Source organism: Streptomyces sp. NPDC127068, assembly GCF_042724695.1.
GTDB lineage: Bacteria > Actinomycetota > Actinomycetes > Streptomycetales > Streptomycetaceae > Streptomyces.
The window spans coordinates 68,198-125,868 of the sequence record NZ_JBHXEN010000011.1; the positions used below are offsets into that span (position 1 = coordinate 68,198).

A 57,671-nucleotide genomic window follows, 5' to 3' on the forward strand; every position below is an offset into this window, starting at 1 on the left:
GTCGTCCACGGGACGACCGGCCCTCACCGTTTCCCGTCACCAGCCGCGTGCGCGAGGGCTCAGCGCTTCTTGGTCCGCCGCCGTTGCGGGGGCGTCCAGGGCCCCCGGTGGAGCTGGCAGCGGGAGTAGCCGACCATCGCCGGGTTCCTGCACGGCTTGCCCGTCGTGGTCCGTGTCGATCCGCACTTGATCTGGTAGCCCACGTGTCCTCCCCTGTTCCTTCCCTGTGGCCTTCGGGTTCCGGCGGGTCCGCGTTCGGTTCCCGTCGGGTTCCGTCGGAGCGCGACAGTCGCATCGTCGGACGGAGGGGCCGGCCTGCGGGGGCCGTTGCCCCCGGTGGTCCGGAATTCGGGCTTTTGCGGCCGAATCCGGTGGTCCGTGCGCCTGCTCGTGCCCTCCGGTCGAGACGAAGCGGGCGACGGCCCGTCCGGTGCGCGGTGCCGTTGTGACTCGTGGCACCGTGCCCGGCCCCCCGTTCCCGTCGGCACGGGCCGTCGCACGGTGCCCCCGGCCGCGACCACCAGCGCGAACGCGACGGGCACCGGGTCGCCCGCAGTCGACGGGGGCGGCCGGAGCCGCCCGGGACGCACCCGGGCCACCGGCTCGCGTCTGCGACACTGGAGGCACCATGCCCAAGCCCGGAGAACTCACTTTCGTCGCCCCGCGCGGAGCCAAGAAGCCCCCGCGGCACCTCGCCGACCTCTCGCCCGCCGAGCGCAAGGAAGCCGTCGCCGCCATCGGCGAGAAACCGTTCCGCGCCAAGCAGCTCTCGCAGCACTACTTCGCGCGGTACGTCCACGACCCCGCACAGTGGACGGACATCCCGGCCGGCGCGCGCGACAGGTTGCAGGAGGCCCTCCTCCCGGACCTGATGTCCGTGGTGCGGCACATCAGCTGCGACGACGACACCACCCGCAAGACGCTGTGGCGCCTGTTCGACGGCACCCTCGTGGAGTCGGTGCTGATGCGGTACCCGGACCGGGTCACCATGTGCATCAGCTCCCAGGCCGGCTGCGGAATGAACTGCCCCTTCTGCGCCACCGGCCAGGCGGGGCTGGACCGCAATCTGTCGACGGCCGAGATCGTGCACCAGATCGTGGACGGCATGCGCGCGCTGCGGGACGGGGAGATCCCCGGCGGCCCGGCGCGCCTGTCGAACATCGTGTTCATGGGCATGGGCGAGCCGCTGGCCAACTACAACCGCGTCGTGGGGGCGATCCGTCGCCTCACCGACCCGGAGCCGGACGGCCTCGGCCTGTCCCAGCGCGGGATCACGGTGTCGACGGTCGGGCTCGTCCCCGCGATCCGCCGGTTCACCGACGAGGGCTTCAAGTGCCGGCTCGCGATCTCCCTGCACGCGCCCGACGACGAGCTGCGCGACACCCTCGTCCCGGTCAACACGCGCTGGAAGGTCCGGGAGGTCCTCGACGCCGGCTGGGAGTACACCGAGCGGTCCGGTCGGCGGCTGTCCATCGAGTACGCCCTGATCCGGGACATCAACGACCAGGCGTGGCGCGGTGACCTGCTCGGCCGACTGCTCAAGAACAAGCGGGTGCACGTCAACCTGATCCCGCTCAATCCGACGCCCGGCTCGAAGTGGACCGCGTCCCGTCCCGAGGACGAGAAGGCGTTCGTGGAGGCCATCGCCGCGCACGGGGTGGCGGTGACCGTCCGGGACACCCGGGGCCAGGAGATCGACGGGGCCTGTGGACAGCTGGCGGCATCCGAACGCTAGAGCGGTACTCTTGTCCCGAACGCCCGCATAGCACCCTGTGCGCAGCGAGCGGTTCGCGCCATTCGCAGCACGTTCACGACAGACAACTGCATTTTCCGACAGGGGAGCGCCACAGCGCTGAGAGTGCGGCAGCCGGGTCACACCGGCGGGCCGCAGACCCTCTGAACCTCGCCCGGGTCATTCCGGGTAGGAAGTTCGGTCACCACTCAAGCTGTTGCGCCCTGCCCGCGCTCCCGCCCCGGGGGCCGCGGGCGGGGCCGCGTCTCTTCCTGGTCCGCTCCAGGAGGAACAACCACGTGAGCACCACCAAGAAGGCCACCGCCGTCGCCCTCGCGGCCGGGCTGGGCCTCGTCACCCTCTCCGGCTGCGCCGAGAGCAGCGACGACGGGCACGGCAGCGCGTCCAAGACGGTCACCCTGGTCAGCCACAGCTCCTTCGCCGCCTCCGAAGAGGTGCTGGAGGAGTTCGAGAAGGAGTCCGGTTACACGCTCAAGGTCCTGGAGGACGGGGACGCGGGCGTCGCCGTCAACAAGGCCATCCTGACCAAGGGCAACCCGCAGGGCGACGTGTTCTTCGGCATCGACAACACCCTGCTCTCCCGCGGCCTCGACAACGACCTCTTCACGCCGTACGAGGCGGCGGGCGCGGACAGCGTCCGGCTCCCGAAGCGGCCGTTGCTCGACAAGCAGGACCGGGTCACCCTCGTCGACACCGGCGAGATATGCGTCAACTACGACAAGAAGTACTTCGCGGACAAGGGCGTGACCCCGCCGGAGACCTTCGACGACCTGGTGAAGCCGGCGTACAAGAACCTCCTCGTGGTGGAGAACCCGGCCACCTCCTCGCCCGGCCTCGGCTTCCTCATGGGCACCGTCGCCCAGCAGGGCGGCGCCGCGTGGCCCGACTACTGGAAGAAGCTGAAGGACAACGGCGTCAAGGTCGTGGACGGCTGGGACCAGGCGTACAACGAGGAGTTCTCCGGTTCCGCCGGCGGCAAGAAGGCCGGCGGCGACCGTCCGCTCGTCGTCTCGTACGCCTCCTCCCCGCCCGTCGAGGCGATCTACTCCGACCCCAAGCCCGCCGAGGCGCCGACCGGCGTCTCCACCGGCACCTGCTTCCAGCAGGCGGAGTACGCGGGGCTGCTCGCGGGTGCGAAGAACCCGGAGGGCGGCAAGGCCCTGCTGGACTTCATGAGCGAGCGCACCTTCCAGGCGGACCTGCCGCTGAACATGTTCGTGGACCCCGTGCACAAGGACGTCAAGGTCCCCGCGGACTTCGCCCGGTACGCGGTGGAGGTGCCCTCGCCGCTGACGATGGACCCGGAGCGGATCGCCGACCACCGTGACCAGTGGGTCAAGCAGTGGACCTCGCTCGTAGTGAAGTAGGCCGCGCGGCCGACGCCCCCCGCCCCGGTGACCCGCTCGGGTCGGGGGCGGCGGCCGGCACGGGCCCCGGGCGCACCGACGCCCCCGGGCCCGCGGCCCCGCGCACCCGGTCGGATCGCCGGGGCGCCCTGCTGCGCTGCGCGCTGATGGCGCTGCCGGTGGTGTTCTTCGCGGTGTTCTTCGCCTACCCGGTGACCGCGATCGTGGCGCGCGGGCTGCGGCCGGAGGGCGTCTGGCAGCTCGGGGCGATCGGGGAGGTGCTGGCCCGCCCGGAGATCCGCGAGGTGCTGTGGTTCACCACCTGGCAGGCCCTCGCCTCGACGGCGCTGACCCTGCTGATCGCGCTGCCCGGCGCCTACGTCTTCGCCCGGTTCGCCTTCCCCGGCAAGCAGGTGCTGCGGGCCGTGGTCACCGTGCCCTTCGTGCTGCCCACCGTCGTCGCCGGCTCGGCGTTCCTCGCCCTCCTCGGCCGCGGCGGTCTGCTGGACCGGGCGGCCGGCGTACGGCTCGACACCACCGTGTGGGCGATCCTGCTGGCGCACGTCTTCTTCAACTACGCGGTCGTGGTGCGCACCGTGGGCGGACTCTGGGCCCAACTCGACCCCCGGCAGGAGGAGGCCGCCCGGGTGCTCGGCGCCTCCCGGTTCGCCGCCTGGCGGACGGTGACCCTGCCCGCGCTGCGGCCCGCCGTCGCGGGAGCCACCCTGATGGTGTTCCTGTTCACCTTCACCTCCTTCGGCGTGGTGCAGATCCTCGGCGGCCCCGCGTTCTCCACCCTGGAAGTGGAGATCTACCGGCAGACCTCCCAGATCTTCGACCTCTCCAGCGCGGCCGTGCTCACCCTGGTGCAGTTCGTCGCCGTCGGTCTGATCCTCGCCGTCCACGCCTGGAGCGTGCGCCGCCGGGAGCACGGGCTACGGCTGGTCGACCCCTCGATCACCGCGCGCCGCCCGCGCGGTGCGGGGCAGTGGGCGCTGCTCGCCGGGGTGCTGGCCACCGTCGCCGGGCTGATCGTGCTGCCCCTCGGGGTGCTGGTGGCCCGCTCCTTCCAGGACGCCGACGGGGCCTTCACCCTCACCTACTACCGGGCGCTCACCTCCGCCGAGGGCGGCGCGTTCCTCGTGCCGCCCATCGACGCCATCGGCAACTCCCTGCTGTACGCGCTCGCCGCCACCGCCATCGCCCTGGTCATCGGGGGGCTCGCCGCCGCCGCACTGACCCGGCGCGCGGGGCGCCTGGTGCGCGGCTTCGACGCGCTGCTCATGCTGCCGCTGGGGGTGTCCGCGGTCACCGTCGGCTTCGGGTTCCTGATCACCCTGGACGAGCCGCCGCTCGACCTGCGGGCCTCCTGGTGGCTGGTGCCGCTGGCGCAGGCCCTGGTCGGGGTGCCGTTCGTGGTGCGCACGATGCTGCCCGTCCTCAGGTCCGTCGACGGGCGGCTGCGGGAGGCGGCGGCCGTGCTCGGCGCCTCGCCGTGGCGGGCCTGGCGCGAGGTGGACCTGCCCCTGGTGCGGCGGGCGCTGCTGATCGCCGCCGGGTTCGCCTTCGCCGTCTCGCTGGGCGAGTTCGGGGCCACGGTGTTCATCGCCCGCCCCGACGAACCGACCCTGCCCGTCGCCGTCGCCCGACTCCTGGGCCGCGCCGGGGAACTGAACTACGGCCAGGCCATGGCCCTCTCGACCCTCCTGATGGTGGTGTGCGCCGTGTCCCTGCTGCTCCTCGAACGCCTCCGTACCGACCATGCGGGGGAGTTCTGATGACCGCGAACCCGGCCACCACCGGCACCGGCACCACGACCGGCACCGGCAAGGACACCGGCACGGACACCGACACCGAAGCGGCGCTGCGGCTGGACGGCGCGACCGTGCGCTTCGGCGCCCACACCGCGCTGGACGCGGTCTCGCTCGACGTCGCCGAGCACGAGGTCGTCTGCGTGCTCGGCCCCAGCGGCAGCGGCAAGTCCACGCTGCTGCGGGCGGTCGCCGGGCTCCAGGACCTCGACGCGGGACGGGTACTGCTCGGCGGCCGGGACCGGACGGGAACGCCGGCGCACCAGCGGGGCGTGGGCCTGATGTTCCAGGACCACCAACTGTTCGCCCACCGCGACGTCGGCGCCAACGTCGCCTTCGGCCTGCGGATGCACCGGGCCCCGCGGGCCGAGCAGGAGGCCCGGGTGGCGGAACTGCTGACCCTGGTGGGCCTGCCCGGCGCGGCCCGGCGGGCCGTCGCCTCGCTGTCCGGTGGGGAGCAGCAGCGGGTGGCCCTCGCCCGTGCCCTCGCGCCGCGCCCCCGGCTGCTGCTGCTCGACGAGCCGCTGGGCCAACTCGACCGCACCCTGCGCGAACGGCTCGTCGTGGAGCTGCGGGAACTCTTCGGCGCCCTGGGCACCACGGTGCTCGCGGTCACCCACGACCAGGGCGAGGCGTTCGCGCTCGCCGACCGGGTGGTGGTGATGCGGGACGGCCGGGTCGCCCAGACGGGCAGCCCGCTCGACGTCTGGCAGCGTCCGGCGGACGAGTTCGTGGCCCGTTTCCTCGGCTTCGACAACATCGTCGCGGGCGTCGTGACCGGCGGCACGGCGCGCACCGCCTGGGGCGAGCTGACCGTGCCCGGGGAGACGCCGGCGGGGGAGCGGCTGGTGCTGGTCCGTCCGGCGGGAGTGCGGCTGGTGGGGCCGGACTCGGGGCTGCCCTGCGCGGTGACCGCCCGGACCTTCCGCGGCACCCATGTCGCACTGCGCCTCCAGCCGGCGGGCGGGGCGCCCCCGTTGGAGGCCGCGTGCGGGCTGCGGGACGCACCGGAGCCCGGGCAGCGGGTCGGGGTGGAGTTCGATCCGGCGGAGACGGTCGTCCTGGGCTGACCGCCGACGGCCGGTTCACCCGGTCGGGGTCAGCCGGGGATGGTCGCCGGGTCCATCCAGACGATCTCCCAGGTGTGACCGTCCAGGTCGTCGAAGGAGCGGCCGTACATGAACCCGTGGTCCTGGGTGTCGCCCGCCGGGGTGGCGCCCAGGGAGAGCGCGGTGTCGACCAGCTCGTCGACCTTGGCGCGGCTCTCGGCGCTCAGTCCCAGCAGCACCTGGCTGGACTTGGTGGCGTCCGCGATGGGCTTCTTGGCGAAATCGGCGTACCGCTCGTGGTCGAGCAGCATGACCACGATCGTGTCGCTGACCACCACGGAGGCGGTGTGGTCGTCGGAGAACGCGGGGTTCAGCTCGTAGCCCAGCCCGGTGAAGAACTCCTTGGAGGCGGCCAGGTCGGCGACGGGGAGGTTCGGGAAGATCATCTGCTGGTACACGGGGGGTCCTCTTTCATGAGTTCCATGAGTTCCATGAGTTCTATGGAGTTTCGCGGTGTTCTCGTGGTGCCGGGCGGTCGCCCACCGTCCACCGCGGACCGCCCGGGAGCGCCGGGTGCCGCGCCGGGCCGTGCGATGCGTGGCGATGCGCCGTTCAATGAGTAGACGGGGGAGCCGCCCGGAACTCATCGCTGCCGCGCGAAGTTGCTCGTACGAATGCGCGGGCCGTCCCCTGGAAGGGTGAATCCCGGTGTTCCGATGACTTCGGGCCGCCCCGGGAGTCCCCCCTGCGGACCCGCCCCGGCACCCGGCCCGGGGCGCGGCCACGAACCGAAAGGCACAGCATGTCCGACACCAGCACCGATCTGGGCGGTCTCCTCCGGGCCGGGGTGGCCGACGGAACGGTCCCGGGCGCCGTGGCCCTGGTCGCCGGCCCCGGCCGGACCGAGATCGCGGTCGTCGGCACGGCGGACACCGGGGGCACCGCGCCGATGGCCAGGGACAGCATCTTCCGCATCGCCTCGCTCACCAAGGTGGTCACGGCCGCCGCCGTGCTTACCCTGGTGGAGGACGGCACGCTGGCCCCGGAGGACCCCGTCGACCGGTGGCTGCCCGAACTGTCGTCCCCCGTCGTCGTCCGGGACCCGTACGGTCCGGTGGACGACGTGGTGCCCGCCGACCGCCCCCTCACGGTGGGCGACCTGCTCACCGCCCGCGCCGGGTACGGCTTCCCCGCCGACTTCGACCTGCCGGCCGTCACCCCCCTGCTCACCGAACTGCACCAGGGGCCGCCGCGCCCGGACCTCACGCTCACCCCCGACGAGTGGACGGCGACCCTGGCCCGGGTGCCGCTGCTGGCCCAGCCCGGTGCGCAGTGGCTCTACAACACCACCTCCGACCTCCAGGGCGTGCTGGTCGCCCGGGCCGCGGACCGCCCGCTGCCGGAGTACCTGGCGGACCGGCTGTTCGAGCCGCTGGGGATGACCGACACGGGCTTCCACGTGCCGCCCGCCAAGCTCGACCGCTTCACCAGCCAGTACCGGCCCGCCGACGGGGGCGCGCTCGACCTGGTGGACGCCCCCGACGGGGCGTGGAGCCGTCCGCCGTCCTTCCCGTCCGGCGCCGGGGGGCTGGTCTCCACCCTCGACGACTGGTGGGCGCTGTACCGGATGCTGCTCGCCGACGGAGCGGGCCCCGACGGCCGCCGGGTGCTCGCCCCGGAGTCGGTGCGCCGGATGCGCACCGACCACCTGACCCCCGCCCAGCGCGAGGCCGGCGCCCTCTTCCTCGAAGGCCAGGGCTGGGGGTACGGGGGCGCCGTCGACGTCCTGGCCGTCGACCCGTGGAACGTGCCGGGCCGCTACGGCTGGACGGGCGGTACGGGAACCACCGCGCACCTGGTCCCCGCCACCGGCACCGTCACGATCCTGCTGACCCAGGTGGAGCTGACCGGGCCGCAGCCCCCGACGCTGATGCGGGACTTCTGGGCGTACGCGCAGCGGGGCTGAGGCAGCACGGCCGGGGCGAGTGCGGGTCAGCGGTCCAACGGGGCCGCGGCGAGCGCCGCGACCGCCCAGGTCAACGGGCCGAACAGCAGGCACAGGGCGGCGACGCGCAGCAGGGCCGCCGCCCGCAGGGCCGCGGCGGGCGCCCCCTGCCGCAGCAGGGCCGCCGTGGTCCGGGACCTGGCCTGCCGGGCCTCGACCGTGGCCAGGGCGAGCGCGGCGACCGCGCACCCCACGACCAGGCCCGCGCCCAGCACGCTCAGCGGACCGGTGTCGGGCTCGGAACCCGTGTACAGCGTGGCCGCCGCGTAGGCGCCCGCCGCGACCGCGCAGACCACGCCGAGCGGCCGGCCGATCCGGTGGGCCTCCCGCTGGAGCACGCGCCCCGCCAGCAGCCGCACCGCCCCCGGCCGCACGGCCTGCACGGCCCGCCCGCACAGGTACGTCATCCCGGGTCCGGCGAGCGCCAGCCCGACCGCGGTGAGGGCCCATCCGACGAGCACGCTCAGCGAGCCGCCCGCCAGTCCGCCCGGCAGCCGCAGCCCCGGGGCGGGGCCCGATCCGCCGGCGTACGACTCGACGGCGAGGCCCGCCGCGAGCAGGGCGATCCCCCAGGGCAGACCGGCGGGCGTCGCCGGGGCGGCCGGCGGGAGGTCCGCGTCGTCCACGGGGTCGTCCGGGTCGCGCACGACCGGTCGGCCGCCGCCGGCTCCCGCGCCCGGTTCGACGGGGGTCCTGGGCCGCAGCGACAGCACGGCGGTGGCGGACGCGGTCACCGGGACCAGGGCGAGCAGCGTCAGGATCGCCGCGAGGGGCAGCTCCCGGTCGGCGGCGAGCAGTTCGGAGGCCCCGCCGGCGAACGGCAGGAACCCGAGGTCCCCGCGCAGGTACAGGAAGAGCAGCAGCGCGGCCAGGGCGCCGACGGTGCTGGCGCCGGCCGTCGACACCGCGGCGAACACCGCGCGCCGCGCCGGGCCGAGGCCCACCGCGGACAGTCCGCGGCGCGGTCGGGTGGCCGGATCGGTGCGCGCCACCGCCAGCGCCAGGTACGCGGTCGCCGCGAGGGGCGCCGCGCACCAGGCGAGCCGCAGCGAGGAGCCGACGGCGGCCCAGGGGTGGCCGAGCGCGTAGCCGAAGGTGCACAGCAGCAGGAGGGCGGTGCCCGTCGAGGCGGCCGTGACGAGGAGCCGGCGGGCCTGGACGGAGGGGCTGGCGCCGCGCGCTAGACGGAGAGCGAGCACGCGGCCCGGCCTTCCGTCGCACCGTCGGGCAGGCCGACCGGGCCGGACAGCCGCCCGTCGACCAGGGACACCGTCCGGTCGGCGAGGGCCGCGGTGTCCGGGTCGTGGGAGGCCAGGACGACGGTGATGCCGTGGGACCGGGCGGCCGTGGTGAGCGTGCGCAGCAGTTGGGCCCGGTCGGCGCGGTGCAGGGCGGCGGTCGGCTCGTCGGCGAAGACCACGGACGGCTCGCCGATCAGGGCCCGGGCGAACGCCACCCGCTGGCGCCCGGCCCGCAGCAGGGCGTGCGGGCGCTTGCGGGCCTGGTCGGCGACGTCCAGCCGGGCCAGCCACTCCAGTGCGGCGGCCTTCGCCGTGCGGCGGGGGACCCCGGTCAGCATCAGCGGCAGGGCCACGTTCTCCCAGGCGTTCAGCTCCGGCACCAGGCCGGGCTCCGCCTCCACCCAGCCGAACCGGTCGCGGCGCAGCCGTTCCCGGGCGGCCGGGCCGAGCGTGTGCACGGGGACGCTGTTGAACCACACCTCGCCGCCGCGTCGGGGGAGCAACTGTCCGGACAGCAGCCGCAGCAGGGTGGACTTCCCGCTGCCGCGGGGCCCGGTCACGGCGAGGATCTCGCCCTCGCGGACCCCCAACGAGACGCCCGTGAGCGCGGGCGAGCCGTGGTACGAGAAGCTCAGGGAGCGGGCCCAGAGCGCGTCGTTGTCCGGCGGGGCCGACGGGGGCGACTGGGGCGTCATGCGGCGTGCACCTCGGTTCAGTTCCGTTCCGTCCCCCGTACGGGGGAACGAAGCCCGGGCCGATCGGTCACTGGGCACCGTAGGCAGGACCGCCGCCGCTCCCCGGAAAGCACACGGCCCGGGCGCGCCCTTCTCACTCGGAAGGGTGCGCCCGGGCCGTGTTCACGTCCGGCTGGGGGTGCCGTGACCTACAGGAGGGTCCACGCCTCCTGGAGGACGCCGCGGATGATCTGCTCCATCTCGTCGAAGGTCGACTGGTCGGAGGTCAGCGGCGGGGACAGCTGGATGACCGGGTCGCCACGGTCGTCGGCGCGGCAGTAGAGGCCGTTCTCGAAGAGCTTCTTGGAGACGTGGCCGTAGAGGATGCGCTCGGACTCCTCGTCGTTGAAGGACTCCTTGGTGGCCTTGTCCTTCACCAGCTCGATGCCGTAGAAGTAGCCGCTGCCGCGGACGTCACCGACGATCGGCAGGTCGTTGAGCTTCTGGAGGGTGGCCAGGAACGCGGCCTCGTTGTCGAGGACATGCTGGTTGAGGTTCTCGCGCTCGAACAGGTCGAGGTTGGCGAGGCCGACGGCCGCGGAGACCGGGTGGCCGCCGAAGGTGTAACCGTGCAGGAAGGTGTTGTCGCCCTTGTAGAACGGCTCGGCGATCCGGTCCGAGACGATGCAGGCACCGATCGGGGAGTAGCCCGAGGTCATGCCCTTGGCGCAGGTGATCATGTCCGGGACGTAGCCGAACTTCTCGCAGCCGAACATCGTGCCGAGCCGGCCGAAGGCGCAGATGACCTCGTCCGAGACGAGCAGGACGTCGTACTCGTCGCAGATCTCGCGCACCCGCTGGAAGTAGCCGGGCGGGGGCGGGAAGCAGCCGCCGGCGTTCTGCACCGGCTCCAGGAAGACCGCGGCGACGGTCTCCGGGCCCTCGAAGAGGATCTGCTGCTCGATCTGGTCGGCGGCCCAGCGGCCGAACAGCTCCGGGTCGACGCCGTCGCCGTGGTCGAGGAACGAGGGCGCCCGGTAGATGTTGGTGTTCGGGACCTTGTGCGCACCCGGCACCAGCGGCTCGAAGGGCGCCTTCAGGGCGGACAGGCCGGTGATCGACAGGGCTCCCTGCGGGGTGCCGTGGTAGGCGACCGCGCGAGAGATGACCTTGTGCTTGGTGGGCTTGCCCTGGAGCTTGAAGTACTGCTTGGCGAGCTTCCAGGCGGTCTCGACGGCCTCGCCGCCGCCGGTGGTGAAGAAGACCTTGTTGAGGTCGCCCGGGGCGTAGTGGGCTATCCGCTCGGCCAGCTCGACGGCCTTTGGGTGGGCGTAGGACCACACGGGGAAGAAGGCCAGCTCCTGGGCCTGCTTGAAGGCGGTCTCCGCCAGCTCCGTGCGGCCGTGTCCGGCCTGGACGACGAACAGACCCGCGAGACCGTCCAGGTAGCGCTTGCCCTTGTCGTCGTAGATGTAGGTGCCCTCACCACGCACGATGGTGGGAACGGGCGCGTTCTCGTACGACGACATGCGCGTGAAGTGCATCCAGAGGTGGTCGTACGCGGTTCGGCTGAGGTCCTTGCTCACGGCTATCGGGTTCCCCACATATAGGTCTGCTTCTTGAGCTTCAGGTAGACGAAGCTCTCGGTGGAGCGCACCGCGGGCAGGGCCCGGATGCGTTTGTTGATCACATCGAGCAGGTGGTCGTCGTCCTCGCAGACGACCTCCACCAGGAGGTCGAACGAGCCCGCGGTCATCACCACGTACTCGACCTCCGGCATGGCGCTGAGCGCGTCGGCCACCGGGTCCAGATCGCCTTCGACGTTGATCCCGACCATCGCCTGTCTGCGGAAGCCCACGGTGAGCGGGTCCGTGACGGCGACGATCTGCATCACGCCCTGGTCGAGCAGCTTCTGGACCCGCTGGCGCACGGCCGCCTCGGAGAGGCCGACGGCCTTGCCGATCGCGGCGTACGGCCGGCGGCCGTCCTGCTGGAGCTGTTCGATGATGGCGAGGGATACGGCGTCCAGCGGGGGAGAGCCGTTCCCGTTCCGGGAGTCCCTGGGTTCTGCGCTACGACTGGCCACGTCAACCACTGTGCACGAGGTCTCGTCGCTTTCGCAAGGCCAGAGCGATGAAATTCGTTGTCGCAAGCTTTAATCTGAACGGATTTCGTAGTCACCCGTGCCCAGGTATGTTGAAAGCGTCAGTCGCTGATTAGCATCGACACAGGTGGGTGTCTCACCCACCGGACACTTGACCATCTGACTGGAGGGCCTGGCAGTGAGCACCCAGCTGCGTCGTCTGCGCAACTACATCGACGGAGAATTCCGGGACGCCACCGACGGACGGACCACCGAGGTGGTCAACCCCGCCACCGGCGAGGCGTACGCGACCGCCCCGTTGTCCGGCCAAGCGGACGTCGACGCCGCGATGGCCGCCGCCGCGGCGGCCTTCCCCGCCTGGCGGGACCTGACGCCGAGCGAACGGCAGAAGGCCCTCCTCAAGATCGCGGACGCGGTCGAGGAGCGGGGCGAGGAACTGATCGCCGCCGAGGTCGAGAACACCGGCAAGCCGATCGGTCTGACCCGCTCCGAAGAGATCCCGCCCATGGTCGACCAGATCCGGTTCTTCGCCGGCGCGGCCCGCATGCTCGAAGGCCGCTCGGCCGGCGAGTACATGGAGGGCCTGACCTCGATCGTCCGCCGCGAGCCCATCGGCGTCTGCGCCCAGGTCGCCCCCTGGAACTACCCGATGATGATGGCCGTGTGGAAGTTCGCCCCGGCGCTCGCCGCGGGCAACACCGTCGTCCTCAAGCCGTCCGACACGACCCCCGCGTCGACCGTGCTGCTCGCCGAGATCATCGGCTCCATCGTGCCCAAGGGCGTCTTCAACGTGGTCTGCGGCGACCGCGACACCGGCCGCGCCATGGTCGAACACCCCACCCCCGCGATGGCATCCATCACCGGTTCGGTCCGCGCCGGCATGTCCGTCGCCGAGTCCGCCTCCAAGGACCTCAAGCGGGTCCACCTGGAGCTCGGCGGCAAGGCGCCCGTCGTGGTCTTCGAGGACACCGACATCCCGAAGGCCGTCGAGGACATCTCCACCGCGGGCTTCTTCAACGCCGGCCAGGACTGTACGGCCGCCACCCGCGTCCTCGTCCACGAGTCCATCCACGACGAGTTCGTGGCCGCCCTCGCCAAGGCCGCCTCCGAGATCAAGACCGGCCAGCCCGACGACGAGGACGTCCTGTACGGGCCGCTGAACAACCCGAACCAGCTGGCGCAGGTCTCCGGGTTCATCGAGCGGCTGCCCGCCCACGCCAAGGTGGAGGCCGGCGGCCGGCGCGTCGGCGACAAGGGCTACTTCTACGCCCCCACCGTCGTCTCCGGCCTGAAGCAGGACGACGAGATCATCCAGAACGAGGTCTTCGGCCCCGTCATCACCGTCCAGCCCTTCACCGACGAGGCCCAGGCCGTCGCGTACGCCAACGGCGTCGACTACGCCCTCGCCTCCTCCGTGTGGACCAAGGACCACGCCCGCGCCATGCGGATGTCCAAGGTCCTCGACTTCGGCTGCGTGTGGATCAACACCCACATCCCGCTCGTCGCCGAGATGCCGCACGGCGGGTACAAGAAGTCCGGCTACGGCAAGGACCTCTCCGCGTACGGCTTCGACGACTACACGCGCATCAAGCACGTGATGACCTCGCTGGACGGCTGACCGTCCCGCGCTCCCGGACCCCCGCGGTGTGCCCGGCGCACCGCGGGGGTCCGGGACGTCACGGGGTGAACGCGGCCAGCCCGATGGCCAGGGCGGTCGCACTCATGTCGGGCCCCTTCGCGTCCGTGCTGGTGACCGAGTGCACCAGGGTACGGGTGCGGTCCTCGCTCACGGCGACCATCGTGTGGTACCCGTGCCGTCCGCCCGTCTTCAGCCACACCTTCGGCCCGCCCGGCACGGCGAACAGCTGGAAGCCCGCGCTCATCGACGCGCCCTTCGGGTCCTTCACCTCGGGCAGCGTGAACATCTCCGCCAGCTGCGGCTCGGGGACCACCTTCCCCCGCACCAGCGCCTTCATCAGCCGTTCCAGGTCGGCGGTCGTGGAGATCATGTCGCCCGCCGCGAAGCGGTCGTACTGGTTCCAGCGCGTCACGTCGACGTACCCGGTCGTCCCGTCCGCCTTCCGCACCTTCTGGTAGCCCCGGTTGTGCGGGCCGCGGATCTCCGGATCGCTGCCCGGGAAGTACGTGTCCCGCATCCCCAGCGGACCGAAGATCCGCCGCTGCGCCTCCCGTGCGAACGGGCGGCCCGTCACCTCCTCGACGAGCATGCCGAGGATCGTGTAATGGATGTTCGCGTACCGCTGGGCGTCGCCCGGATCGTGCGCGGGCCCCCTGGCGACCCCCGCGGCCACCACCTCGCGGTAGTCCAGCGTGTCCAGCCGCCCCGCGTACTCCTCGTCCCAGGTCTTCGGCGGTCCGTCCGCCGACTGGATGCCGCTGGTGTAGGTCAACAGGTGCCGCACGGCCACCGGGTCGAAGGTCGACGGCAACAGGTCGGGGAGGTAGCGCTGCACCGGAGCGTCCAGGTCGATCCGCCCCTCGGCGGCCAGTTGGAGCACCAGCGCACTGGTGACGACCTTGGTGGTGGACCCGGCGCGGAACCGCCCGTCCCGCAGGGCCGCGCGCCCCGACTCCAGGTCCCGGACGCCCGCCGAGCCCCGCCAGACCGCCCCGCCGCCCACCCGGACCTGGGCCGAGGTCGCGTCCGCGTTCGGCAGGCCGGCGAGGGCCGCGCGCAGCGCCGTCCGGTTGAGGTCGTCGGGCGCGGTCGTGGCCGCGGCGGCCGGGGCAACCGGCGCGGCCACGGCGGGCGCGGCCAGCGCACCGGAGACCAGTGCGGTGACGAGGGCGGCGGCGACGGCCGCGGAACGGGTCCGGTTCATGGTGTCCTCTGGTGACTGCTCGGTGATCGACCACCCCAGTCTCATCGGCCCGCGGCGCCCCCGCCTCGTCATCGGGGAGGGGCCCGACCCCTAGGCAACCTCGGGGTTTCCACGGAGACATGAGGGACCGTCAGCCAGGGCTCGCCGGGTGGTCCGGGCCGGCGCCGGGACGGCCGGGCCCCGGGAGCCGCAGAGCGGTGAGGGTGGCGACGCGGTTGGTGGTGATCGAGTCGACGCCCGCCGCGAGCAGCCGCCGCATGGACCGGCGGGTGTCCGGCGTCCACACCGACAGCAAGTGGCCGCCCTCGTGGACCCGCCTGGCGAGCGCCCGGTCGACCAGCCCGAAGCGGTAGTTGAGCCAGCGCGGCCGTACCGCGTCGAGCAGTGCGGGCCGGGGCGGGGCGAGGGTCGTCCAGGTGAGCGCGATCTCGGCGGCGGGGTCGGCCGCCCGGACGGCGAGCATGGTGCGCGCCCCCGCGCAGTAGTACACGCGGTCGGCGGCCCCGCAGTCCCGGATCACGCCCATGATCCGGCGCGCCCCGGCGGGCGACGCACCGGGCAGGTCGACCATCACCCGGGCCCCGTCGGCCGCGGCCAGCGCGTCGACCAGGGTCGGCACCCCGCCGCCGGTCAGCTCCCGCAGCTCCTCGGCCCGCAGGCCGTCCAACGCGCGGTCGTGCCCCCACAGTCGGGTGAGGGTCGCGTCGTGCAGCAGGACCGGCACCCCGTCCCGGGTGAGCCGGACGTCGACCTCCACGGCGTCCGCCCCGAGCGCGAGCGCGGAGCGCAGCGACGGCAGGGTGTTCTCACGGACCCGGTACGGGTCGCCGCGGTGGGCGACGGTGGTGACAGCGCGCATGGGGACATTGTGCGCGAGGCCCGCACCGGCGCGGCGCCCACCCCGCAACGGGCCGGCGCGGTACGGCCGGTGGCGCTCACCCGGCCGTACCGTACGTCCGTCCGGTACGCGTGGGTCACCGGCGGCGGGACGTCACCGTGCGGACCAGGCAGCCGTGTACGCGTCGATCTCCTCGGCCAGCCGGGTCTTGCCCGCGGGGTCCAGGAACGACGCCTCCACGGCGTTCTTGGCGAGGTCCGCGATCCCCCGCTCGTCGAGGTCGAGCAGCCGGGCCGCCACGCCGTACTCGCTGTTGAGGTCCGTGCCGAACATCGGCGGGTCGTCGGAGTTGATGGTGACCAGGACGCCGGCCTCGACCATCGCCGCGAGCGGGTGCTCCGCCAGGCTGGACACCGCACGGGTCGCGACGTTCGACGTCGGGCACACCTCCAGGGCGATCCGGTGCTCGGCGAGGTGCGCGAGCAGCGCCGGGTCCTGGGCGGCGCTGGTGCCGTGGCCGATCCGCTCGGCGCCCAGCTCGCGCAGCGCGTCCCAGACGGTCTCCGGGCCGGTGGTCTCGCCGGCGTGCGGCACGGAGTGCAGACCGGCCGCGATCGCCCGGTCGAAGTAGGGCTTGAACTGGGGCCGCGGCACCCCGATCTCCGGTCCGCCGAGCCCGAACGACACCAGCCCCTCGGGCCGCAGCCCGTCGGTGACGGCGAGTCGGACGGTCTCCTCGGCCGCCGCGAGACCGGCCTCGCCGGGAATGTCGAAGCACCAGCGCAAGGTGACGCCCAGCTCGGCCTCGGCGGCCTTGCGGGCGTCCTCGATGGCGGCCATGAACTCCCGCTCGTCGATGCCCCGCCGGACCGAGGAGTACGGGGTGACGGTCAGCTCGGCGTACCGGACGTTCTGCCGTCCGAGGTCGCGCGCCACCTCGTAGGTCAGCAGCCGGACGTCCTCGGGGGTGCGGACCAGGTCCACGACCGACAGGTAGACGTCGACGAAGTGGGCGAAGTCGGTGAAGGAGAAGTAGTCCGCCAGGGCCTCGGGGTCCGTGGGCACCTTGGAGTCGGGGTGCCGGGCGGCCAACGTGGAGACGATCCGGGGGGAGGCGGAGCCGACGTGGTGCACGTGCAGTTCGGCCTTCGGCAGCCCTTCGATGAAGGCGTGCAGATCGGTCAAGGGGTCCTCCCCGGGAAAGGCGCCGCGGACGGCGCGGGTGATCGGCTGATCGGTGGTGCGCCCGCTCATCGTAGGTGGCGCGGGCGGGTCGGTGCCGGGTCGTACGATGACCGGACCGGTGACGGAGGGGGCGGGCGATGTCCGAGGAGCGACGGGACGCGAGACGGGAACCGGGGGAGCCGTGCGACCGGCCGGTCGGGCCCGTCCCGGGCGACGCCGGGGACCCGGGCGGTACGACGTCCGGTGCCGCCCCCGCCGACCCCTGGGCGCTTCCCCCGGACCGCAAGTCCCCCGCGGACCGGCTGCCCCCGAGCGCACCGGACCGGCAGCGCCCCGCGCACACCGGCCCGGCGGCGGACCCCTTCGCGACCCCGTCCCCCGCGCGGGTCACCGCCCACCCGCCCGTGCCCGTGGCGTACGCCCCGCTGCCGGCCCACGGCACGCCGCACTCCGGTCCCGTGACGAGACCCGTGCCGCCCCCGCCGCCGGGCCCCGAAGGCCCGGGCGTACTGTCGGTGCCGTACCCCTTCCCGGGCGCCCCTCCGGCCCCCGTGCACCACTCCGTCCCGGGCCCGGGGTGGCGTGCCTTCCCGCCGCCCCCGAACAACAGCTTCGGACTGACGGCGCAGATCCTCGGCATCGTCTCGCTGGGCGTGTGGCTCTGGCCGGTCACCCTGGTGACGGGCGTACTGGCGCTGGTCTACGGGGGGCTCGCCCGGTCGAGGGTGGCCAAGGGACTGTCCACCAACCCGGGGCAGGCGCGGGCCGGGATGATCTGCGGAGGGGTCGGCCTGCTGCTCGCCGTCGGCCTCACCGTCGCGATCGTCCTCGTCGAGGGCCGCTGACCCCGGCCGGCCCGTCCCCGTACCCGTCATCGGTTCGGCCCGCCCCGGCGGCGCGGCGCAGCTCCGTGCGGGCGCGCATCAAGGCGAAGCCCAGCAGATTGAGCCCTTGCCACTGTCGGGGGTCGGCCGCGCGCGCGTCGTCCGCGGTGAGGCCGATGCCCCAGATCCGGTCGTGCGGGCTCGCCTCCACCAGCACCCGCGAGCCCGTGGCGAGCAGGAACCCGCACAGGGCCGGGTGCTGACCGAACTTGTGGACGTTGCCCTCCACGACCAGGGAGAGCCGCTCCCCGGCCCAGAGCGCCTCGTCGAAGTTCCGCACCCGCCGACCGGCTGCCTTCGCCGCGCCGGGATGCGCTGCCGTCAGGGCCGCCCGTTCGGCTTCCGGGTCGTCGAACAACCGGGCCTTCGCGGCCATCATCCAGTGCTCCGCGGTGGCGTAGGTGACGCCCTCCACCGAGAACGGCGACGGATACCACTGACTCAGACAACTGCGGTCCACCCCGTTCGCCGCGGAGGGTCGGTGGCCCCAGAAATACAGGTACTCCACGGGAATTCCGAAGGCCGTCACCCCTCGTAGTTCCTCCAGGTCCCGAAGGCCGGGCAGGGCCGCCACCGGTCGTCGGTCGGATCTGTGCTGACCTGCGCGCTTCTTGTGTTCCCCCATGCACGCCACCTTCCCACGCACCACGGACAATCCGTCCTGGGTTTTTCCGTTGGACTCGACAGGTGGTCGACAGATTCCGTCGCGTAACCAAAAGGCAACAACGGAATCACTTGTTGGCGTTCGGGGCCCATGTCAGGATCGGCACTCAAATCGAGCCGAAGCTACGCCGGGCCCCGGTTACCGGGCGACGGCGGAGGAGAGTGCCATGCACCACCCGGGCCACCGCTTCGAGGCACAGGACCGTTTCGCCGAGGGCGCCCAGCACATCGGGGGCCGTCCGACGAAGGGCACCTCAGGGCGTACCCACACCGTCGTCGACCCCGCCACGGGGGACGCGGTGTACACGTACGAACTGGCGGGCGCGGCGGACGTCGACGCCGCCGTCGAAGCGGCCGGGCGGGCGTTCCCCGCCTGGGCGGGCGCCACCCCCGGTGAGCGTTCCGACGCCCTGCACCGCTTCTCCTCCGTCCTCGCCGAGCGCGCCGACGAGCTCGCCCGGGCCGAGTCCCTCCAGTGCGGCAAACCGATCAAGCTGACCCGGGAGTTCGACGTGCCCGGCACGATCGACAACGCCGCCTTCTTCGCGGGCGCCGCCCGGCACCTCCAGGGGCAGTCGGCGGGCGAGTACTCCAGCGACCACACCTCGTACGTGCGCCGGGAGCCCATCGGCGTCGTCGGCTCCATCGCGCCCTGGAACTATCCGCTCCAGATGGCCGCCTGGAAGGTGCTCCCGGCGATCGCCGCGGGCAACACCATCGTCCTGAAGCCCGCCGAACTCACCCCGCTGACCTCGCTGATGTTCGCCGAGGCGGCCGTCGAGGCCGGCCTCCCCGACGGCGTCGTCAACGTCGTCACGGGAGCGGGGTCCGAGGCGGGCGAGCACCTGGTGGGCCATCCGGGCGTGGCGATGACCTCGTTCACCGGCTCCACCGCGGTCGGCAAGCGGGTCGCGGAGATCGCCACCAGCACCGTCAAGCGCCTCCACCTGGAGCTGGGCGGCAAGGCGCCCTTCGTGGTCTTCGACGACGCCGACCTGGAAGCCGCCGTGCACGGCGCGGTCGCCGGGGCGCTCATCAACAGCGGACAGGACTGCACGGCCGCCACCCGTGCCTACGTGCAACGCCCGCTGTACGAGGCGTTCATCGCCGGGGTCGCCGACCTGATGGTCACCGTCCGGCTCGGCGACCCGTTCGACCGGGCCACCGACATGGGCCCCCTGGTGTCGCACGCGCACCGCGACCGGGTCGCCGGGTTCGTCACCCGGGCCCGCGGTTACGCCCGGGTGGTGACCGGCGGCGAGGCCCCCGGCGACGACCTGTCGAGCGGCGCCTTCTACCGGCCCACCCTGATCGCGGACGCCCCCCAGGACAGCGAGATCGTCCAGGCGGAGATCTTCGGACCGGTCCTGGTCGTCGTCCCGTTCGACGAGGACGACGAGGGCATCCGGCTCGCCAACGACACCCCGTACGGGCTCGCCGCCTCCGCGTGGAGCCGGGACGTGTACCGCACCCACCGCGCGACCCGCGAGATCCAGGCGGGCTGCGTCTGGATCAACGACCACATCCCGATCATCAGCGAGATGCCGCACGGCGGGTACCGGGCGTCCGGCTTCGGCAAGGACATGTCCGCGTACTCCTTCGAGGAGTACACGCAGATCAAGCACGTCATGTTCGACAACACCGCGGTGGCCAGGAAGGACTGGCACCGCACGGTCTTCGGAGACCGGTAAGCCCATCGGCACCGCCGGGGCCGGCCGCTCGGCGCGAGACCGGCCCCACCCCTGACGAAAGGGGCACCACGCGCATGCAGTACGAGCCAGAATCCCTCTCCCCGGCGCAGGCGGCCGCCCTGCGACGCAGCCTGCGGGGCGGCAGGGCCGCCCTCTCCCGCCGCACCCTGCTGCGCGCCTCGACCGGGGGAGCGCTCGCCGCGGGCGGCGTCGCCGCGCTGAGCGGCTGCGGCATCCCCCCGGCGGCCAAGCCGCAGGGCATCAGCTCCGAGGACCACTCGGACCGGGAGAAGCGGGTCGTCTTCTCCAACTGGACCGAGTACATGGACGTCGACGAGAGCGGCAAACGGCGGCCCACCCTGGACGCGTTCCGCGAGCGCACCGGGATATCCGTCAAGTACACCGAGGACATCAACGACAACGTCGAGTTCTTCGGCAAGGTCAAGCCGCAGCTCGCCGCCGGGCAGGACATCGGGCGGGACCTGATCAACGTCACCGACTGGCTGGCCGCCCGGCTGATCCGCTTCGGCTGGGTGCAGAAGCTCGACCCCGCCAACCTGCCGCACGCGTACGCCAACCTCTCCCAGCAGTTCCGCAGCCCCGACTGGGACCCCGGGCGGGCCTACTCGTACCCGTGGACGGGCATTCCGGCGGTCATCGCGTACAACAAGAAGGCCCTCGACGGGCTGGAGGTGCGGTCCTTCGGGGACCTGTTGGACCAGCCGAAGCTCAAGGGCCGGGTCTCGCTGCTGTCGGAGATGCGGGACACCATGGGGCTCGCCCTGCTCGACCTGGGCAAGGACCCCGGCAAGGTCACCGACGACGACTTCGACGCGGCGATCGCCCGGGTGCAGAAGGCCGTCGACAGGGGCCAGGTCCGCCGGTTCACCGGCAACGACTACACGTCCGACCTGTCGAAGGGGGACATCGCCGCGTGCGTGGCCTGGGCGGGTGACGTCGTCCAGCTCCAGGCCGACAACCCGGACATCGACTTCGTCATCCCCGACAGCGGCTACATGATCGCCACCGACAACCTGCTGATCCCCAACAAGGCACGCCACAAGCGCAACGCCGAGCGGCTGATCGACTACTACTACGAGCCGGGGCCCGCCGCCCGACTCGCCGCGTACATCAACTACGTGTGTCCCGTCGACGGCGTCAAGGCCGAGCTGGCGAAGATCGACCGGAGCGCGGCCGACAACCCGCTGATCATCCCCGACCGGGAGATGGCGTCGAAGTCGCACTCCTTCCGTTCGCTGTCCTCCAAGGAAGAGACGGCGTACGAGGAGAAGTTCGCCAAGTTGACCGGCGCCTGACCGCCGTCCGCCGTCATCCGTACGGCACACGTGCCACCGGCCGCCCCACCCTTCACCCCCGGTACCCCGCCTCCTGGCCCCCTCGTCCCTCGACCTCCGGGATCCACCATGACGACCGAACACGGCGGCGATGTCCGCCTCACCGGGATCAGCAAGTCGTACGGCTCCTCCATCGCCGTGCACCCGCTCGACCTCACGGTGCCGCAGGGCTCCTTCTTCGCGCTGCTCGGCGCCTCCGGCTGCGGCAAGACCACCACCCTGCGGATGATCGCGGGACTGGAGGAGCCCACGACCGGCACCGTCCTCCTCGGCGACCAGGACGTGACCGCGCTGCCGCCCTACAAGCGGCCGGTGAACACGGTCTTCCAGTCGTACGCGCTCTTCCCGCACCTCGACATCTTCGAGAACGTGGCCTTCGGGCTGCGCCGGCGGGGCGTCCGATCGGTAGGGGAGCAGGTCGGGGAGATGCTCGACCTGGTGCAGCTGGGGGACTTCGCCCGCCGCAAGCCGCACCAGCTCTCCGGCGGTCAGCAGCAGCGCGTCGCCGTGGCCCGGGCGCTCATCAACCACCCCAAGGTGCTGTTGCTCGACGAGCCGCTGGGCGCCCTCGACCTGAAGCTGCGCCGCCAGATGCAGCTCGAACTCAAGCGCATCCAGACCGAGGTCGGCATCACCTTCGTGCACGTCACCCACGACCAGGAGGAGGCCATGACGATGGCCGACACCGTCGCGGTGATGAACCAGGGCCGGGTGGAGCAGCTCGGCGCCCCCGCGGACCTGTACGACCTGCCGCGGACGCCGTTCGTCGCCAACTTCCTGGGCACCTCCAACCTCATCGGGGCGTCCGTCGAGGCCCGTGACGGCGAGGACCTCGTGGTCCGGGCGGCGGAGGGCACCCTGCGGCTGCCGGCGGCGCGCTGTCCGGGCCGGGCCGCCCCGGGCGGGAAGGTGCTCGTCGGCATCCGGCCGGAGAAGATATCCCTCACGCACGCCGAGGACGCGAACGGGGTCGCGGCCGGCCGCAACCGGGTCACCGGGACGATCGCCGCGACCAGCTTCATCGGGGTGTCCACCCAGTACCTGGTCGACAGCCCCGACGCGCCCGCCGGTTCGCGCCTGGAGGTGTACGTCCAGAACGTGGAGCGGGACGCGCGGCTGGTGCCCGGAGCGCGGGTCGTCCTGCACTGGAACCCGGCGCACACCTTCGGACTGGACGCCGACGAGGGTGCCGCGAGCACGGGCGTAGCAGGCGTCGACGATGTCCAGGGCGGCGCTCCGGCGGGGGAGGCAGCGTGACCGCCGTCGCCGACACCACCGAGGACCCCACCGCGCCCGAGGCGTCCACGGCGCCCGGCGCCGGAGCGCCGCCGCCACGGCGCCGCAAGCGCGGGCGGCTGGTCCCGTACTGGCTGCTGCTGCCCGGCGTCCTGTGGCTGCTGGTGTTCTTCGTGCTGCCGCTGGTCTACCAGGCGTCGACCTCCGTGCAGACGGGCTCCCTCGAAGAGGGCTTCGAGGTCACCTGGCACTTCGCGACCTACTGGGACGCCCTCACCGAGTACGGTCCGCAGTTCCTGCGCTCGGTGCTGTACGCGGGCTCGGCGACGGTGCTGTGCCTGCTGCTCGGCTACCCGCTGGCGTACCTGATCGCCTTCCGGGCCGGCCGCTGGCGCAACGTGGTCCTCGTCCTGGTGATCGCCCCCTTCTTCACCAGCTTCCTGATCCGCACCCTGGCCTGGAAGACGATCCTCGCCGACAGCGGACCCCTGGTCGAACTCCTGGGCACCCTGCACGTCCTGGACGTCACCAGCTGGCTGGGGATGACGGACGGCGACCGGGTGCTCGCCACCCCGCTCGCGGTGATCTGCGGGCTGACCTACAACTTCCTCCCGTTCATGATCCTCCCGCTGTACACCTCCCTGGAACGGATCGACGGGCGGCTCCACGAGGCGGCCGGCGACCTGTACGCGCGGCCGTTCACCACCTTCCGCAAGGTGACGTTCCCGCTGTCGATGCCGGGCGTGGTCTCCGGCACCCTCCTCACCTTCATCCCGGCGTCCGGCGACTACGTCAACGCCGACCTCCTGGGCTCCACCGACACCCGGATGATCGGCAACGTCATCCAGACCCAGTTCCTGCGCGTGCTCGACTACCCGACGGCCGCCGCACTGTCGTTCCTGCTGATGGCCGCGATCCTCGTCGTGGTCACCCTCTACATCCGCAAGTCCGGGACGGAGGACCTGGTCTGATGAGCCTCCTGCGTTGGATCCGCCGCCACCTCGTCGTCCTCGCCGGTCTGCTGACCCTCGGCTACCTGCTGCTGCCGAACGTCATCGTCACGGTGTTCTCCTTCAACCAGCCGAAGGGCCGCTACAACTACGAGTGGCAGAACTTCTCCACCGAGGCGTGGCAGGACCCCTGCGGGGTCGCCGACCTGTGCGGCTCGCTGTCGCTCAGCCTCCAGATCGCCGCCTGGTCGACCCTCGCCGCCACCGCACTGGGCACGATGATCGCGTTCGCGCTGGTCAGGTACCGGTTCCGGGCCCGGGGCGCGATCAGCTCGCTGATCTTCATGCCGATGGCGATGCCCGAGGTCGTCATGGCCGCCTCGCTGCTGACGCTCTTCCTGAACATGGGGGCGGAGCTCGGCTTCCGGACGGTGCTCATCGCGCACGTCATGTTCTGCCTGAGCTTCGTGGTGACCGCGGTCAAGGCCCGGGTCATGTCCATGGACCCCCGCCTCGAACAGGCCGCGCAGGACCTGTACGCCGGCCCCGTCCAGACCTTCCTGCGGGTGACGCTGCCGATCGCGGCCCCCGGCATCGCGGCGGGCGCGCTGCTCGCCTTCGCGCTGTCCTTCGACGACTTCATCATCACCAACTTCACCGCGGGCTCCACCGTCACGTTCCCGATGTTCGTCTGGGGCTCGGCGCAGCGCGGAACGCCCGTTCAGATCAATGTCATCGGCACGGCCATGTTCCTGATCGCCGTACTGTTCGTGCTGATCGGCATGGTGATCAGCAACCGCCGCCGGAAGCGGCTGTCATGACCGGTACCACCCTGGTAGGGAGTTGACATCATGGCCGCAGGCGCCATGAACCGCTGGACCGCGTCGCTCGCCGACGCCCGCCCCGTGTCCTTCTGGCTCGACGACCCGGGCCGCCCCCCGGTGCTGCCCGCGCTCACCGGCACCGAGCAGTGCGACCTGCTCGTGATCGGCGGCGGCTACAGCGGCCTGTGGACCGCGCTGCTCGCCAAGGAGCGCGAACCCGACCGGGACGTCGTCCTGATCGAGGGCCGTGAGGTGGGCTGGGCGGCATCGGGCCGCAACGGCGGTTTCTGCGCCGCCTCGCTCACCCACGGCCTGGACAACGGACTGAGCCGCTGGCCCCACGAGATCGGCACCCTGGAGAAGCTCGGCGCCCGCAACCTCGACGAGATCGAGGCGGCCGTCGCCCGCTACGGCATCGACTGCGAGTTCGAGCGGACCGGTGAGATCGACGTCGCCACCGAGCCCTACCAGGCCGAGGAACTGCGCACCTGGCACCAGGACGTGCGGCGCCAGGGCCTCGGGGACGGCATCGAGTTCCTGGACGAGGAGGCCGTGCGCGCCCAGGTCGACTCGCCGCTCCTGCGCGCCGGGGTCTGGGACCGCGACGGGGTGGCGATGCTGCACCCCGCGAAACTGGTGTGGGGCCTCAAGGCGGCCTGCCTGTCCCTGGGCGTGCGCATCCACGAGCGCACCCCCGCCTTGTCCCTGGTGCGCCGGGGCGCCGGCATGGGCGTGCGCACCCCGTACGGCAGGATCCTCGCCCGCCAGGTGGCCCTGGGCACCAACGTGTTCCCGTCGCTGGTCAAGCGGGTGCGCCCGTACGTCGTGCCGGTGTACGACTACGCGCTGATGACCGAGCCGCTGACCCCGGAGCAACGCGCCTCGATCGGCTGGCAGGGCCGGCAGGGGCTCGGCGACACGGCCAACCAGTTCCACTACTTCCGGTTGACCGCCGACGACCGCATCCTGTGGGGCGGCTACGACGCGATCTACCCGTACGGCGGACGGGTGCGCGCCGAGTACGACGAGCGGCCCGAGACGTACGCCCGGCTCGCCCGGCACTTCTTCGGCTACTTCCCGCAGCTCGAAGGGGTGCGCTTCAGCCATGCGTGGGGCGGGGCGATCGACACCTGCTCCCGGTTCTCCGCCTTCTTCGGCACCGCCCACGAAGGGCGGGTCGCCTACGCGGCCGGGTACACCGGGCTCGGCGTCGGCGCCACCCGCTTCGGCGCCGACGTGATGCTCGACCTGCTCGCCGGCGAGCGCACCGAGCGCACGGAACTGGAGATGGTCCGCAAGAAGCCGCTGCCGTTCCCGCCCGAACCCTTCGCCTGGACGGGCATCGCCCTCACCAAGTGGTCCCTGGCCCACGCCGACCGGAACGAGGGCCACCGCAACCTGTGGCTGCGGACCCTGGACCGGCTGGGACTCGGCTTCGACAGCTGAACCGGACACCCGCCCACCCCGCCCCCACCCCGGGGCGGGGTGCTGTGACGCAGCTCACTACCAGCAAGTAGCGGCGACTCGCGTAATGCGCGCGCCCCCTCCTCCTCTCCTCACCGGCCGCACCGTGCGGCCCCGTGAGGACAACGGAGGACACGACTATGACCGGGCCCTTGCCCAAGTCCGCTGTGGAATGGCTGGTGTCGGCGGCGCCCGCCCCCGACGACTGCCGCCGGGAGTGGGAACGCAACCCCCTCGGGGTCACCCTGCTCCCGGCCGGGCGCCTGTGGGACGTGCTCATCCTGCCGGGCGAACTCGGCTACCCCACCCTCGACGTGCTCACGCGCGTCCTCGACCGTCCGGGACCCGTGCTCGCCGACTTCGGCGACCTGCGCACCGGCTTCTTCGTCCCGCCCGGCACGGCCACCCGTTGGCTCGGCACGGGGGTGCGCGGCGCCGGCCGGGGCACCTGGATCGTGGTGCCCTACCCGGGGCGGGCCACCGGCAAGGTGCGCTGGCTAATCCCCCCGGACGGCCGCGGCACCCTCACCGACCCCACGCTGCTCGAACTCGCCATGCACGAGGCGGCGGCGATCCGCGCCCGCGGGGCCGGCGGCTGAGGTCGGCGCGCCGTCCGGCGCGGACGAAGGGCACCCGTGACGGCACCGGCGTCGGCGTCGGGAAGCGTCCGGGGAGCCGGGTGAACGCGACGGATCGTCGCGAGAGGTCTTGACAACGGAATTGGTCTGAACCAAGTTGAGCGCGCTCCACGACACACTTCCTGCTTCACCTTCCCCCATATCCGGAGGATGTAGTGGAACGCACCAGACGACGCGTACGTCCCCCCGTACGCGGATTCCGTCCCAGACTCCTCGCCGTGCTCGCGGCCCTCGTCCTGGCCGTCCTGCCCGGCATCACCCTCACGTCATCGGTCGCCCGTGCGGCCGATGCCGACCTCGTCCGCAACGGCGGCTTCGAAACCGGCCTCACCGGCTGGAACTGCTCCGCGGGCAGCGGAGCCACCGTCACCACCCCCGTCCGCACCGGGGCGTCAGCACTGCGCGCCACCCCGTCGGGCGGCGACAACGCCCGCTGCTCCCAGACCGTCACCGTGAAGCCCGACTCCCAGTACACGCTCAGCGGTTACGTCCGGGGCAGCTACGTCTACCTCGGCGTCACGGGCACCGGCGGCCCCTCGGGCGACGGCTTCAGCTGGACGCAGTCCGCCACCGACTGGCACCCCCTCGGCCACACCTTCCGCACCGGCCCCACCACCAACAAGATCACCATCTATACCCACGGCTGGTACGGAACGCCCGCCTACCACGCCGACGACATCACCCTCGTCGGTCCCTCCGTCGACCCGGGCCTGCCGCCGCCCACCCCCACGGGCCTGACGGCCGCTTCGGTCAGCGCCCAGTCGGCCACCATGAGCTGGAACGCCGTCCCGGGCGCCACCAGCTACCACCTCTACGTCAACGGCCAACGGGCCCAGACCGTCACCGGCACCACGACGCGCACCACGCTCGGCGGACTGACCCCCAACACCACCTACGTCGTCACCATCACCTCGGCCAACGACGCCGGGGAGTCACCGCGGGCGCCGGCGGTCACGGTGAACACCACCGTCGGCGAACCCGACGCCCTGCCGGCCAAGGCCCTGGTCGGCTACCTCCACGCGAGCTTCGCCAACGGCGCCGGGTACGTCCGCATGGCCGACGTCCCCGACAGCTGGGACGTCATCCACCTCGCCTTCGGCGAACCCACCTCCGTCACCTCCGGCGACATCCGCTTCAACCGCTGCCCGGTGACCCAGTGCCCGAACGTCGAGAGCGACGCCGAGTTCAAGGCCGCCATCAAGGCGAAGCAGGCCCAGGGCAAGAAGGTCCTCATCTCCATCGGCGGCCAGAACGGCCAGGTCCAGCTGAACTCCACCGCCGCGCGCGACGCGTTCGTCACCTCCGTCTCGAAGATCATCGATGAGTACGGCCTCGACGGACTCGACATCGACTTCGAGGGCCACTCGCTGTCCCTGAACGCCAACGACACCGACTTCAAGAACCCCACCACCCCGGTGATCGTCAACCTGATCCAGGCCATCAAGACCCTCAAGGCCAAGTACGGCGCCAAGTTCGTGTTGACCATGGCCCCCGAGACGTTCTTCGTACAGCTCGGCTACCAGTACTACGGCACCGGGCGCTGGGGCGGTCAGGACCCGCGCGCGGGCTCCTACCTGCCTGTGATCCACGCCCTGCGCGAGGACCTCACCCTGCTCCACGTCCAGGACTACAACTCCGGCTCGATCATGGGCCTGGACAACCAGTATCACTCGATGGGCGGCGCGGACTTCCACATCGCCATGACGGACATGCTGCTCACCGGCTTCCCGGTCGCGGGTGACACGGCCAACGTGTTCCCGGCCCTGCGCCCCGAGCAGATCGCCATCGGCATGCCCGCCTCGGTCAACGCGGGCAACGGCCACGTCTCGTCCGCGGAGGTCAACAAGGCCCTCGACTGCCTCACCAAGGGCACCAGCTGCGGCACCTACCGGACGCACGGCGTCTGGCCGAAGCTCCGCGGCCTGATGAGCTGGTCCATCAACTGGGACCGGCACAACAACACCGATTTCTCCCGCAACTTCGACACCTGGCGCCGCTGACCGCCCGGCCCGCCGGACCTCATCCGTCCGGCGGGCCACCCCGCCCGCGCCACCACAGCGCGGGCCCCACCAGCAGCGCACCGAACAGCGCCCAGCTCCCGACCACGTCCAGCGGCCAGTGGTAGCCCCGGCGCACCAGCCCGTACCCCACCCCCGCGTTCAGGACGAGACAGCCGACCACCAGCCACCGCCGCGGCCACGCACCGCGCACCCAGGGCAACAGGAGCAGCACCGCCGCCCCGTACCCGACCACCGCCGTCGCCGTGTGTCCCGACGGATAGAACCCGGTACCGGCCATCGAGGGCGGGCCCGGCCGCGCGATCCACGCCTTCAACGGCACCACCAGCAGCGGTACCACCGCCAGCAGCACCAGCGCCGACCCGGGCCCCGCCCACCAGCGCCCCGCCCCCGCGGCGCGCGCCCGCCACCCCGCCCACCCGGCGACCAGCAGCAGCACGGGCAGCACGACGGCCACCGACCCGAGGTCGGCGAGGAGTTCGGCGGCCCCGCCCGGCAGTCCACCGGACCTCAGCCGGGCGGCCAGCGTCACGTCCCGGGCGAGCAGCGGGCCCCGAGCGGCGACCTGCCAGGTGACGAGGGCGAAGAGGACGAGCAGTGCCGCACCCAGCGCGCCCACGGCGACCGGGAACGCACTCGGCCGCCTCGGAACAGGGGGGGTGGTTCCGAGGCGGCCGACAGGACCGGCAGGCCGGACGCCCCGGGGGGTGTGGGGCGGACGGCCGTCCGATCGGTGAGGAGTCCCGGGGCCCGAAGCCCCGGTGGAGTGCGCGAAACCACCACCTGCACGTGACTGGGGAGGCCGCGTACCGGATTCGCCCGGGGACCGCCCCGGGCGCGGTGGTTCACTCATCCCGTCCGAACCTACGCCAGGGGGTGCCGTCGCGACAGCGCGAACGGCACCCCGTCATGGGCCCCGCACACCTTCTTCACAGCCTCTGCCGTTCGGGGCGGTCGTACGTCACTCACGGCAGCTCCGCCCAGGTTCCCATGGTGGCCTCCAGCGTCCAGATGCGGACCTCGGCCTGCGCCCGGGACGCGTAGAGGTCCCGTTCGGCGACGATGCTCAGGTCGCCGGTGCCGAGCTGCTGGCACACGGCGTGCTCGGCCAGGTCCATCCCGGTGGTGCCGCCCCGGCTGAGCGAGGAGATGAAGTCACCGTCCCAGGTCCGTTCGTGCAGGACCCAGGGGGCTTCGCCGCGTGCGGTCCTGAGCAGCAGGTTCATGAAGGTGGCGGCACAGGTGCGACGGGCCGCCCCGTCCTTGATCTGGAAGACGTGGTTGCCGGTCTCGATCACGGTCGCGGTCGGTAGGACGAAACGCACCCTTGCGTCCAGCCGGGCATCCATTTCGGACAGGATCGCCTTGCGGTGAGCGTTCATGTGCGGCACGTCGAGGATCTCGACGAAGACCGAGGTGTCCAGGAAGTCGACGACGGGCAGTCGGAGCCCGGACCGACGCGGTGCGCTCACGGGTTCACAGGCTCCTCAGGAAGTCCTCGACGCTCGTCGTGCTCGTGTCCCTGGGTTGCACGGCGGCCGGTAGGCGGTCCTTGGTGACGGCGTCCCCCAGGTCCCCGGCCGCCAGCAACTCGACGTAACCGGGCAGTTCCGTTAGACGGGTCAGCACGCTCTCGCCGGACTCCCGGTCCCGGCTGCACACCACGACCCCCGAATGGTCCTGCGCGGTGAGGGAGTTGAGCAGCGCCGGACTGTGCGTGGTGAACAGTACGTCGATGCTCCGCCGCTGCGACTCCTCCTTCATCAGACGCAGTACGCGCGCGGCCTGCGTGGGGTACAGCCCGTTCTCGATCTCCTCGATCACCAGATGCCGCTGGGCCCGCAGTGAACCCGCGTCACCGTTCGAGACCGGAGCGCTGAGCAGCGCGGTACCGAAGGCCAGGAACCGCAACATCCCATCGCTCAGCAGCCGAGCCGGAACATCGTGCTCCCGGCCGTGGTAGCCCGACTCGCGCAGCACCAGCTGCACGTCACCGAGCCTCGTGTCGACGCTGCTTACACCCCGCACCGGGTACTCGGGCATGCCCGCCACCAGGTCGGTGAGACGGTCGAACGCGCCGGGGTCAGTCTGGTGCAAGTGTTCCACTGCGGCGCTCAGGTTGTCGGCGCTGCGTCTGAGGTCCGAGTCGCGGGCGTTGACGTACTGCCTCATGAGGTGGGGGACGGGATCCAGTAGGAAGATCTCGCGCAACACGGTGAGGACGTCTCGTGCGGCGCGGTGCACCAGCTTGGTCGCCTCCGTGGTCGCGGGCAGCCGCACCGGAACCTGGCTCGTCAGCAGACGGTCAGCGGCGAAGGGAACGCCCGGATCGAGCCCCCGCCGACCGTTGAAGCAACGAACCTTGAGGTCACTGCGGCGCGGGTCCACGGGATCACTGGCCAGCAGTGAACGGCCGGCGGCGAGGCGACGTCCTCCGTAGGGCACGCCCTCCACGGCCGTCAATTCCTCCCGCAGGATCCGTACCTCGGGGCGTACCGCGATCTCCACGTCGAGGTCGAAGACCGCCTGTCCCGACCGAACGCGGCAACCGAGCCGGAAACCCGCCTCCCCTAGGGGGGCGCAGCCTTCGGCCCCGCCGCGGATGGGTTCCTCCCCCTCACTCCGGGGCCCGTCCAGGGCGTCCCGCACGGGTTCGCCAAGGGCCAGACGGGACAGCACCATCAGTCCGTCCAAGGCGTTGGACTTGCCGCTGCCGTTGCGTCCGATGAGCACCGTGAGGTCGTGGAGCGGTAGGCACTGGGCGGTGAAGCTCTTGAAAGAGGTCAGTCGCACCTCCTCCAGTCGGGGAGTCTCCACCGGGCACCTCTCTCGCTCGTTCCGATCCGGAACCGTCCGCGCGCCCAGCTAAGCAGCAGTCCTCGCCCGTCGTCCAACGCCGATCGGGCGCGCCCCGGAAGCGTTCGCCCGCAGGCCACCCACGAGGCCATCGTGCAGGGCCGGTCGGCGGACGGGCACCGACCGAGGTCGTCCTCACCGCCCGTCACACGACGAACCCCGACGGTCGGTGACCGTCGGGGCTCCGGCATGGTTTCCGCGCTGCTCCCGGACGGGCCGGGGGAGGGCTCAGATGCGGGTGAACGCGCCCTCAAGGATGTCCAGGCCCTCGTTCAGCAGGTCCTCGCCGATCACCAGCGGCGGCAGGAAGCGCAGGACGTTGCCGTACGTGCCGCAGGTCAGCACGAGCAGGCCCTCCGCGTGGCACGCCTTGGCCAGGGCGCCCGCCGCCTCGGCGTGCGGCTCCTTCGTGGTGCGGTCCTTGACCAGCTCGATCGCGATCATCGCGCCGCGGCCACGGACGTCCCCGATGACGTCGAACTTCTCGGCCATCGCGGCGAGGCGGGCCTTCATGACCTCCTCGATGCGCCGGGCGCGGGCGTTGAGGTCCAGCTCCTTCATCGTCTCGATCGCACCGAGCGCACCCGCGCAGGCCACCGGGTTGCCGCCGTAGGTGCCGCCGAGGCCGCCCGCGTGCGCGGCGTCCATGATCTCGGCGCGGCCGGTCACCGCGGCCAGCGGCAGACCGCCCGCGATGCCCTTCGCGGTGGTGATGAGGTCCGGGACGATGCCCTCGTCCTCACACGCGAACCACTGCCCGGTCCGGCAGAAACCGGACTGGATCTCGTCCGCCACGAACACGATGCCGTTCTCCGACGCGAACGAGCTGATCGCGGGGAGGAAGCCCTTCGCGGGCTCGATGAAGCCGCCCTCGCCGAGCACCGGCTCGATGATGATCGCCGCGACGTTGTCCGCGCCGATCTGCTTGGTGATCCGGTCGATCGCCTCGGCGGCGGCCTCCCGGCCGGCGTTCTCCGGCCCGGTCGGCCAGCGGTACGCGTACGCCACCGGCACCCGGTACACCTCGGGCGCGAACGGGCCGAAGCCGTTCTTGTACGGCATGTTCTTCGCGGTCAGCGCCATCGTCAGGTTGGTCCGGCCGTGGTAGCCGTGGTCGAACACGACGACCGCCTGGCGCTTGGTGTGGGCGCGGGCGATCTTGACGGCGTTCTCGACGGCCTCGGCACCCGAGTTGAACAGGGCGGACTTCTTCGCGTGGTCACCCGGGGTCAGCTCGGCGAGTGCCTCGGCGACGGCCACGTACCCCTCGTAGGGGGTGACCATGAAACAGGTGTGGGTGAAGTCCGCGAGCTGCGCGGACGCCCGCCGCACCACGGCTTCGGCGGAGGCGCCGACACTGGTCACGGCGATGCCGGAACCGAAGTCGATCAGCCGGTTGCCGTCGACGTCCTCGATGATGCCGCCACCCGCGCGGGCCGTGAAGACCGGGAGTGTGGAGCCCACACCCGCCGCGACCACGGCATTGCGCCGGGCCTGGAGTTCCTGGGACTTCGGGCCGGGAATGGCGGTGACGACGCGGCGCTCCTGCGGCAGTGCGGTCATGGCGGGCTCCTGGGGTGTCACGGGCGCGCGGGGCGCGAATGCGGTCGGGACCGGGGCCCCCGGCCGGTCCGCGGGCTCGCGCGGTACCGGTGGGCGGGGTCTGGGGCGTCTCACGGGGTGTCCCGGTGTTCTTCGGTGTACCTCGGGGGTTCCTCCGCAGGCTAGGGCCGGTGGGCGGGGGCCGGCATGCTCCATGCGGGAGTTGTTCGGACGGGCGATTGTCCGCCATGGACATACTCCCCCGGGGAGCACCCGCGGGCGCGTCGAACGGCGCCTTCCCGGCCCGGCAGGCGCGTAACCGGTGAAGTACCCCCTCGGGGGCACTAGATTGACGCCCGGAACGCAAGGGACCGGCAGGTCAGGGGGCAGAGGTCCAATGGAACGCGACGGACACGACGGCGGCGAGGGAACCCAGGACGTGCGCGGCACGCACGCGACGCCCCTGCCACGTCCGGCACAGCCACCCTCCGTACCACCGGGCACGGCACCGGGGGCGCCCTCCGGCGTCCCGGGCACGGCACCGGCCCCACCCACGGGACCCTTCACGGACGGTGGCCCGTACCCCGGCGGGCAGGGTCCGTACCCGGCGCAGGGCACGTACTCCAGCGCCCCCCCGCCCGGTGAGCCCCCGTCCGACGGGCCTCCGTCCGGCGGCCCCCCGCGGCCCGGGGTCCCCCCGGTACCGCCCCGCCCGGCCACGGTGCCCGGCGAGGTCCCGCACCCCGCCGGACCCCCGCCGCAGCCCGACGGCCACGGCTTCCTCCGGTGGCTCAGGACCCCCCGCCCCGAGGCCGCGCCCGGCGTCTGGCGGTTCGACCACACCCCGCGCCCCGACGAGGAACCCGAGCTGACACCGGCCCGCCAACTCTTCAGCGGCGCGCTCATCGCCTTCCTGGTCGGCTGGCTCCTCTGGTCACTGCTGTGGAACGGCTACCTCGGCGGCTACTGGATGTGGCCCTACTACGTGCTCACCCCCGAGGAGTGGTCCCAGCCGATCACCGCCGCCGAGGAGAAGGCCGGGTTCGTCACCTCCACGCTCTACTACCTGCTCGTCGGGGGCGGCATCCTGGCCACCGCCGCCCGGATGGGGCGGTGGGCCGAGATCTGGCGTCGCTACCTCGCCCCCCGACTGCGCCCCCCCGCCCCCGAACCGGGCGTCCCGGCCACCGCCGAGGAGGACCCCGCCGAGTGGCCCCAGCTGCGGGCCGCCGGCCTCACCGCCGCCGCCGACCGGCTCGCCGCCGACGCCCGCACCGGACTGATGCGCGACGTCGACCACACCCGGATCGCCCGCGCCTGGCAGGGCGTCCGCGGCGGCCGGCACAGCATGGCCGACTTCGCCGCCGCCGTGACCCGGCAGGGCGCCGCCGCCTGTCTGCACCCGTCCGGCGCACGCGACCTGCCGGGCCGCGCGGCCCGGCACGACCTGCTCACCGGACAGGTCCGCATCGGCGCCACCGCCGACGACCCCCGCAACCCCTACCGCTTCCGGGGCGTCGGTCTCGGGCTGGGCCCCGACCTGCTCGGCACCTCGCTGCTCGCCGTAGGCCCGGCGGGCTCCGGCAAGACCGGCCACCTCGTGTGGCCGGTCGCCGAGTCGCTGTGCCTCCAGGCACTCACCGGGCGCGCCGCCGTCGTCGTCATCGGGGCCGCCGGCACCGGACTCGGCGCGGCCGACGGATACGACGTCGTCATCCGCATCGGCCAGCCCGACTCCGTCTACGACCTCGACCTCTACGGGGGCACCACCGACCCGGACGAGGCCGCCGCGGTCCTCGCCGAGGCCCTGGTCGGCGACCTCGCCGAACCGCACGCCGGCGCCGACACCCGCCGCTCCACCACCGTCCTCGCCCAACTCCTCGGTCCCTTCCACGTCGTCCACGGCCGGTTCCCCGGCGTCCCCGAACTGCGCGGCCTCCTCGACGGGGCACCCGGCCCGCTCGGGGAACTGCGCCGCGCCCTGACCGACGCCGGACAGCACGCCATGCTGCGCGAGCTGGACGCCCGGGAACGGCAGCTCGCCCACCCCGGTGACGTCGGGGGCGTCCTCGCCGACCGGGTCGCCCTCCTCGACCGTCCCGCGTTCGCGTCGTTCTTCGACACCGAGGGCGCCGGCCGGCCCTTCTCGCTGCGCGCGCTGGACCACCCCGTTCGGGTCCGGATCGACCTGCCGCGGCGCGGCCACGCCGACGCCTCGAAGATCATCGCCAGGCTGGTCCTCGCCCAGTTCACCGCGTCCGTCGCCGCCCGCGAGGACCGCTCCCTCTTCGCCTGCCTCGTCCTCGACGACGCCACCGGGGTGGTCACCCCCGAGGCCGTGCGCGGACTCCAACGGCTGCGCTCCGGGCACGCGGGGGTCGTCCTCACCCTGCGCACCCTCGACGACGTGCCCCGCCCGCTGCGCGGCCCGCTGCTCGGCGCGATCGGCTGCCGGATGGCGCTGTCCGGACTGACGCCCTGGGACGGCCAGGACTTCGCCGAGGTCTGGGGCAAGGAGTGGACCGAGGCCCGGGACGTCACCGACCGGCAGATCATCGCGGAGACCCCGCTCGGCAAGACCGCCCACGCCCTGCGCCGGGTGATCACCGGGCGCGCCCCCACCGCGCGGGCCGTCACCGTGCGGCAGGTCGAACGCGAGCGCTGGTCCGCCTCCGACCTCGCCCACGGAGTGCCGCCCGGGCACGCGGTGCTCTCCCTGACGACCGTCCGCGGCGAGCACGCGCCACCCCTCCTGGTGGACCTGCGCGGGTGAACCCTTCGCTACGGTGGGGCAGAATCGACAGGGACCGTTCCCCCGGAGCGGCCAACCACCCGCTCCGCGGCCCCGCCGCCCCCGTCCGCCCCGCTGACCGGCCCGGACGGTGACGCCGCCCGCCCTCCGGCCGCCTGAAGGTCCGATGCCCCCGACGCTCGCCTCCCTCGTCCAGCACTCCGCGCTCAAGCTCACGGTCCGGGCGGGCGAGGAGCGGCTGGACACCCCCGTCCGCTGGGCGCACGTCAGCGAACTGGCCGACCCCGTGCCGTACCTGGAGGGCGGCGAGCTGCTGCTGATCACCGCGCTGAAGCTCGACGCGGAGGACCCCGAGGAGATGCGCCGGTACGTGCGCCGGCTCACCCGAGCCGGTGTCGTCGGTCTGGGCTTCGCGGTGGGCGTCCACTACGACGACGTCCCCGAAGCCCTGCTCGACGCCGCCCGCGCCGAGCACCTGCCGCTGCTCGCGGTACCCCGCCGCACCCCCTTCATCGCCATCAGCAAGGCCGTCTCCGAAGCCATCGCCCGTGAGCAGTACCGCGCCGTCACCGCCGGCTTCGCCGCCCAACGCGAACTCACCCGGCGGGCCCTCACCGACGGGCCCGAGGGCGTCCTCGCCGGCCTCGCCGCGCAGGTCGACGGCTGGGCCGCGCTGTACGACGCGACCGGCGCCGTGGTCGCCGCCGCACCCGGCTGGGCCAGCCGCCGGGCCGCCCGGCTCACCCCCGACGTGGAGCGGCTGCGCCAGGGCGCCGCCACCGCCAGTGCGGTCGTCGGCGCCGCCGAGGACCGGGTCGAACTCCACGCCCTGGGCACCGGACGCGGACCCCGTACGGCCCTCGCCGTGGGCACCGCGTCGCCGCTCGGCACCGCCGACCGGTACGCCGTGCACTCCGCCATCGCCCTGCTCACCCTCACCACCGAACGCTCCCGCGCCCTGCACGCCGCCGAGCAGCGCATCGGCGCCGCGGTCCTGCGGATGCTCCTCGCCGGCGAACCCGGCCATGCCCGGGCCGTCGCCGGGGACCTGTACGGGGCGCTGCTCGACGTTCCGTTCCGCTTCGTCGTCGCCGAACCGGCCTCCGCGACCGTGCCCGCCGAGTCGGAGGCGGCCGCGGCGGGGGAGGGCGCAGCCGGGCAGGGCGCACCGGGGCAGGGCACCCCGGCGGAGGCCGACCCGCTCGCCGAACTCGCCGAAGCGGTGGAGTCCGCGGCGGCCCGGGCCGGCGAAACGGTGCTGGTCGTCCCGGAGGCGGCCCCCGACCCCGCCCCCGACGGTCCGCTGCGCCGGCTGGTCATGGTCCTCGCGGACGGCGGAGCAGCCGAGGCCGAGTGCATCGCGCACACCGCAGGTCCGTCCACCGGCGACGGCGAAGCCGGCGGCGACCGGGACCCGACCCGTCCCGTCGCCGGGGTGTCCGCCCCCACCGGCCCCGAAGGCGCGGTCGGCGCCCATCAGCAGGCCCGACGGGCCCTGTCCGTCGCCCGGCGGCTCGGCCGCGGCCACATCGCGTTCGACGAGGTCGCCGCCGGGTCCCTGGTGACCCTGCTCTCGGACGACGCGGTGCAGGCGTTCGCCGACGGGCTGCTGCGCGGACTGCGCGACCACGACGCCACCGGACGCGGGGACCTCGTGGCCTCCCTGCGCGCCTGGCTGTCCCGCCACGGACAGTGGGACGCCGCCGCGGCCGACCTCGGGGTGCACCGTCACACCCTGCGCTACCGGATGCGCCGGGTCGAGGAGATCCTGGGCCGCTCGCTCGACGACCCGGACGTCCGCATGGAGCTGTGGCTCGCCCTGAAGACCGCCGAGTCACCCGACTGATCCCCACCCCGCGGGCACCACGACCCCTGCGACGAAGTGGTGCACGCGTCCGGCGATTCCGTACGCGGCGGACAAAGGCCCGGCCGCCCGGTGCGCCCTACCGTGGGTGAGGACACCGCACCGCGACAGGGAAGGGCCGGACTCCGGACATGACCTCCACCCACGCCTTCTGGCTGGCCGGCCGCCAGGCCACCGGCGACACCACCTTCGACGTCACCTCCCCGTGGGACAACCGCGTGGTGGGCACGGTAGCCGTCCCCACCGACGCCCAGGTCGAAGAGGCCGTGGCCCGTGCGCACGCGTCCCTGGAGGACTTCGCCGCCACCCCCGCCCACACCAGGGCCGCGGCGCTGCTCCACGTCTCCCAGCGGCTGACCGAGCGCACCGAGGAGATCGCCCAGCTGATCTCCGCCGAGAACGGCAAGCCCATCAAGTGGGCCCGCGGCGAGGTCGGCCGTGCCGTCTCCGTCTTCCGCTTCGCCGCCGAGGAGGCCCGCCGCTTCAACGGGGGCGAGGCCCAGCGCCTGGACACCGACGCCGGCGGCCAGGGCCGGCTGGCCCTCACCCGTCGTTTCCCCAAGGGCGTCGTCCTCGGGATCGCCCCGTTCAACTTCCCGTTGAACCTCTGCGCCCACAAGGTCGCCCCCGCGATCGCCGCCGGTGTCCCGATCATCCTCAAGCCCGCCCCGGCGACCCCGCTGTCCGGCCTGGTCCTCGGCGAGCTGCTCGCCGAGACCGAGCTGCCCGAGGGCTCCTGGTCGATCCTCCCGGTCACCAACGACCGCATGCCCGCCCTGGTGCAGGACGAGCGGCTGCCCGTGATCTCCTTCACCGGCTCCGAGACCGTCGGCTACGCGATCATGGACTCCGTGCCGCGCAAGCACTGCACCCTGGAGCTGGGCGGCAACGGCGCCGCCGTCGTCCTCGCGGACTGGTCCAGCGACGCCGACCTCGACTGGGCCGCCCAGCGCATCGCGACCTTCTCGAACTACCAGGGCGGCCAGTCCTGCATCTCGGTGCAGCGCGTGATCGCCGACGCCGCGGTGTACGACCGGCTCGTCCCGCGCATCGTCGCCGCGGTCGAGGCCCAGGTCACCGGCGACCCCTCCGACGCGGGCACCGACGTCGGCCCGCTGGTCAGCGAGGACGCCGCCAAGCGCGTGGAGTCCTGGGTCGACGAGGCCGCCGCCGCGGGCGCCGAGGTCCTCACCGGCGGTGGGCGCGACGCCGCGTCCTACGCCCCGACCGTCCTCGCCTCCGTGCCCGACCAGGTCACCCTCGCCCGCGAAGAGGTCTTCGGACCCGTCCTCGTGGTGCAGAAGGTCGACGGCGAGGCCGCGGCGTTCGCCGCCGTCAACTCCTCCAAGTACGGGCTCCAGGCCGGCGTCTTCACGCACGACGTGCAGGCCGCGTTCCGCGCGCACCGCGCCCTGGAGGTGGGCGGCGTGATCATCGGCGACGTGCCCTCCTACCGCGCCGACCAGATGCCGTACGGCGGCGCCAAGCTCTCCGGCGTCGGCCGCGAGGGCGTCCGTTACGCGATGGACGACTACACCTACGAGCGGGTCCTCGTCCTCACCGGACTCGCCCTCTGACCCCGGGGCGGCCCACCCCGGCCGTCCCGCCCCCACCGGAACCCCTGGTCGGCGGACCAGGAACACCGGTGAGCCCGTCCCGGAGCCCTCTGTGCGGAGGCTCCGGGACGGGCCTTCTCCGTCCGCCCGCGCCGCGGTGCGTCGTGCCACCGGAGGGGACGGGTACGGACCCGCCCCGCTGCCGGCCGTTACACCGGCACGGTGGCCGTGGTCGTCGTCCAGATCTGGTCCGAGGCACCGTTGCAGGTCCACTGGATCAACTGCCTGCCGGGGGAAGCGCTCGAACCGACACCGAGGCACTTGCCGGAGTACACGTTCCGGAGGTACCCGCCGGAGAACCACCACTTCTCGTCGACGGCCCCGTTGCAGGTGTACTGGATGGCGCCGGCACCCTGAGCCAGGCTGGACCCCACCCCGATGCACTTGCCCGAGTAGCTGTTCTTCACGAAGTACGCCCGAGCCCCGTTGCTGTCCGTGGTCTTCACGAAGGTCCAGCGTTCATCGACCGCCGAGTTGCACCCCCACTGGATCACCGGGGCCCCGTTCCCGGTCTTGCTGCCCACTCCGATGCAGAGCCCGCTGTAGTAGTTGTGCACGTAGTAGCTCTCCGCCGCATGGGCGGTCCCCGTGCCGACGGCGAACAGAGCGACGGTCGCGGCCGCGGTGCCCACGGCTTTCAGGGACCTCCTTCCCCGCCCTCGACCCGTCGTCGCACCGGGGAATCCGTTCGGAGTCCGGAACATCGATGGACCACTCCCTTCTCCTCATGGGCGGGCGGCTCGACACGGGCGGCCCGTCCCGAGCTTCCGTGTCCCCCACACGCTAGGGCTCGTGCCGGGTGGCGCCTTGACGAGCCGTGCGGGCGTTCTTGACGATGCGTGCCGAGGTGCTCGGTCAGCGCCGGATTCCGCGCAGTCCACGGGGCGGAACGGGAGTCGATCCGCGTCAGCAGGACCCGTTCCCTGGTCTCCACCGGCAGCCCGTCCCAGGCGTCGAGGCGCGACGAGGGCGTCGAGGAACCGGCGGAGCACCGCACCGAGGCCGTGCCGAGTGCGGAGCGCGGCCGGTCCGCCTCGTGGTACCCGTCCACCCGACCGCCCCGAGCCCCGTCCACGCACGTGCCGGCGCGGCGGACGTGCTTGCTCCGAACGGCGGCGGCACGCCTGGCTGACCGTACGGGACCGGGGTACATACGGAGTAGCAGCGCCACGGGCCCCGGACGTGTCCGCACCCGTGCCCCACCGATCCGCGGCGAGGTGTCCCTCATGACCGCATCACCCCTCCAGCAGGCCGTCACCGCCCGTGAGGCACGCCAGGTCGCCGAGGCCGCGCGCGAGCAGGACTGGCGGGGGCCCAGCTTCGCCAAGGAACTGTTCCTCGGCCGCTTCCGGCTGGACCTGATCCACCCGCACCCGGTGCCCGGCGACGACGCCGTCCGACGCGGCGAGCAGTTCCTCGCCAAGCTCCACGACTTCTGCGCGGACGAGGTCGACTCCGCCCGCATCGAACGCGAGGCCCGCATCCCGGACGAGACGGTGCGCCGCCTGCGGGAACTGGGCGCCTTCGGCATGAAGATCGACACCCGGTACGGGGGCCTCGGCCTCACTCAGGTGTACTACAACAAGGCCCTCGCCCTCGTCGGCTCCGCGAACCCCGCGATCGGCGCGCTGCTCTCCGCCCACCAGTCGATCGGCGTGCCGCAGCCCCTGAAGCTGTTCGGCACCCAGGAGCAGCGCGACCGCTACCTGCCGCGCTGCGCCCGCGGGGACATCTCCGCGTTCCTGCTCACCGAACCGGACGTCGGCTCGGACCCGGCCCGGCTCGCCACCGCCGCCGTCCCGGACGGGGACGACTACGTCCTCGACGGGGTGAAGCTGTGGACCACCAACGGGGTGGTCGCCGACCTGCTCGTGGTGATGGCCCGGGTCCCGGCGGGCGAGGGCCACCCGGGCGGCATCACCGCGTTCGTGGTCGAGGCGGACTCCGAGGGCATCACCGTGGAGCACCGCAACGCCTTCATGGGGCTGCGCGGCATCGAGAACGGCGTCACCCGCTTCCACCGGGTGCGGGTGCCCGCCGCGAACCGGATCGGCCCCGAGGGCGCCGGCCTCAAGATCGCCCTGACCACGCTCAACACCGGCCGGCTCTCGCTGCCCGCGATGTGCGTCGGCGCCGGCAAGTGGTGCCTGAAGATCGCCCGCGAGTGGTCGGGCGCCCGGGAACAGTGGGGCCGGCCCATCGGTCGGCACGAGGCCGTCGGCGGGAAGGTCGCCTTCATCGCGGCGACCACCTTCGCCCTGGAGGCCGTCCTCGACCTCTCCTCGCAGCTGGCGGACGACCACCGCAACGACATCCGGATCGAGGCGGCCCTCGCCAAGCTGTACGGGTCCGAGATGGCGTGGCGGATGGCCGACGACCTCGTCCAGATCCGCGGCGGACGGGGCTTCGAGACGGCCGAGTCGCTGGCCGCCCGGGGCGAGCGGGCGGTCCCCGCCGAACAACTGCTGCGCGACCTGCGGATCAACCGGATCTTCGAGGGCTCCACCGAGATCATGCACCTGTTGATCGCCCGCGAGGCCGTCGACGCCCACCTCTCCGTCGCCGGCGACCTGATCGACCCGGACACCTCGCTCCAGGACAAGGCGCGGGCCGGGGTGCGGGCCGGCGGCTTCTACGCCCGTTGGCTGCCGAAACTGGTCACCGGCCCCGGACAGCTCCCCACCTCGTACGCCGCCTTCCACCCCACCGGGCACGCGGACCTCGCCACTCACCTCCGGTACGTCGAACGGACCTCGCGCCGGCTCGCCCGGTCCGTGTTCTACGGGATGTCCCGCTGGCAGGGCCGGTTGGAGACCAAACAGGGCTTCCTGGGCCGGATCGTGGACATCGGCGCGGAACTGTTCGCGATGAGCGCGGCGTGCGTCCGGGCCGAGCACCTGCGGCAGCGCGGCGACCACGGTCGGGAGGCGTACCAGCTCGCCGACGCGTTCTGCCGGCAGGCCCGGGTCCGCGCCGACGCACTGTTCGGCCGGCTGTGGACCAACGCCGACGCGTCCGACCGCACCCTGGTCGCGGCGGTGCTCGACGGCTCCCACACCTGGCTCGAACACGGGATCGTGGACCCCAGCGGCGACGGCCCCTGGATCGCCGATGCCACCCCCGGCCCCACCGCCGGACCCGACCAGCACCGCCCCGTGCCCTGACCGTGCCGGCAGGCCCGCACCCGCCCGCGCACCCGGCTCCGGCGGGGTTCCCGCACCCCGCGGCGCGCCCGCGTCCGGTGTCCGCGGGAGCCCGGGGGAGCCGATCGGCCCCGGGGTCGCTGCCGGTCGGCGCGGCGACCCGTAAGAATGGGGGGATGACCGACAGCCCCGCCCCCCTCGCAGACCCGCACGTCGTCTTCGACCCCCGTCCGGCCGGAGACCGCAGGGACATCGTGATCCTCGGCTCCACGGGGTCGATCGGCACCCAGGCCATCGACCTCGTCCGGCGCAACCCCGACCGATTCCGGGTCACCGCCCTGTCCGCCGCGGGCGGCAACGTCGACCTCCTCGCCGAGCAGGCGCACGCGCTCGACGTGCAGACCGTGGCGGTCGCCCGCGAGGGCGCCGTTCCCGCGCTGCGTGCGGCGCTGACCGCGCGGTACGGCACCGGGCGGGCCCTGCCGACGCTCCTCGCCGGACCGTCGGCCGCCGCGGAGCTGGCCGCCTCCGACTGCCACACGGTGCTCAACGGCATCACCGGCTCCATCGGGCTCGCCCCGACCCTGGCGGCCCTGGAGGCGGGGCGCAGCCTGGCGCTCGCCAACAAGGAGTCGCTGATCGTGGGCGGCCCGCTGGTCAAGGCGGTGGCGAAACCGGGGCAGATCATCCCGGTGGACTCCGAACACGCGGCCCTGTTCCAGGCGCTCGCCGCGGGCACCCGCGCCGACGTCCGCAAACTGGTCGTCACCGCGTCCGGCGGACCCTTCCGGGGCCGGACCAAGGCGGAGCTCGCCGACGTCACCCCCGCGGACGCCCTCGCGCACCCCACCTGGGCCATGGGCCCGGTGATCAGCATCAACTCCGCGACCCTCGTCAACAAGGGCCTGGAGGTGATCGAGGCCCATCTGCTGTACGACATCCCCTTCGACCGCATCGAGGTCGTCGTCCACCCGCAGTCCTTCGTGCACTCGATGGTCGAGTTCACCGACGGCTCCACGCTGGCCCAGGCCACCCCGCCCGACATGGGTGGACCCATCGCCATCGGCCTGGGGTGGCCGGCCCGGGTGCCGGACGCCGCCCCCGCCTTCGACTGGAGCCTCGCGTCCACGTGGGAGTTCTTCCCCCTGGACACCGACGCCTTCCCGTCCGTCGGCCTCGCCCGGCACGTGGGGGCGCTCGCGGGAACGGCTCCGGCAGTGTTCAATGCCGCCAACGAGGAGTGCGTTGACGCGTTCCTGAACGGCGCCCTGCCGTTCAACGGCATCATGGAGACCGTCACCGAGGTCGTCACGGAACACGGCACCCCGCGCGCGGGAACTTCCCTGACCGTGCAGGACGTCCTCGAAGCGGAGACCTGGGCACGTGCCCGGGCCCGTGAACTGACGGCACAGGCGACCAGGACAGCGAAGAAGACCGCGGAGGCGCGTGCATGACACTCCTGATGACCATCCTCGGGATAGTGGTCTTCGCCATCGGCCTGATGTTCTCGATCGCGTGGCACGAACTCGGCCACCTGTCGACCGCCAAGCTCTTCGGCATCCGCGTCCCGCAGTACATGGTCGGCTTCGGGCCGACCCTGTGGTCGCGCAAGAAGGGCGAGACGGAGTACGGCATCAAGGCGATCCCGCTCGGCGGCTACATCCGCATGATCGGGATGTTCCCGCCCGGCGCCGACGGCCGGGTGGAGGCCCGCTCCACCTCCCCGTGGCGCGGCATGATCGAGGACGCCCGCACCGCGGCCTACGAGGAACTGGAACCGGGCGACGAGAAGCGGCTCTTCTACACCCGCAAGCCCTGGAAACGCATCATCGTCATGTTCGCCGGGCCGTTCATGAACCTGGTCCTGGCCGTGGCGATCTTCCTCGGCGTGCTGATGACCTTCGGCATCGAGCAGCAGACCACCTCGGTCGGGGCGGTCTCCGACTGCGTGATCCAGCAGAGCGAGAACCGGACCAAGTGCGAGACGGGCGACCAGGCGGCCCCCGCCAAGCAGGCCGGGCTCCGGGCCGGGGACAAGATCGTGGCCTTCAACGGCGAGTCCGTCGGCGACTGGTCCGCCCTCCAGTCCCGCATCCGCGACACCGTCGGACCGGCCACCCTCACCGTCGAGCGGGACGGCCAGCGCGAGGAACTCCAGGCCACCCTGATCAAGAACCAGGTGGGCAAGACCGACGGCAAGGGCGGCTACGTCGAGGGGGAGTACGTCACCGCGGGCTTCCTCGGCTTCACCCCGGCCACCGGGATCGTCGAACAGTCCTTCGGCCAGTCCGTGGACCGGATGGGCGACATGATGGTCAGCGGCGTCGAGTCGCTGATAGCGCTGCCCTCCAAGGTGCCCGCCCTGTGGGACGCGGCCTTCGGCGACGGCCCGCGCGAGGCCGACTCGCCCATGGGCGTCGTCGGGGCGGCCCGGGTCGGCGGCGAGGTGCTGAACCTCGACATCCCGCCGGAGAACCAGGTCGCGATGATGCTGTTCCTGGTCGCGGGCTTCAACCTGTCGCTGTTCCTGTTCAACATGCTGCCCCTGCTCCCGCTCGACGGCGGGCACATCGCGGGCGCCGCATGGGAGTCCGTACGGCGGGCGACCGCACGGGTGTTCAAGCGGCCCGACCCGGGACCCTTCGACGTGGCGAAGCTCATGCCCGTCGCCTACGTCGTCGCCGGGGTGTTCGTCTGCTTCACGATCCTCGTCCTCATCGCCGACCTCGTGAACCCGGTCCGCATCTCCTGACGGCCCCGGCACGGAACCGTTCACGGCGGCCGGACAGCACGTCTGTCCGGCCGCCCACCCGTGAGGTGCACCGGGCGGCGCGATGTGCTCGGGGCGGTACCGGTGCCGTAATCTGAGCCATCGGAGCCCGCTGATGACGGGACCTCGATCCACACCTTGGGGTTGCACAGCAGATGACTGCGATTTCGCTCGGCATGCCGTCCGTTCCGACCAAGCTCGCCGAACGCCGCAAGAGCCGGCAGATCCAGGTCGGGTCCGTCGCGGTGGGCGGCGACGCGCCGGTCTCGGTCCAGTCGATGACGACCACGCGCACGTCCGACATCGGGGCGACGCTCCAGCAGATCGCCGAGCTGACGGCCTCCGGCTGCCAGATCGTCCGGGTGGCCTGCCCCACCCAGGACGACGCCGACGCGCTCTCGATCATCGCCCGGAAGTCTCAGATTCCGGTGATCGCGGACATCCACTTCCAGCCGAAGTACGTCTTCGCGGCGATCGACGCGGGCTGCGCCGCGGTCCGGGTGAACCCCGGCAACATCAAGCAGTTCGACGACAAGGTGCGCGAGATCGCGAAGGCCGCGGGCGAGACGGGCACCCCCATCCGCATCGGCGTGAACGCGGGCTCGCTGGACCGCCGACTGCTCCAGAAGTACGGCAAGGCCACCCCCGAGGCCCTCGTCGAGTCGGCGCTGTGGGAGGCCTCGCTGTTCGAGGAGCACGGGTTCCGCGACATCAAGATCTCCGTCAAGCACAACGACCCGGTGATCATGGTCAACGCGTACCGCCAGCTCGCCGCCCAGTCCGACTACCCGCTGCACCTGGGCGTCACCGAGGCCGGTCCGGCCTTCCAGGGCACCATCAAGTCGGCCGTCGCGTTCGGCGCCCTGCTCGCCGAGGGCATCGGCGACACCATCCGGGTCTCCCTGTCGGCCCCGCCGGCCGAGGAGATCAAGGTCGGCATCCAGATCCTGGAGTCGCTCAACCTGCGCCAGCGCCGCCTGGAGATCGTGTCCTGCCCCTCCTGCGGTCGCGCCCAGGTGGACGTCTACAAGCTCGCCGAGGAGGTCACCGCCGGCCTGGAGGGCATGGAGGTGCCGCTGAGGGTCGCCGTGATGGGCTGCGTGGTGAACGGCCCCGGCGAGGCCCGCGAAGCGGACCTCGGCGTCGCCTCCGGCAACGGCAAGGGCCAGATCTTCGTGAAGGGCGAGGTCATCAAGACCGTCCCCGAGTCCAAGATCGTGGAGACCCTGATCGACGAGGCCATGAAGATCGCCGAGCAGATGGAGAAGGACGGCGTCGCCTCCGGCGAACCCACCGTCTCCGTCGCCGGCTGACCCGTACCGCCCCGGGCCCGCCCCCCAACCGGGCCGCGGGCCCGTGACGACACCCGCCGCGGGCCCCGGCGACCCGCCCGGGACGGGCCCCACGGTCCGGCCCCCGCACGGGCAGCGCACGGCTCCTCACCGGCAGGTACAGTGCCAGGACCAGCAGCCCACCCGGTGAGGCCCCCGCACCCGTGTTGACCCAGACCACCACCAGGGTCCTCGAACCGAGCGACCTAGAAGCCGCCCTCACGGTCCTCGACCGCGACCCGGTGGCCAACGCCTTCGTGACCTCACGGGTCCAGGTCGCCGGCCTGGACCCCTGGCGCCTGGGCGGCGAGATGTGGGGCTGGTACGAGGACGGCACCCTGGCGTCCCTCTGCTACGCGGGCGCCAACCTGGTCCCCCTCTGCGCCACCCCGCGGGCCGTCCGCGGCTTCGCCGACCGCGCCCGCCGCGCCGGCCGCCGCTGCTCCTCCATCGTCGGCCCCGCCGAGACCACCGCCGAACTGTGGCGACTCCTCGAACCCTCCTGGGGCCCCGCCCGCGAAGTCCGGCCGAACCAACCCCTGATGGTCACCGACCGGCTCTCCGACACCGTCACCCCCGACCCGTACGTCCGCCGCGTCCGCAAGGACGAACTGGAAACGATCATGCCCGCGTGCGTGGCCATGTTCACCGAGGAGGTCGGGGTCTCCCCGCTCGCCGGGGACGGCGGACTGCTCTACCAGGCGAGGGTCGCCGAGCTGGTCGGCGCGGGACGGTCCTTCGCCCGGGTGGACCGGGACGGCAAGGTCGTCTTCAAGGCGGAGATCGGCGCCGCCACCCCGCGGGCCTGCCAGATCCAGGGCGTCTGGGTCGCCCCCGAGTACCGCGGACAGGGCTTCGCGGCCCCCGGCATGGCCGCCGTGCTCCGCTACGCCCTCGCCGACGTCGCCCCCGTGGTGAGCCTCTACGTGAACGACTACAACACCGCGGCCCGCGCCGCGTACCGCAGGGTCGGTTTCCGTGAGACCGGCGCGTTCATGAGCGTCCTGTTCTGACCTCCCCGCGCCGAGCGCCGCTCCCCGGCCCGCTCCCCGTACCGGCTGGTCGGCCCCGGGGTACGCTCCCCGCATGTTGCGGATTCCCGGGTTCGGCTCGCGCACGCCCGACGACTTCACGATCGGGCCCCTGGACCTCGCGGCCCGGGTCGACGAGGCCCTGGCCGTGCAGGCCGACGCGTTCGGACTGGGCCGGGACGAGGTCAACGTGCGCCGCCAGATCGTCCTGCGACACATGAACCAGCCCGGCGCCCGCGCGTTCGGCGCCACCCTCGGCGACGACCGGCTCGTCGGATTCGTGTACGGCATGCCCAACGACCGCACCCACTGGTGGTCGACCGTCGTCCAGCCCTACCTCAGGCTCCAGGGCAACGACGGCTGGCTCGACGACGCCTTCGTCATCACCGAACTCCATGTGCGCACCCGGCACCAGAACCGGGGCATCGGCCGGTCCCTGATCACCACGATCACGGACGACGCGCCGCACCCCCGCTCGATCCTGTCGGCGATCGACACCGAGAGCCCGGCCCGGGCGCTGTACCGCGCCCTCGGCTACCGCGACCTCGCCCGACAGGTCCACTTCCCCAGCGCCCCCCGGCCTTACGTGATCATGGGCGCGCCGCTGCCGCTGCTGCGCGGGGGGCCCGCCCGACCCGCCCGCCGAGCCCCCTGATCCCGCTGACGGCGCGCAACCGATTTCCGCCCGCCCGGCGGGCCCGGCTAACCTCCTGCCCATCACCCTTTCCACGCAGGAGTTCACCATGGCCCAGGTCCAGCGCATGTCCCGATTGATGGTCAAGACACTGCGCGACGACCCGGCGGACGCCGAGACGCTCAGCCACAAGCTGCTGGTCCGCGCCGGATACGTGCGCCGCAACGCGGCGGGCATCTGGACCTGGCTCCCGCTCGGCAAGAAGGTCCTCGACAACATCTCGCGCGTGGTCCGCGAGGAGATGGACGCCATCGGCGCCCAGGAGGTCCTGCTGCCCGCCCTGCTGCCCAAGGAGCCCTACGAGGCTTCGGCGCGCTGGGAGGAGTACGGCGACCTGCTGTTCCGGCTCAAGGACCGCAAGGGCGGCGAGTACCTGCTCGGCCCCACCCACGAAGAGATCTTCACCCTCGTCGTCAAGGACCAGGTGGCGTCCTACAAGGACCTTCCGGTCATGCTGTACCAGATCCAGACGAAGTACCGCGACGAGGCCCGCCCCCGGTCCGGCGTGCTGCGCGGGCGCGAGTTCCAAATGAAGGACTCGTACTCCTTCGACACCACCGACGAGGGGCTCGCCGAGTCCTACCGGCTGCACCGCGGGGCCTACCAGAAGATCTTCCAGCGCCTCGGCCTCGACTACCGGATCGTGTCGGCCGTCTCCGGTGCGATGGGCGGCTCCGCCTCCGAGGAGTTCCTGGCCCCCGCAGCCGCCGGCGAGGACACCTTCGTGGACTGTCCCGCCTGTGACTACGCGGCCAACACCGAGGCCGTCACCTTCGCGCTGACCCCCGTCGACGGCGCCGAGCACGGGCCCGTCGAGGAGCTGGACACCCCCGACACCCCGACCATCGAGACCCTCGCCGAGCACCTGGGCGTTCCCGCCTCGGCCACCCTGAAGAACCTCCTGGTGAAGGTCGACGGCGAGATCGTCGCCGTCGGCGTGCCCGGCGACCGCGAGGTGGACCTCGGCAAGCTCGGCGAGCACCTCGCCCCCGCCGTGGTGGAACTGGTCACCGCCGAGGACTTCGAGGGCCGCCCCGACCTGGTCCGCGGCTACGTCGGCCCGCAGGGACTGGAGAAGGTCCGCTACCTCGCGGACCCGCGGATCGCCCCCGGCACCGCCTGGATCACCGGCGCCAACAAGCCCGACACCCACGCCCGCAACGTCGTCTGCGGCCGTGACTTCACCGTGGACGACTACCTCGACGTCGTCGTGGTCGAGGAGGGCGACCCCTGCCCGAAGTGCGGCACCGGCCTCAAGCTGGGGCGCGCGATCGAGATCGGCCACATCTTCCAGCTCGGCCGCAAGTACGCCGACACCTTCCAGCTCGACGTGCTCGGCCAGCAGGGCAAGCCCGTCCGGGTGACCATGGGCTCCTACGGCATCGGCGTCTCCCGCGCGGTGGCCGCGCTGGCCGAGCAGTCCGCCGACGAGCAGGGACTCTGCTGGCCGCGGGAGATCGCCCCCGCCGACGTGCACGTCGTCGCCGCGGGCAAGGCCGCGCAGACGGAGCTGGCGCTCGACGTCTCCGAGCAGCTGGCCGCTGCGGGCCTGCGGGTGCTCGTGGACGAGCGTGCGGGGGTGTCGCCCGGGGTCAAGTTCACCGACGCGGAGCTGATCGGGGTGCCGACCATCGTCGTCGCGGGGCGGCGGACCGCGGAGGGCGTCGTCGAGGTGAAGGACCGGCGCACCGGTGAGCGCGAGGAACTGACCGTCGCGGAAGCGGTGGCCCGCTTGACCGCGTAGCGGTTCGTGGTTCAGCGCGGGTGCGTCGTGCTCCCCCGCGCAGTTCCCCGCGCCCCTATCGGGGCGCTCTGTCGGGCGGGCCGGTTCGGGCCCCGTCAGGGGCGCGGGGAACTGCGCGGGTGACCGCAGCAGACCCGCACCCCGACAGCGCACCGCCGCAGGCACCCCCCGAGGGGCGCGGGGAACTGCGCGGGCAACCACAGCGCACCCGAAGCTACAACCACGTGGCGTACTCCAGAAGAAGCTCCGCGTCCCCGGGGCGCCCCAAGCCCCGGGACCGCACCGCGGACTCGACCGCACGAAACAGCGCCCACCCCCGCACCCGCTCGGGGTCCACCTCCAGCGACTCCGCCAGCCGGCGAACCCGCCGCCGAGCCACCCCCGCCCCGGACGACGTCGCGACCAGGTCCTCCACCCGGTCCCGCACCAGCCGCGCGAGGTCGTACGCGGGGTCGCCCACCAGCGGCTCGGGCCCCACCGCCAACCACGGCGTCCGCTCCCCGGCCAGCACCTTGCTCTGCCGGAACGTCCCGTGCAGCAGCCGCTCGTCCGCGGGCACCGCCACCAGCGCGTCGCGCGCGTCGAGCGCCGCCGTCACCACCTCGGCGACCTCCGGATCGGCGGCCGACTTCAGCACCGCGGCCTGCCGACCGGTCACCTCGGCGACCGTGCCGAACCCGTGGTCCACCGGCGGCTCGACCCACAGCCGCCGCAGCACGCCCGCGGCCTCCAACATCGCCTTGGCCTCCGGCAGCGACCGCACGGACACGTCCGGCTGCAACCGTTCCAGCAGCATCCCGCCCACGACGGGAGCACCGGGCAGCACCCGGACGGCCCCCAGGCCGCCCCAGTGCTCCAGCGCCGCCCGCTCCTGCTCCGGGTGCGCACCGGGCGGGGCCAGCTTCAGCGCGGCGGACGTCCCGTCCGACCGGCCCACCAGCACCACCAGACCACTGCGCCCCCCGGGCACCGGCACCCGTTCCACCGTGAGCCCGGCACCGGCCACCGCCCGGTCCAGGAGCCGGGGCAGGGCGTCGAGCCACGCCCCGTCGGGCCCCGTGTCGCGGGTGGTGTCCGCGCGTGCCTCGGCCAGCGCCCGGACCAGGCGTTCCGGCGCTTCGAAAACCATGAGTGGGGGGTGTCCTTCCTGAGCGTGTCGCGGGCCGCGCCCGAGCTAGCGGGATGCCCGCGGGGCCGGCGAACCACCCGGGCCCGCGGACCGCTCGGCGAGCCCAGGGAAGGCTACGCTGCCGCCCCGCCAGCGGGCCGCGCGGACCGCCGCCTCCCGCAGCGCGTCCACCGCCGACCGCCGCCGCGCCCCCTGCGAGGCCCGGACCAGGTCGGCGTACACCCCGGCGAGCCGGTCCTCCAGCTGGGCGGCCAGCCGGACCGCGCTGCCGGTGTCCGCGACCGGGAACGGCAGCGCGTACCCGGGCGCCGCCGGCACCGGGTCCCCGCCGAGGTCCCGCACCGCGCGCTGCCAGGCGTCACGGCGGGCCCGGTGCGCGTCGTGCGCGGCGCGGGCCTCGCCCCGCCGGTCCTCGTGCACCTTGCCGCCGACCACCCCGTAGCCGTACACGGCCGCGTGTTCGGCGTCCAGGGCCGCCCGCAGCGCCGTCAGTTCGGCGGCCTTCGCCCGCTCCCGGGCACGGCGCTCGTCGGTCACTTGTCGCCCTCCGTCAACAGGTACGCGTGCGCGGCGCCGGCCGCCGCCACCGAGGCGAGCAGCCGCGCCAGCTCGCCGGGGACCTCCAGGGCCCGCGCGGTCCGGGCGCCGGACAGCTTCCGCTCCTGCCCGGCGAGCCAGCCGAGCGCCTCGCGGGGCGCGTCCGGCACGGGCTCCGGGGCGGCACCGGTGGCGGGGGAGACCGAGCCGGCCGCGCCGGCGGACGCCTCGGGGGAGGCCGACCGACCGGTCCGGTCGAACGCCTTCTCGTGGCTCGCGACCTCGGCCCGCAGCGGCGCCAGCCGCTTGGCGAGCGAGGGGTGCGCGGCGAGCACCCGGTCGTAGCGTTCGCCCAACTCCCGGCTCTCGTCGGCCGTGCGGACCCGGGCACGTTCGGCGGCGGACGCCTGCTTCCTCGTCGTCCCCGACGGGTCGTCGGCGTCCGAGGTGCAGCCGGTGGTGACCGTGGCGGCCAGGCTGACGCCCGCGACACCCGCGAGCAGAGTCCTTCGGCGCGGCCCGGACCGGGCACGCGGCGGCAGGGGGAACGGCATGGCGGACGTCCTCGGGAACTCGCGGTGGCAGGACGGGAGACACGGGCTGTACGCCCGTGATCACCGTACCCGCACGGCCACCGGCCGCGGACGGCAACACCCTCCGGGAGCGGATACCCTTTGACCGGACACAGGACCTTCCCACAACAGCACACGCGGCCGAGGAGTCACCCGGATGAGCACCACCCAGAGCGAGAGGCTGCGCGAGCTGCTGGAACCGCTCGTGACCGCCCAGGAACTCGATCTCGAAGAGGTCAGCGTGTCTCCGGCGGGCAAGCGGCGCGTGCTGCGCGTGGTGGTGGACTCCGACGAGGGCGTGCTCCTCGACACCTGCGCGGAGCTGAGCCGGACGATCTCGGACGAACTCGACGCCACCGACGTGATGGGCTCCGGCGAGTACGTCCTGGAGGTCACCTCCCCCGGCGCCGACCGACCGCTCACCCTGCACCGCCACTACGTGCGGGCCACCGGCCGTCTGGTCCGCTTCCAGCTGGTCGCCGGCGGCGAGTTGACCGCCCGGATCAACCAGGTGGACGAGGACGGTCTCGACCTCGAAGTCCCCGGCGTCAAGGGCCGCAAGCCCACCGCCCGCAGGCTCGCGTTCGACGAGATCGCCAAGGCGCGGGTGGAGATCGAGTTCAACCGCAAGCAGACCACCGGCCCGGCCGGTGACGACACCGACCTGACCGACGACACGGAAGAAGAGGAGGCGTAGTCGTGGACATCGACATGAGTGCCCTGCGGGGCTTGGTGCGGGAGAAGGAGATCTCCTTCTCCTTGCTGGTCGAGGCGATCGAATCGGCCCTCCTCATCGCCTACCACCGCACCGAGGGAAGCCGGCGTCACGCGCGGGTGGAACTCAACCGCGAGACCGGTCACGTGACCGTCTGGGCGAAGGAGGACCCCGAGGACCTGGAGGAGGGGCAGGAGGCGCGCGAGTTCGACGACACCCCGTCGGACTTCGGCCGGATCGCCGCGACCACCGCCAAGCAGGTGATCCTCCAGCGACTGCGGGACGCCGAGGACGACGTGACGCTCGGCGAGTACGCGGGCCGCGAGGGAGACATCGTCACCGGTGTCGTCCAGCAGGGCCGCGACCCGCGCAACGTGCTCGTGGACATCGGCAAGCTGGAAGCCATCCTCCCAGTGCAGGAGCAGGTGCCCGGCGAGGAGTACCCGCACGGCATGCGGCTGCGGACGTACGTCGTCCGGGTGGCCAAGGGCGTGCGCGGTCCCTCCGTCACCCTCTCGCGCACCCACCCCAGCCTGGTGAAGAAGCTCTTCGCGCTGGAGGTGCCGGAGATCGCCGACGGGTCCGTCGAGATCGCGGCGATCGCGCGCGAGGCCGGACACCGTTCGAAGATCGCGGTCCGTTCGACGCGTTCCGGACTGAACGCCAAGGGCGCCTGCATCGGCCCGATGGGCGGCCGGGTCCGCAACGTCATGGCGGAACTCAACGGCGAGAAGATCGACATCGTCGACTGGTCCGACGACCCCGCCGACATGGTCGCCAACGCGCTGTCCCCCGCTCGGGTGACCAAGGTGGAGGTCGTGGACCTCGCGGCGCGCTCCGCCCGGGTGATCGTGCCCGACTACCAGCTGTCACTGGCGATCGGCAAGGAGGGCCAGAACGCCCGCCTCGCCGCCCGCCTCACCGGCTGGCGCATCGACATCCGCCCGGACACCGAGCAGGAGCCGGACCAGTCGGACCGGTCAGACCGGTCGGACCGGTCTGAGTACCGGCGCCCCTGAGGCAAGGGGCGGTTCCGCGGGCCCACCGCCCGCCCGCGGAGCCCCGCCGCACGTGTCGGCGGGAGAACCATCAGGTGAGTGGCCCGCCCCCGCAGGAATGGGGTCCGTACGGGGAGGTAGACTAGAACGTGTCTGGCCGGACGCAAGCCCGCGCACGCCCTGAACGCACCTGTGTGGGGTGTCGGGAGCGAGCGGCCAAGAACGAACTGCTGCGTATCGTGCAGAAGGGGGACGCCTGCGTCCCCGACCTTCGCGGTACGCTGCCCGGCCGGGGTGCGTACGTGCATCCCGTCCCGGTCTGTCTCGATCTGGCGGTGCGCCGTCGCGCTCTCGTCCGAGCCCTGAGGGCCCGGACACAGCTCGACACCCAGGCGCTGACCCAGATGGTCACGGGTGACACCACGTAATACGTAACAGGCGCCGTGCGAAGCCCCGTGCGGCCCAGTACCTCGCGAGTTGGAAGTAGGTCGAGATTGCGATGAGCACTCGATGAGTACGCGATGAGTACGCCCATGAAGTAGCGACGGTCCGGCGTAACCCGGACCTCAAAGGAGCGAAGTGGCTAAGGTCCGGGTATACGAGCTCGCCAAGGAGTTCGGTGTAGAGAGCAAGGTCGTCATGGCCAAGCTCCAAGAACTCGGTGAATTCGTACGTTCGGCGTCCTCGACGATCGAGGCGCCTGTCGTACGTAAACTGACTGACGCATTCCAGGGTGGTGGCTCCGGCAGGTCCGGTGCGAAGCCCTCGGCCCCCAGGAAGGCAACGCCGCGGCCCCCGATGCCGGCGGCGCCTTCGTCGACTCCGGCCCCGACGGGTCAGGCGACCCCCGGTGCCGCGCCGGCCGCACGTCCGGGTCCGCCGCGCCCGGCGGCCCCGAAGCCGCCCGCCGCGGAGCGTCCCGCCCCGCCGGCCCCCGGCCCGCGGCCCGCCCCGGCCCAGAAGCCGGCCCCGCGCCCCGCGCCGGCCACTCCGGCCGCGCCCGCGCCGGGAGTCCCCGAGTTCACGGCGCCCCCGGCGGCGCCCGCACGTCCCGCCGACGCTCCCCGCCAGGGCAACCGCCCCGGTGACGGTCCGCGTCCCGGCGGTCGCCCCGGCGGCCCCGCCGGTCAGGGCGGACAGGGTGGCCAGGGCGGACAGCCGCGCGGCGGCGACCGTTCCGGTGCCCCGCGTCCCGGCGGCCAGGGCGCACGCCCCGGCGGCCAGGCCCCGCGTCCCGGTGCCCGCCCCGCGGGCCCGCGTCCGGGCAACAACCCGTTCACGTCCGGTGGTTCCACCGGCATGGCGCGTCCGCAGACGCCCCGTCCCGGTGGCGCCCCGCGTCCCGGCGGCGGTGCTCCCGGCGGCGCTCCGCGTCCCCAGGGCGCCGGTCAGGGCGGTCCCCGTCCGCAGGCCGGTCCCGGCGGTGCGCGTCCCACTCCGGGCGGCATGCCCCGTCCGCAGGCCCCGCGTCCCGGCGGCGGCCCCGGCGGTAACCGTCCGAACCCCGGCATGATGCCGCAGCGTCCGGCTGCCGGTCCCCGCCCCGGCGGTGGCCCGGGTGGCGGTCGCGGTCCCGGTGCCGGTGCCCGTCCGGGTGGCGGCGGCGGTCGTCCCGGTGGCGGCGGCGGCTTCGCCGGTCGTCCCGGCGGTGGCGGCGGCGGTGCCCGTCCCGGTGGTGGCGGCGGTTTCGCCGGTCGCCCCGGTGGCGGCGGCGGTGGCGGCGGCTTCGGTGGCGGCGGCGGCCGTCCCGGCTTCGGCGGTCGTCCCGGCGGTCCCGGTGGCCGTGGTGGCACGCAGGGCGCCTTCGGTCGTCCCGGCGGTCCGGCCCGACGAGGTCGCAAGTCGAAGCGGCAGCGGCGCCAGGAGTACGAGGCCATGCAGGCCCCGTCGGTCGGCGGCGTGATGCTGCCCCGCGGCAACGGCGAGACCATTCGCCTGTCGCGCGGTGCGTCCCTCACCGACTTCGCGGAGAAGATCAACGCCAACCCGGCGTCGCTCGTCGCGGTCATGATGAACCTCGGTGAAATGGTCACCGCGACCCAGTCGGTCTCCGACGACACCTTGGTCATGCTGGCCGAGGAGATGAACTACGTCGTCCAGGTCGTCAGCCCCGAGGAGGAGGACCGCGAGCTCCTGGAGTCCTTCGACCTGGAGTTCGGCGAGGACGAGGGCGGCGAGGAGAACCTCGTCTCGCGTCCGCCGGTCGTCACCGTCATGGGTCACGTCGACCACGGAAAGACCCGACTGCTCGACGCCATCCGCAAGACGAACGTCATCGCGGGCGAGGCCGGCGGCATCACCCAGCACATCGGTGCCTACCAGGTCGCGACCGAGGTCAACGGCGACGACCGTCGCATCACCTTCATCGACACCCCGGGTCACGAGGCGTTCACCGCCATGCGTGCCCGCGGTGCCAAGTCGACCGACATCGCGATCCTCGTGGTGGCGGCCAACGACGGTGTGATGCCCCAGACGATCGAGGCGCTGAACCACGCCAAGGCGGCCGAGGTGCCGATCGTGGTCGCGGTCAACAAGATCGACGTCGAGGGCGCCGACCCGACCAAGGTGCGCGGTCAGCTCACCGAGTTCGGTCTGGTGGCCGAGGAGTACGGCGGCGACACCATGTTCGTCGACATCTCCGCCAAGCAGGGCCTGAACATCGACAGCCTGCTGGAGGCCGTCGTCCTCACCGCCGACGCCTCGCTCGACCTGCGGGCCAACCCGGAGCAGGACGCACAGGGCATCGCGATCGAGGCCCGTCTCGACCGGGGCCGCGGTGCCACCGCGACCGTCCTGGTCCAGCGCGGAACGCTGCGGGTCGGCGACACCATGGTCGTCGGTGACGCCTACGGTCGGGTCCGTGCCATGCACGACGACCAGGGCAACACCCTCGACGAGGCCGGTCCCTCCACCCCGGTGCAGGTCCTGGGTCTCACCAACGTCCCCGGCGCCGGCGACAACTTCATCGTCGTCGACGAGGACCGCACGGCCCGCCAGATCGCGGAGAAGCGTGCGGCGCGCGAGCGCAACGCGGCCTTCGCCAAGCGGGTGCGTCGCGTCTCCCTGGAGGACCTGGACAAGGTGCTCAAGGCCGGCGAGATCCAGCAGCTCAACCTCATCATCAAGGGCGACGCGTCCGGTTCGGTCGAGGCCCTGGAGTCCTCGCTGCTCCAGCTCGACGTCGGCGAAGAGGTCGACATCCGGGTGCTGCACCGCGGCGTCGGTGCGGTCACGGAGTCCGACATCGACCTGGCGATGGGCTCGGACGCCATCGTGATCGGCTTCAACGTGCGCGCCGCCGGGCGGGCACAGCAGATGGCCGAGCGCGAAGGCGTGGACGTCCGCTACTACTCGGTCATCTACCAGGCGATCGAAGAGATCGAAGCGGCCCTCAAGGGCATGCTCAAGCCGGAGTTCGAAGAGGTCGAGCTGGGCACGGCGGAGATCCGCGAGGTCTTCCGCTCGTCCAAGCTGGGCAACATCGCCGGTGTCCTCATCCGGTCCGGCGAGGTCAAGCGCAACACCAAGGCCCGCCTGCTCCGCGACGGCAAGGTCATCGCGGAGAGCCTCAACATCGAGGGCCTGCGCCGCTTCAAGGACGACGTCACCGAGATCCGCGAAGGGTTCGAGGGCGGTATCAACCTCGGCAACTTCAACGACATCAAGGTCGACGACGTCATCGCGACGTACGAGATGCGCGAGAAGCCGCGCGCCTAGTGCGCCCGGTGGTCGCCCGGCTTCCCGCCGGGCGGCCCGTGCGGTCCGGACCGGGGCCGGTCGGCGGGGAAAATCCCGTCGATCGGCC

At 72.7% G+C, this 57,671-nt stretch carries 46 protein-coding genes and 1 riboswitch; of the genes, 29 read left to right on the top strand and 17 right to left on the bottom strand.

The features are described 5' to 3' along the window. The first annotated feature begins 628 nt into the window (after positions 1–628). The 4 genes from rlmN to ACFWIA_RS09385 all read left to right on the top strand — a co-directional run bounded on the left by rlmN (position 629) and on the right by ACFWIA_RS09385 (position 5,980). On the top strand, positions 629–1,735 hold the full coding sequence (gene rlmN, locus ACFWIA_RS09370; protein WP_385491585.1) for a 23S rRNA (adenine(2503)-C(2))-methyltransferase RlmN: 1,107 nt from the start codon (positions 629–631) through the stop codon (positions 1,733–1,735). A gap of 90 nt (positions 1,736–1,825) precedes the next feature. Further along, positions 1,826–1,946: riboswitch (TPP riboswitch) on the top strand. An 85-nt stretch (positions 1,947–2,031) separates the two neighbouring features. Beyond that, the gene (locus ACFWIA_RS09375; protein ID WP_387002011.1) at positions 2,032–3,120 is read left to right on the top strand and encodes a thiamine ABC transporter substrate binding subunit; all 1,089 of its coding nucleotides are present in this window, start codon (positions 2,032–2,034) and stop codon (positions 3,118–3,120) included. Positions 3,121–3,266: 146 nt separating this feature from the next. Further along, the gene (locus tag ACFWIA_RS09380; protein WP_387002150.1) at positions 3,267–4,877 is read left to right on the top strand and encodes an ABC transporter permease; all 1,611 of its coding nucleotides are present in this window, start codon (positions 3,267–3,269) and stop codon (positions 4,875–4,877) included. Continuing rightward, positions 4,877–5,980, top strand: a complete 1,104-nt coding sequence (locus ACFWIA_RS09385; RefSeq protein ID WP_387002013.1) for an ABC transporter ATP-binding protein — start codon at positions 4,877–4,879, stop codon at positions 5,978–5,980. The genes ACFWIA_RS09380 and ACFWIA_RS09385 overlap by 1 nt, the downstream gene beginning before the upstream one ends. 29 nt (positions 5,981–6,009) lie before the next feature. Here ACFWIA_RS09385 and ACFWIA_RS09390 read toward each other — a convergent pair whose 3' ends face one another. After that, positions 6,010–6,417, bottom strand: coding sequence for a VOC family protein (locus tag ACFWIA_RS09390; RefSeq protein ID WP_387002015.1), 408 nt, complete (start codon positions 6,415–6,417; stop codon positions 6,010–6,012). Between the two features lie 344 nt (positions 6,418–6,761). Between ACFWIA_RS09390 and ACFWIA_RS09395 the strand changes: the two genes are divergently transcribed. Next, positions 6,762–7,925, top strand: coding sequence for a serine hydrolase domain-containing protein (locus tag ACFWIA_RS09395; protein ID WP_387002017.1), 1,164 nt, complete (start codon positions 6,762–6,764; stop codon positions 7,923–7,925). Positions 7,926–7,951: 26 nt separating this feature from the next. Here the strand turns inward: ACFWIA_RS09395 and ACFWIA_RS09400 are convergent, their stop codons facing one another. The 4 genes from ACFWIA_RS09400 to ACFWIA_RS09415 all read right to left on the bottom strand — a co-directional run bounded on the left by ACFWIA_RS09400 (position 7,952) and on the right by ACFWIA_RS09415 (position 11,965). After that, positions 7,952–9,163, bottom strand: a complete 1,212-nt coding sequence (locus tag ACFWIA_RS09400) for a hypothetical protein (protein WP_387002019.1) — start codon at positions 9,161–9,163, stop codon at positions 7,952–7,954. Continuing rightward, a complete protein-coding gene (locus tag ACFWIA_RS09405) occupies positions 9,145–9,900 on the bottom strand; it encodes an ABC transporter ATP-binding protein (protein ID WP_387002021.1) in 756 nt (251 codons plus the stop codon). Before ACFWIA_RS09405 ends, ACFWIA_RS09400 begins: the two co-directional genes overlap by 19 nt. A gap of 188 nt (positions 9,901–10,088) precedes the next feature. Continuing rightward, complete coding sequence (locus ACFWIA_RS09410; RefSeq protein ID WP_387002023.1) at positions 10,089–11,483, bottom strand: aspartate aminotransferase family protein; 1,395 nt, start codon at positions 11,481–11,483, stop codon at positions 10,089–10,091. After that, complete coding sequence (locus ACFWIA_RS09415; RefSeq protein ID WP_387002025.1) at positions 11,468–11,965, bottom strand: Lrp/AsnC family transcriptional regulator; 498 nt, start codon at positions 11,963–11,965, stop codon at positions 11,468–11,470. The genes ACFWIA_RS09410 and ACFWIA_RS09415 overlap by 16 nt, the downstream gene beginning before the upstream one ends. A gap of 196 nt (positions 11,966–12,161) precedes the next feature. Between ACFWIA_RS09415 and ACFWIA_RS09420 the strand changes: the two genes are divergently transcribed. Next, on the top strand, positions 12,162–13,601 hold the full coding sequence (locus tag ACFWIA_RS09420; protein ID WP_387002027.1) for a gamma-aminobutyraldehyde dehydrogenase: 1,440 nt from the start codon (positions 12,162–12,164) through the stop codon (positions 13,599–13,601). 58 nt (positions 13,602–13,659) lie between these two features. Here ACFWIA_RS09420 and ACFWIA_RS09425 read toward each other — a convergent pair whose 3' ends face one another. From ACFWIA_RS09425 to ACFWIA_RS09435, 3 genes are all read right to left on the bottom strand, one after another. Continuing rightward, positions 13,660–14,826: a serine hydrolase domain-containing protein gene (locus ACFWIA_RS09425; RefSeq protein WP_387002029.1), complete on the bottom strand. Its 1,167-nt coding sequence runs from the start codon at positions 14,824–14,826 to the stop codon at positions 13,660–13,662. A 130-nt stretch (positions 14,827–14,956) separates the two neighbouring features. After that, positions 14,957–15,685 (bottom strand): glycerophosphodiester phosphodiesterase, encoded by a 729-nt coding sequence (locus ACFWIA_RS09430; protein ID WP_387002031.1) that lies wholly within the window; start codon positions 15,683–15,685, stop codon positions 14,957–14,959. 132 nt (positions 15,686–15,817) lie between these two features. Beyond that, positions 15,818–16,918: an adenosine deaminase gene (locus tag ACFWIA_RS09435; protein ID WP_387002033.1), complete on the bottom strand. Its 1,101-nt coding sequence runs from the start codon at positions 16,916–16,918 to the stop codon at positions 15,818–15,820. 68 nt (positions 16,919–16,986) lie between these two features. Between ACFWIA_RS09435 and ACFWIA_RS09440 the strand changes: the two genes are divergently transcribed. Further along, on the top strand, positions 16,987–17,694 hold the full coding sequence (locus ACFWIA_RS09440; protein ID WP_387002035.1) for a hypothetical protein: 708 nt from the start codon (positions 16,987–16,989) through the stop codon (positions 17,692–17,694). On the opposite strand, the gene ACFWIA_RS09445 is transcribed toward ACFWIA_RS09440, so the two are convergent. Beyond that, positions 17,660–18,358: an NADAR family protein gene (locus tag ACFWIA_RS09445; RefSeq protein ID WP_387002037.1), complete on the bottom strand. Its 699-nt coding sequence runs from the start codon at positions 18,356–18,358 to the stop codon at positions 17,660–17,662. The two genes, ACFWIA_RS09440 and ACFWIA_RS09445, sit on opposite strands and share 35 nt — an antisense overlap. Before the next feature lie 205 nt (positions 18,359–18,563). Between ACFWIA_RS09445 and ACFWIA_RS09450 the strand changes: the two genes are divergently transcribed. The 8 genes from ACFWIA_RS09450 (at position 18,564) to ACFWIA_RS09485 (ending at position 28,554) form a co-directional block, all read left to right on the top strand. Further along, positions 18,564–20,087, top strand: coding sequence for a gamma-aminobutyraldehyde dehydrogenase (locus tag ACFWIA_RS09450; RefSeq protein ID WP_387002039.1), 1,524 nt, complete (start codon positions 18,564–18,566; stop codon positions 20,085–20,087). 74 nt (positions 20,088–20,161) lie between these two features. Continuing rightward, a complete protein-coding gene (locus tag ACFWIA_RS09455; protein WP_387002041.1) occupies positions 20,162–21,403 on the top strand; it encodes a spermidine/putrescine ABC transporter substrate-binding protein in 1,242 nt (413 codons plus the stop codon). A gap of 108 nt (positions 21,404–21,511) precedes the next feature. Further along, complete coding sequence (locus ACFWIA_RS09460) at positions 21,512–22,699, top strand: ABC transporter ATP-binding protein (protein ID WP_387002043.1); 1,188 nt, start codon at positions 21,512–21,514, stop codon at positions 22,697–22,699. Continuing rightward, complete coding sequence (locus ACFWIA_RS09465) at positions 22,696–23,649, top strand: ABC transporter permease (RefSeq protein WP_387002045.1); 954 nt, start codon at positions 22,696–22,698, stop codon at positions 23,647–23,649. Before ACFWIA_RS09460 ends, ACFWIA_RS09465 begins: the two co-directional genes overlap by 4 nt. Then, positions 23,649–24,449: an ABC transporter permease gene (locus ACFWIA_RS09470; protein WP_387002047.1), complete on the top strand. Its 801-nt coding sequence runs from the start codon at positions 23,649–23,651 to the stop codon at positions 24,447–24,449. Before ACFWIA_RS09465 ends, ACFWIA_RS09470 begins: the two co-directional genes overlap by 1 nt. Before the next feature lie 30 nt (positions 24,450–24,479). Beyond that, the gene (locus tag ACFWIA_RS09475; protein WP_387002049.1) at positions 24,480–25,898 is read left to right on the top strand and encodes an NAD(P)/FAD-dependent oxidoreductase; all 1,419 of its coding nucleotides are present in this window, start codon (positions 24,480–24,482) and stop codon (positions 25,896–25,898) included. A gap of 158 nt (positions 25,899–26,056) precedes the next feature. Then, entirely contained in the window at positions 26,057–26,515 is a 459-nt protein-coding gene (locus ACFWIA_RS09480) for a hypothetical protein (protein WP_387002051.1), read from the top strand. Positions 26,516–26,709: 194 nt separating this feature from the next. Next, complete coding sequence (locus tag ACFWIA_RS09485) at positions 26,710–28,554, top strand: chitinase (RefSeq protein ID WP_387002053.1); 1,845 nt, start codon at positions 26,710–26,712, stop codon at positions 28,552–28,554. A gap of 19 nt (positions 28,555–28,573) precedes the next feature. On the opposite strand, the gene ACFWIA_RS09490 is transcribed toward ACFWIA_RS09485, so the two are convergent. The 4 genes from ACFWIA_RS09490 to gabT form a co-directional block, all read right to left on the bottom strand. Beyond that, positions 28,574–29,191 (bottom strand): phosphatase PAP2 family protein, encoded by a 618-nt coding sequence (locus ACFWIA_RS09490; protein ID WP_387002055.1) that lies wholly within the window; start codon positions 29,189–29,191, stop codon positions 28,574–28,576. 346 nt (positions 29,192–29,537) lie between these two features. Further along, positions 29,538–30,044, bottom strand: a complete 507-nt coding sequence (locus tag ACFWIA_RS09495) for a hypothetical protein (protein ID WP_387002057.1) — start codon at positions 30,042–30,044, stop codon at positions 29,538–29,540. A gap of 4 nt (positions 30,045–30,048) precedes the next feature. Continuing rightward, on the bottom strand, positions 30,049–31,389 hold the full coding sequence (locus ACFWIA_RS09500) for an AAA family ATPase (RefSeq protein ID WP_387002059.1): 1,341 nt from the start codon (positions 31,387–31,389) through the stop codon (positions 30,049–30,051). Positions 31,390–31,656: 267 nt separating this feature from the next. Beyond that, positions 31,657–32,991, bottom strand: a complete 1,335-nt coding sequence (gabT, locus tag ACFWIA_RS09505; protein ID WP_387002061.1) for a 4-aminobutyrate--2-oxoglutarate transaminase — start codon at positions 32,989–32,991, stop codon at positions 31,657–31,659. A 700-nt stretch (positions 32,992–33,691) separates the two neighbouring features. On the opposite strand from gabT, the gene ACFWIA_RS09510 reads away from it, so the two are divergent. The 3 genes from ACFWIA_RS09510 to ACFWIA_RS09520 all read left to right on the top strand — a co-directional run bounded on the left by ACFWIA_RS09510 (position 33,692) and on the right by ACFWIA_RS09520 (position 39,163). Beyond that, positions 33,692–35,743, top strand: a complete 2,052-nt coding sequence (locus ACFWIA_RS09510; protein ID WP_387002063.1) for an ATP-binding protein — start codon at positions 33,692–33,694, stop codon at positions 35,741–35,743. 145 nt (positions 35,744–35,888) lie between these two features. Then, positions 35,889–37,568, top strand: a complete 1,680-nt coding sequence (locus ACFWIA_RS09515; RefSeq protein ID WP_387002065.1) for a PucR family transcriptional regulator — start codon at positions 35,889–35,891, stop codon at positions 37,566–37,568. Between the two features lie 149 nt (positions 37,569–37,717). After that, positions 37,718–39,163 carry an aldehyde dehydrogenase family protein gene (locus ACFWIA_RS09520; RefSeq protein ID WP_387002066.1) on the top strand — a complete coding sequence of 482 codons (1,446 nt, stop codon included), beginning with the start codon at positions 37,718–37,720 and terminating at the stop codon, positions 39,161–39,163. Between the two features lie 188 nt (positions 39,164–39,351). Here ACFWIA_RS09520 and ACFWIA_RS09525 read toward each other — a convergent pair whose 3' ends face one another. Next, on the bottom strand, positions 39,352–39,834 hold the full coding sequence (locus ACFWIA_RS09525; RefSeq protein ID WP_387002068.1) for an RICIN domain-containing protein: 483 nt from the start codon (positions 39,832–39,834) through the stop codon (positions 39,352–39,354). 594 nt (positions 39,835–40,428) lie between these two features. Between ACFWIA_RS09525 and ACFWIA_RS09530 the strand changes: the two genes are divergently transcribed. The 7 genes from ACFWIA_RS09530 to ACFWIA_RS09560 all read left to right on the top strand — a co-directional run bounded on the left by ACFWIA_RS09530 (position 40,429) and on the right by ACFWIA_RS09560 (position 49,915). Next, a complete protein-coding gene (locus tag ACFWIA_RS09530; protein WP_387002070.1) occupies positions 40,429–42,366 on the top strand; it encodes an acyl-CoA dehydrogenase family protein in 1,938 nt (645 codons plus the stop codon). Between the two features lie 155 nt (positions 42,367–42,521). Continuing rightward, positions 42,522–43,799, top strand: a complete 1,278-nt coding sequence (dxr, locus tag ACFWIA_RS09535) for a 1-deoxy-D-xylulose-5-phosphate reductoisomerase (RefSeq protein ID WP_387002072.1) — start codon at positions 42,522–42,524, stop codon at positions 43,797–43,799. Beyond that, positions 43,796–45,097 (top strand): M50 family metallopeptidase, encoded by a 1,302-nt coding sequence (locus ACFWIA_RS09540; protein ID WP_387002074.1) that lies wholly within the window; start codon positions 43,796–43,798, stop codon positions 45,095–45,097. Before dxr ends, ACFWIA_RS09540 begins: the two co-directional genes overlap by 4 nt. A gap of 173 nt (positions 45,098–45,270) precedes the next feature. Then, positions 45,271–46,428, top strand: coding sequence for a flavodoxin-dependent (E)-4-hydroxy-3-methylbut-2-enyl-diphosphate synthase (gene ispG / locus ACFWIA_RS09545; RefSeq protein ID WP_387002076.1), 1,158 nt, complete (start codon positions 45,271–45,273; stop codon positions 46,426–46,428). Between the two features lie 182 nt (positions 46,429–46,610). Further along, the gene (locus ACFWIA_RS09550) at positions 46,611–47,459 is read left to right on the top strand and encodes a GNAT family N-acetyltransferase (protein ID WP_387002078.1); all 849 of its coding nucleotides are present in this window, start codon (positions 46,611–46,613) and stop codon (positions 47,457–47,459) included. A gap of 73 nt (positions 47,460–47,532) precedes the next feature. Next, on the top strand, positions 47,533–48,132 hold the full coding sequence (locus ACFWIA_RS09555; RefSeq protein WP_387002080.1) for a GNAT family N-acetyltransferase: 600 nt from the start codon (positions 47,533–47,535) through the stop codon (positions 48,130–48,132). A gap of 88 nt (positions 48,133–48,220) precedes the next feature. Continuing rightward, positions 48,221–49,915: a proline--tRNA ligase gene (locus ACFWIA_RS09560; protein ID WP_387002082.1), complete on the top strand. Its 1,695-nt coding sequence runs from the start codon at positions 48,221–48,223 to the stop codon at positions 49,913–49,915. Positions 49,916–50,129: 214 nt separating this feature from the next. On the opposite strand, the gene ACFWIA_RS09565 is transcribed toward ACFWIA_RS09560, so the two are convergent. The 3 genes from ACFWIA_RS09565 to ACFWIA_RS09575 are packed head-to-tail and all read right to left on the bottom strand — an operon-like array spanning position 50,130 to position 52,135. Then, complete coding sequence (locus ACFWIA_RS09565) at positions 50,130–51,044, bottom strand: aminoglycoside phosphotransferase family protein (RefSeq protein ID WP_387002084.1); 915 nt, start codon at positions 51,042–51,044, stop codon at positions 50,130–50,132. Between the two features lie 45 nt (positions 51,045–51,089). Then, entirely contained in the window at positions 51,090–51,581 is a 492-nt protein-coding gene (locus ACFWIA_RS09570; protein ID WP_387002086.1) for a ferritin-like domain-containing protein, read from the bottom strand. Beyond that, a complete protein-coding gene (locus tag ACFWIA_RS09575; protein ID WP_387002088.1) occupies positions 51,578–52,135 on the bottom strand; it encodes a hypothetical protein in 558 nt (185 codons plus the stop codon). The genes ACFWIA_RS09570 and ACFWIA_RS09575 overlap by 4 nt, the downstream gene beginning before the upstream one ends. A 175-nt stretch (positions 52,136–52,310) precedes the next feature. Between ACFWIA_RS09575 and rimP the strand changes: the two genes are divergently transcribed. From rimP to infB, 4 genes are all read left to right on the top strand, one after another. Beyond that, positions 52,311–52,850 (top strand): ribosome maturation factor RimP, encoded by a 540-nt coding sequence (gene rimP / locus ACFWIA_RS09580; protein WP_387002090.1) that lies wholly within the window; start codon positions 52,311–52,313, stop codon positions 52,848–52,850. 2 nt (positions 52,851–52,852) lie between these two features. Beyond that, positions 52,853–53,887, top strand: coding sequence for a transcription termination factor NusA (gene nusA / locus ACFWIA_RS09585; RefSeq protein WP_387002092.1), 1,035 nt, complete (start codon positions 52,853–52,855; stop codon positions 53,885–53,887). A gap of 128 nt (positions 53,888–54,015) precedes the next feature. Further along, complete coding sequence (locus ACFWIA_RS09590; protein WP_387002094.1) at positions 54,016–54,294, top strand: YlxR family protein; 279 nt, start codon at positions 54,016–54,018, stop codon at positions 54,292–54,294. A gap of 151 nt (positions 54,295–54,445) precedes the next feature. Next, the gene (gene infB / locus ACFWIA_RS09595; protein ID WP_387002096.1) at positions 54,446–57,583 is read left to right on the top strand and encodes a translation initiation factor IF-2; all 3,138 of its coding nucleotides are present in this window, start codon (positions 54,446–54,448) and stop codon (positions 57,581–57,583) included. The last annotated feature ends 88 nt before the right edge of the window (positions 57,584–57,671 follow it).

Coding starts and splice junctions, on each gene's coding strand:
- rlmN (WP_385491585.1), top strand. CDS start 629: ATGCCCAAGCCCGGAGAACTCACTTTCGTCGCCCCGCGCGGAGCCAAG.
- ACFWIA_RS09380 (WP_387002150.1), top strand. CDS start 3,267: ATGGCGCTGCCGGTGGTGTTCTTCGCGGTGTTCTTCGCCTACCCGGTG.
- ACFWIA_RS09385 (WP_387002013.1), top strand. CDS start 4,877: ATGACCGCGAACCCGGCCACCACCGGCACCGGCACCACGACCGGCACC.
- ACFWIA_RS09395 (WP_387002017.1), top strand. CDS start 6,762: ATGTCCGACACCAGCACCGATCTGGGCGGTCTCCTCCGGGCCGGGGTG.
- ACFWIA_RS09405 (WP_387002021.1), bottom strand. CDS start 9,900: ATGACGCCCCAGTCGCCCCCGTCGGCCCCGCCGGACAACGACGCGCTC.
- ACFWIA_RS09425 (WP_387002029.1), bottom strand. CDS start 14,826: ATGAACCGGACCCGTTCCGCGGCCGTCGCCGCCGCCCTCGTCACCGCA.
- ACFWIA_RS09430 (WP_387002031.1), bottom strand. CDS start 15,685: ATGCGCGCTGTCACCACCGTCGCCCACCGCGGCGACCCGTACCGGGTC.
- ACFWIA_RS09435 (WP_387002033.1), bottom strand. CDS start 16,918: ATGAGCGGGCGCACCACCGATCAGCCGATCACCCGCGCCGTCCGCGGC.
- ACFWIA_RS09440 (WP_387002035.1), top strand. CDS start 16,987: ATGTCCGAGGAGCGACGGGACGCGAGACGGGAACCGGGGGAGCCGTGC.
- ACFWIA_RS09445 (WP_387002037.1), bottom strand. CDS start 18,358: ATGGGGGAACACAAGAAGCGCGCAGGTCAGCACAGATCCGACCGACGA.
- ACFWIA_RS09450 (WP_387002039.1), top strand. CDS start 18,564: ATGCACCACCCGGGCCACCGCTTCGAGGCACAGGACCGTTTCGCCGAG.
- ACFWIA_RS09455 (WP_387002041.1), top strand. CDS start 20,162: ATGCAGTACGAGCCAGAATCCCTCTCCCCGGCGCAGGCGGCCGCCCTG.
- ACFWIA_RS09460 (WP_387002043.1), top strand. CDS start 21,512: ATGACGACCGAACACGGCGGCGATGTCCGCCTCACCGGGATCAGCAAG.
- ACFWIA_RS09470 (WP_387002047.1), top strand. CDS start 23,649: ATGAGCCTCCTGCGTTGGATCCGCCGCCACCTCGTCGTCCTCGCCGGT.
- ACFWIA_RS09475 (WP_387002049.1), top strand. CDS start 24,480: ATGGCCGCAGGCGCCATGAACCGCTGGACCGCGTCGCTCGCCGACGCC.
- ACFWIA_RS09480 (WP_387002051.1), top strand. CDS start 26,057: ATGACCGGGCCCTTGCCCAAGTCCGCTGTGGAATGGCTGGTGTCGGCG.
- gabT (WP_387002061.1), bottom strand. CDS start 32,991: ATGACCGCACTGCCGCAGGAGCGCCGCGTCGTCACCGCCATTCCCGGC.
- ACFWIA_RS09515 (WP_387002065.1), top strand. CDS start 35,889: ATGCCCCCGACGCTCGCCTCCCTCGTCCAGCACTCCGCGCTCAAGCTC.
- ACFWIA_RS09520 (WP_387002066.1), top strand. CDS start 37,718: ATGACCTCCACCCACGCCTTCTGGCTGGCCGGCCGCCAGGCCACCGGC.
- ACFWIA_RS09530 (WP_387002070.1), top strand. CDS start 40,429: ATGACCGCATCACCCCTCCAGCAGGCCGTCACCGCCCGTGAGGCACGC.
- dxr (WP_387002072.1), top strand. CDS start 42,522: ATGACCGACAGCCCCGCCCCCCTCGCAGACCCGCACGTCGTCTTCGAC.
- ACFWIA_RS09540 (WP_387002074.1), top strand. CDS start 43,796: ATGACACTCCTGATGACCATCCTCGGGATAGTGGTCTTCGCCATCGGC.
- ispG (WP_387002076.1), top strand. CDS start 45,271: ATGACTGCGATTTCGCTCGGCATGCCGTCCGTTCCGACCAAGCTCGCC.
- ACFWIA_RS09555 (WP_387002080.1), top strand. CDS start 47,533: ATGTTGCGGATTCCCGGGTTCGGCTCGCGCACGCCCGACGACTTCACG.
- ACFWIA_RS09560 (WP_387002082.1), top strand. CDS start 48,221: ATGGCCCAGGTCCAGCGCATGTCCCGATTGATGGTCAAGACACTGCGC.
- ACFWIA_RS09565 (WP_387002084.1), bottom strand. CDS start 51,044: ATGGTTTTCGAAGCGCCGGAACGCCTGGTCCGGGCGCTGGCCGAGGCA.
- ACFWIA_RS09575 (WP_387002088.1), bottom strand. CDS start 52,135: ATGCCGTTCCCCCTGCCGCCGCGTGCCCGGTCCGGGCCGCGCCGAAGG.
- rimP (WP_387002090.1), top strand. CDS start 52,311: ATGAGCACCACCCAGAGCGAGAGGCTGCGCGAGCTGCTGGAACCGCTC.